The organism is Pseudogemmobacter sp. TB195 (assembly GCF_058313095.1).
The window spans coordinates 114234-171089 of the sequence record NZ_JBZEGG010000005.1; the positions used below are offsets into that span (position 1 = coordinate 114234).

Below are 56856 nucleotides of genomic sequence, written 5' to 3' on the forward strand. Positions count from 1 at the left end.
GCTGAAATTCGACTGGCCGGATGCCGGCATCCTGCGCATTACCATGGATAATCCGGGCCGGCTGAACTCGGCTGACCGGATCATGCATGGCGAGCTGTGCCGGGTCTGGCGCGATATCGACGCGGCCGATGATGTCCGCAGTGTCATCATTCGCGGGGCGGGCGAGGCTTTCTCATCTGGGGGCGATCTCGATCTCGTCAAAGAGATGACCGAGGATTTCACCACGCTCACCCGGGTGTGGAAGGAAGCGCGCGATCTGGTCTACAACATCATCAACTGCTCAAAGCCGATCGTATCGGCGATGCAGGGGCCGGCGGTCGGGGCCGGTCTGGTCGCCGGCCTGCTGGCCGATGTCTCGATTGCCTCGAAGACCGCGCGCATCATTGATGGCCATACTAGGCTTGGCGTGGCTGCGGGTGATCACGCGGCTATCGTCTGGCCGCTGCTCTGCGGTCTTGCCAAGGCCAAATATTATCTGCTGCTCTGTGAATCGGTCTCGGGCGAAGAGGCCGAGCGGATCGGGCTGATCTCGCTGGTCACCGAAGATCACGAATTGCATGACAAAGCGCTGGAGGTTGCGCGCAAACTGGCCAAGGGCTCGCCGAGCGCGATCCGCTGGACAAAATACGCGCTCAACAACTGGCTGCGCATGGCCGGTCCCACTTTCGATACTTCGCTGGCGCTGGAATTCATGGGCTTCTGTGGCCCGGATGCGCGCGAAGGGCTGGCGTCTCTGAAGGAAAAGAGACGCCCGAATTTCGACCAGGATTGCCCGCTCTGAGGATCATGTGACCATGAGAGAAGCTTTTATCTGCGCCGGGGTGCGGACCCCGATCGGGCGCTTTGGCGGCGCTTTGGCGACAATCCGGCCCGATGATATGCTGGCGCTTGTGCTGGCCGAGGTGGTGGCGCGCGCGCCGGGCCTGGACCCGCTGGCGATTGACGATGTATTCACGGGCTGTGCCAATCAGGCTGGCGAAGACAATCGCGACGTGGCCCGGATGGGGGTGCTGCTGGCCGGCCTGCCGCAATCCGTGCCAGGAACCACGCTGAACCGGCTTTGCGGCTCGGGGCTGGATGCGGTGGGGCTCGCGGCGCGCTCCATTCTTGCGGGCGATGCCGAGGTGATTATCGCCTCGGGCACCGAAAGCATGACGCGCGCGCCCTTCGTACAGGGCAAGGCTGAAACCGCCTTCTCGCGGCAGGCCGAGATCTACGACACCACAATTGGCTGGCGCTTTGTCAACCCGGTGCTGAAACGGCAATATGGTGTCGATTCCATGCCGGAGACGGCCGAGAATGTCGCCGGACGCTTTGGAATTTCCCGCGAGGATCAGGACACTTTCGCCCTGCGCAGCCAGCAGAGGGTGGCGGCCGCCCAGGCGAAGGGTGGCTTTGACGATGAAATCCTCCCGGTCAGCATCGCACAGCGCAAAGGCGATCCGGTGGTGTTCAGTCGCGACGAACATCCGCGCCCGACCACGCTGGAGGCGCTGGCAAAACTGCCAGCCCCGTTCCGCGAGGGGGGTTCGGTCACCGCAGGCAATGCCAGCGGCGTCAATGACGGGGCGGCCGCGGTGCTTGTCGCCTCGGCGGCGGCGGTAAAACGCTTCGGCCTGACGCCGATGGCGCGGATCACCGGGCTGGCCACTGCCGGGGTCGAGCCGGCGATCATGGGAATGGGGCCGGTTCCGGCCAGTCAGAAACTGATGGCGCGATTGGGGCTGTCCATCGCGGATTTCAGCCGGATCGAGCTGAATGAGGCTTTTGCCGCGCAAAGCCTTGCCTGTCTGCGCCAGCTTGGCATTCCCGATGATGCCGCACATGTCAATCCGCTGGGTGGTGCAATTGCCCTTGGCCATCCGCTGGGGATGTCGGGCGTGCGTCTGGCCCTCACCGCTGCGCTCGGGCTGCACAAATCCGGCAGCGGCCGTGCATTGGCCACCATGTGCGTCGGTGTCGGTCAGGGCATTGCCCTCGGGCTTGAGGCAGTATGATGACAGAGAAAAATGATCTGGTGCTGGTCGAGGATCTGGGTGCGGTGGTCGTGCTGCGCCTCAATCGTCCCGAAGTGCTGAATGCGCTGAACATGCCGCTGCGCCGCCAGCTTGCGACAATCTTTGAAGGCCTTACCGATGGCGGCACCCTGCGCGCGGTGGTGCTGACCGGCGATGAGAAATCCTTCGCGGCGGGGGCAGATATTGCCGATATGGCGCAGATCGACAGTGTCGATATGTATCTGCGCCATACCGAGCGGCTCTGGGAAGCGGTGGCCCGCTGTCCGGTGCCGGTGATCGCAGCGGTCAATGGCTTTGCGCTTGGCGGCGGTATGGAGCTTGCGATGCATGCCGATATCATTGTCGCCGGAAAATCCGCACGCTTCGGTCAGCCAGAGGTTAAGGTCGGTATCATGCCAGGCGCAGGTGGCACCCAGAGGCTGACCCGCGCGGTGGGTAAGTTCAAGGCGATGCGGCTTTGCCTGACCGGCGAGATCATTGACGCAGACGAGGCCTCGGCAATGGGGCTGGTCAGCGAAGTTGTCGAAGATGACCAGGTCTTCGATCACGCCATGGGGCTGGCACGGCGGATCGCCGGCCTGCCACCTATCGCGGTCAATCAGGTCAAAGAGGTTATCCTGCACGGTCAGGATGCCTCGCTTTCTGCGGCACTCGCCCTGGAGCGCAAGGCGCTGCAGATTCTGTTCTCGACGCAGGATAAATTTGAAGGCATGGCCGCCTTCACCGAAAAAAGACGGCCCAGCTATACGGGCCGCTGATCAGCAAAGCGGGAGGAAATCATGGATCTGGGCATTTCGGGTCGGGTGGCGCTGGTGCTGGGCGGCAGCAAGGGGCTTGCCTATTCAACCGCGCGCCATCTGGCGGCGGCGGGGGTGCGGGTCGTGCTGAATGGCCGCGACGCCGAGGCAGGCGCCGCCGCCGCGGCCGGGCTTGGCCATGGCGCCTTTTTCGTGCAGGGCGATGTGTCTCAGCCGGGCGTCACCGCCCGGGTCATCGCGGAGGCACAGGCCAGCGCCGGACAGATTTCGATCCTGGTGACCAATGCCGGCGGGCCGCCCACCGGGCGGTTCACCGATCATGATATCGAGACCTGGCGCCATGCGCTGGAGACCAATATGCTTTCGGCCATATCGGCCACCCAGATGCTGTTGCCGGATATGATTGCGGATGGCTTTGGCCGCATCGTGAACATCACCTCTTTCGCGGTGAAAGAACCCTATCCGAATATGGCTTTGGCCAATTCGGTGCGGGCCGGACTGACCGGTGCGATGGCGACGCTGGCGCGTGAGACCGTCGCGCAGGGGGTGACAGTGAACAATGTCCTGCCCGGCCTGATGGCGACCGGCGCGCTTGATCGTGTCATCCGCGCGAAGGCAAAACGCGAGGGAATCACCGAGACTGAGGCCGCCGCCGCCATGGCCGGATCGGTGCCGGCGCAGCGCCTGGGTACGGCAGAAGACTTTGGTCCGATCGCCGCATTCCTGTGCTCGGCCCATGCCGGATATATCACCGGCCAGAATATCGCGGTGGATGGCGGTCTGACCCGCGGGCTGCTCTGAGGTCTTCCGCAGAGCGGAACGCTTTGCCGCATTGTGGTGATGCTGGCGGGGCAAAGAGCGGCCATATTGTCCGCAATGAGAGGGAGGAAGCTCATGAAGATTTTCGTTTCTGCGCTGGCATTGCTGGCCGCAGGTGCCACTGCTGCATCGGCTGAAATTTCAAATAACTCGGTCAAAATCGGCGTGTTGACCGATCAGAGCGGGGTGTTCTCTTCCCTGGCGGGAACCGGCTCTGTGGTCGCAGCTGAGATGGCGATTGCAGATTTCGGCGACCGGCTCGGCAAGATCGAGCTGGTCAGTGCAGATCACCAGAACAAGGCTGACATCGGCACCCAGATTGCACGGCGCTGGTATGATGTCGAAGGCGTCGATCTGATCGTTGACGTGCCGAATTCTTCGGTGGTGCTGGCGGTTCAGGAACTGGCGCGCGAAAAGGACAGGCTGCTGATCGTCTCGGGCGCGGGCACTGCCAGCCTGACCAATGAGAACTGCTCGCCCAACGGTATTCACTGGACCTGGGACACCTATGCGGTGGCGGTTTCGACGGGCAAGGCCATGGTTGCCCAGGGGGGAGACAAATGGTTTTTCCTGACCGCTGACTATGCGTTCGGCCATACTATGCAGGCCGATGTGACCGCGGTGGTTGAAGGCGCAGGTGCCTCGGTTGTCGGCACCGCGATCGCACCGCTGAACACGGCGGATTTCTCGACCTATCTGCTGCAGGCGCCTTCGGCCGGGGCCAATGTGATCGCCCTCGCCAATGGCGGCACCGATACGATCAACTCGCTGAAGCAGGCGCAGGAGTTCGGTCTGACCATGCAGGCCAAACTGGCCGGTCTTGCGATCTTCCTGACCGACGTGCATTCGATGGGCCTCGATTCCGCTCAGGGTCTCTATCTGACGACCGGCTTTTACTGGGACCGCACCGATGAAAGCCGCGCCTGGTCGCAGCGGTTCTTTGAAAAGCACGGCGCGATGCCGACCATGTCGCAGGCCGGGGTCTATTCGGCCGTGACCCATTACCTGAATGCCATCGCTGAAACCGGCACCGATGCCGCCGGTCCGGTGATCGCGCAGATGAAGGCAACGCCGGTCAATGATTTCTTCACCGAGAATGGCGTGATCCGCGATGACGGCCGCATGGTGCATGACATGTATCTCGCCCAGGTCAAAACCCCGGCGGAATCCACCGGCCCGTGGGATTATTACAATATCCTCGCAACCGTCCCCGGTGACGAAGCCTTCCGCCCGCTCGCAGACAGCGCCTGCCCGCTGGTAAAATAAAGCCCCGGAGCAGCGGCCTCCCTGCGGATGGCCGCTGCCTTTCCCCGCTTCAGCGCAGCCCGAAAGATGTCAAATGTCCGATGATATTGTCCTGAAAGCGACGGGTCTGACCAAGGATTTCAAAGGGTTTCGTGCCGTGGATGCGGTGAACCTGAATGTTCAGCGCGGTTCCGTCCATGCGCTGATCGGCCCGAATGGCGCCGGAAAATCCACCTGTTTCAATCTCTTGACCAAGTTCCTGACTCCAAGTGCCGGCACCATCACCTATGATGGCCGTGACATCACCCGCCTGAAGCCGGAGGTGATCGCGCGGATGGGTCTCGTGCGCTCGTTTCAGATTTCGGCGGTGTTCGGCTCGATGACCGCGCTTGAAAATGTGCGCATTGCCCTGCAGCGGCGCCGCCATGGCGACAGCTGGGATTTCTGGCGCAGCCAGAAGGTGCTGGCGCGCCTCGAAGATGAGGCAATGGACCTGCTGGATCAGGTTGGTATGACAGGGTTCGCCCGGGAACAGGCCAGTGATCTTTCCTACGGGCGCAAGCGCGCGCTGGAAATCGCCACCACGCTGGCGCTGGATCCCAAAGTCCTGCTGCTTGACGAGCCGATGGCCGGCATGACGCAGGAGGATGTTGCCCGCATCACCACGCTGATCGCGCGGGTCGCTGTCGGGCGCACCGTGCTGATGGTCGAGCATAATCTCTCGGTGGTCGCCACGCTTTGCGACCGCATTACCGTCCTCGCACGCGGCGCCATCCTGGCAGAGGGCAGCTATGACGAGGTTTCCAAAGACCCGCAGGTCATCAATGCCTATATCGGGGTGCCCAATGGCTGACAGGCTTTCTCAGAACCCGCATTTTCAGGTTACGGATCTTGAGGCCTGGTATGGTGAAAGCCATGTGCTGCACAGGGTCAGTTTCGACATTCGCGAAGGCGAGGTGGTGACCCTTCTGGGCCGCAATGGCGCTGGCAAAAGCACCACGCTCAAATCCATCATGGGCATGATCAAACGCCGGCAGGGTTCTGTCCGGCTGCGGGAAAAAGAGCTGGGCCGCGCCTCCAGCCGGGCCATCGCCCGGGCGGGGATCGCCTTTTGCCCCGAAGATCGCGGCATCTATTCCAGCCTGACCGTGGAAGAGAACCTGATGCTGCCGCCGGTGGTGGCCAGCGGTGGCATGAGCGTGGCCGAGATCCACACGCTTTTCCCGAACCTCGCCGAACGCCGCCGGAGCCAGGGCACCCGGCTTTCAGGCGGCGAACAGCAGATGCTGGCAATCGGCCGGATCCTGCGCACCGGCGCCCGGCTTTTGCTGCTTGATGAGCCGACCGAGGGCCTGGCTCCGGTGATTGTGCAGCAGATCGGCGCCACCATCCGCCAGCTGAAAGAGCGCGGCTATACGGTGCTGCTGGTTGAACAGAATTTCCACTTCGCGGCGTCGGTGGCCGACCGCCATTACGTGATGGATCACGGTCAGGTGGTCGACATGATCCCTGGCCCGGAAATCGCCGACAATATGGCGAAGCTCAGCACATATCTGGGGGTCTGAGGCGCAAATATGCTTATATTCGGAATACCACTGCAGTTGCTGTCGACCCAGATCCTGCTGGGTCTGATCAATGGTGCATTTTACGCGATCCTCAGCCTTGGGCTTGCGATCATCTTTGGCCTGCTGAACATCGTAAATTTCGCCCATGGCGCCTTTTACATGATGGGGGCCTTTGGCGCATTGCTGATGCTGGATCACTTTGCGATGAATTACTGGCTGGCGCTGCTTGTGGTGCCGCTGACCATCGGTCTGCTGGGCTGTGTCATCGAACGGCTGATCCTGCGCCGGATTTATGATCTCGACCATCTCTATGGCATGATCCTGACCTTCGGCATGGGGCTGGTGATTGTCGGGCTGTTTCGCAATCAATATGGCGCGACGGGCCTGCCCTATTCGATGCCCGCGGCTTTGCAGGGCGGCTATAATCTCGGCTTCATGTTTCTGCCGGCCTCACGTGCCTTCGTGATCCTCGCATCGGTGGCGGTCTGTCTGGTGACCTGGCTGGTGATCGAGAAGACCAGGCTTGGCTCCTGGCTGCGGGCGGCGACCGAAAAACCGGCGCTGACCGAGGCTTTCGGCATCAATGTGCCTTTGCTGATCACCCTGACTTATGGCTTTGGTGTCGCCCTTGCCGGCTTTGCCGGTGTCCTCGCCGCGCCGATCTATTCGGTCAATCCGATGATGGGGTCTGACCTGATCATCGTGGTGTTTGCGGTGGTGGTGATCGGCGGCATGGGATCGATCTCGGGCGCGATCCTGACCGGCTTTATGCTCGGGCTTGTAGAAGGGGTAACCAAGGTCTTCTGGCCACAGGCCTCGACGACGGTGATCTTCGTCATCATGGCAATCGTCCTTCTGATCCGCCCTGCCGGGCTGTTCGGCAAGCAGGCCTGAGATGGCCCGTCAGAAACCAAGGCCCTTCAGACCGCAGGAGCATTGCACATGACCACGCAACCCGAGATCACCGCCACCGGCCTGCCTGGCATGAGCGCAAGCCATCGCAACCTTTTCCTGCTTTTGCTGGTGATCGTCGCTGTGGCGCCCTTCCTGGCCTATCCTTTGCTGGTGATCAAAGTGCTTTGCTTCGGGCTGTTTGCCCTGTCGCTCAACCTGATGCTGGGCAATCTGGGGCTGCTTTCTTTCGGTCATGCCGCTTATTTCGGCCTGTCCTCCTATGCTGCGGCCCATGCCGCGAAAGTCTGGGGCTTTACCCCCGAATTCGCGCTTGGTTTTGCAGTGCTGGTGGCCGTTTTGACCGGTGCGGTGTTTGGAGCGCTTTGCGTGCGCCGCCAGGGCATCTATTTTGCCATGGTGACACTCGCCTTCGCCCAGATGATCTATTTCTTCTCGCTCCAGGCTCCGTTTACCGGCGGCGAGGATGGCATCCAGAATGTGCCGCGCGGGGCGTTGTTCGGCCTCTTCTCGCTGCAAAGTGATATGGCGCTTTATGCCCTTGTCGCTGTCGTGTTCTTCGTCGCGGTGCTGGCCCTCTACCGTATCACCTGGTCGCCTTTTGGTCAGGTCCTGCGGGCGATCCGCGACAATGAACCGCGCGCGATCTCGCTGGGCTACCGGGTTGATCGCTACAAATGGGCAGTTTTCGTTCTGGCTGCAGGTTTCGCCGGGCTGGCGGGCGGACTGAAGGCGATTTCCTTTCAGCTGGCGAGCCTCACCGATGTCTATTGGGGCATGTCGGGCGAGGTGGTGCTGATGGTGATGATCGGTGGCATGGCGACATTCTTCGGACCGCTGGTCGGGGCGCTGCTGGTGATCTGGATGCAAAACGAGCTGGCCGCTTTCGGGGCCTGGGTCACCATCATGCAGGGACTGGTTTTCATGGCCTGTATCCTCGTCTTCCGCAAAGGCCTGCTCGGGACCATCGCCGACAGGCTGGGCCTTAAGGTCTGAGGATCATCAGTGTCGTCCGGCGCCGCCTCACCGGCGCCGGATGGCCGGGTTCCCCGGAGTTTGCAGCACCGCCGCAGGCCTGGTCCCCGGCTGTTCCGGGCCGTTTGCGCCACGTCGCGCAGGGCCTCCGAAACCGCCTGTCAGCCCGGATCTGCCGGAGACAGCAGCGCATAGGTCCCGGCGCAAAACCGCGCCTTAAACCGGGCTGATCTGCGCATGCAGCCGCTCTCCCCCCAGGGGGGCAAAGGCGCGCTGGCGGCAGGTCAGGACGATGATCTGCTGATCCTGCGCCACCCGGTGCAGGGCGGTGAACATAGCTTCGATCCGGTCATCATCACTATGGACCAGGGCGTCATCGAGGATCACCGGCACCGATCTGCCCGAGCGGGCAAAGAGTCGCGCGAAGGCCAGCCGCGTCAGCACCGCCAGTTGCTCTCTGGTGCCACCGGACAGGATCTCGATCTCTTCATCCTGGCCGTCGCGCATCAGTGCCACCGGCAGGAGGCTGGTATCGTCTATCCTGAGCGATGCGCCCGGATGCAGGATCGACAGAAGCGGGTCAAGTTCGCGCAGGACCGGGCCAAGATAGGCTTCGCGCGCCTCGCGTCTGGCCGCTTCGAGCGCCGTCCGCAACCGGGCAAGCGCCTTCACTTCGCGTTCATAACGGGCCGCGCGGGCCAGTGCTGTCGCTTCGCGGCCCCGCAGATCGCCAAGCGCTTCCTCGATCCCCTCATCGGCCAGCGCCCCGATAGAGCCGCTCACCCCGGCAAGGTCGCTTTCCAGCCGTGCCCGGTCGCGGCGCCGGCCCTCGATCACCGAAGCAAGACGGGTAACAGCCGCCCGGGCGGTCTCCAGATCGGGGGCGTTGCTGGTCAGCCGGGCCAGGGTCCGGGAGGCCTGGGTTTCGGCCCCGGCAAGTCCGGCCTGAGCCTGGGCGAGGTGCAAAAGCCGCGCGGCGAGATCGACCGGATCACCGGCCTCTGCCCGTATCGCGTCCAGCACCTGCCCGGCGGCCAGATCCGCCGCACGCGATGCCGCGCGCGCCTCGCGCAGGCGGGCATGGCGGGCTTCGGCCTCGCGCCTGTGCACCTGCGCGCGCTCTTCGGTCTCTCTGGCACTGCGGAGCTGGTTTTGCAGGCCGGCAATGCCGTCCGCCGATGCCGCATCCGGTGCCGCGCCCGGCAAATCACCCGCTTCGCTGCGGGCCACCGCCAGGGCCGCGCGCAGGGCGTCAATCCCCTCGGGCGCCAGCTCTGCGAGCAGCGCCTTCGCCTGGGATATGGCCGCATCAAGCCGCCCGGCCTCGGCAAAGGCGTGCCGCGCAGCCGCCAGATCCGCCGCGCCGCAGGCCATCAGCGCTGTGGCCAGCCGGTCCTGCGCCTGTTGCAGCTTTGCCCCGATATCGCCTGCTGCGATCAGGCCCGGGTCTATCACCATCCGGCCGATACCGGGCAGATCCAGCGCGGTGCTGCCCCTGAGCTTCAGCCCTTCCGCGCCAATGGGCTGACCTTCGGCCATGACACGCGCCGCGCCCGAATAGGTGAAGGTGACCGCAACTAGGCGCGCCTCGTCCTGAAGTGCCAGGCGGTCGCGCTCGCCCTGGGCCTTTTCCGCCTGATCCAGCAGGTCGCGCGTGACCTTCAAAGGGCTGCGGGCCGCGAGATATTCATCAAGCGCCGCGCGCTGGCGGTCGGCGCGTTCCAGCCTTGCGGCAAGACCTGCCATCCGGTCGCGCGCAGCCAGCGCCAGCCCGGCCCGTTGCGCAAGATCCAGCCGCGCGGCAAGCGCCTGCACCGCCCCGGTGGCGGCGGCGTGTTCGCGGGCAGCAGTCGCATCAAAGGCTGCGGCCTCGCCGGTCAGGGCCTCGGTTCGCGCCAGCTCTGCCGAGGTCTTCGCCTGCGCGGCCAGGGCCTGGCCCAGCCGAAGTTTCAGATCTTCGAGCCGCCGGATCGTTTCCGCACCCTGCCCGGCGGTCAGCTGCGCCAGTCGCAGGTCGCTTTCGGCCTTGCGGGTCTGTTCGGCATGGGTTTCGGCCGCGCGCAATGCCTGGCCCGCCTGATCAAAGGCGGCCTCATCGCGCGCGGCCTGATCGGGGTCAGCCAGCCGGGTCAGATCGCGGGTGATCGCCGCGCGGTTTGCCAATTCTGAGGAAAGCCGGGCCACCTTGATCTCAAGCGCCGCGCGGTCCTGGGCGAGCGCCTCGGCCTCGTCAGTGGAGCGCGCCCATTCCCCGCCCGATCTCGGGCGCAGTGTATTGGTCGCAAGCTTTGCAAGCGCCTCGTTCACGCGCGCCAGAACCTGGTCCATGCGCCGCCCGCCGGTCATCACTTCGATCTCGCCCGCGACCGAGGACAAGAGATCTCGCCGCGCCGTCAGTGCCTTTTCGCGGTCCGATTTATCGGCGGCACCGGCGCCTTCCGGTTCCATCCCAAGGAGACCCTGGCGCACCCATAAAAGCCCCGATGGCCCGGCCAGCCCCTGGCCTGTCAGCCGGTCAATCCAGGCCTCGGCCTCGTCCTCCTGCGCGATCAGGCGGCCCGAAGCGTCCAGCACCCGCGCCGTCGGGCGCGAGAGCCAGCGTTTTTCCAGCCGGAACCGGCCCTCGGGCAGGTCAAGCTCGACCGCGACCTCGGGGGCACCGCCCGAATGGGGTTGCAGCGACTTTACCGGCGCGCGCGCTGACCGGTGCGGCTGGAAGAACAGCGCATGCAGCCCGTCGAAAAAGGTCGATTTGCCGAATTCATTGGGCTGCGACAGCACCGAGACACCGTCGCCGATCCCGTCGATCCGGGCACGTTTTGCCCCGAAACGGCGCAGATTGGTCAGCTCCAGCGCGCGGATCTTCATGTCTCGATCTCCTGCACCAGGGCATAAAGCCGGGACAGCGCCATTTCGGCCAGCTGGCGGTCGGCCTGGGCCAGCGCCGGGTCACCGGCCTCGCCAAGCAAGCCTTCTGCGGCCCGGCGCAGCGCGCCGCCGCGGTCGATCAGGTCGAGATCATCCGGCTGCACATCTGTGCCAAGGCGGGAAAGATCGGCCTCGAACCAGCCGAAATCCGGGGCGATCGCGGCCAGCGCGGCCTCAAGGCCGGCGCGTTCGGCCAGGGTCAGACGGCCGCTGGCCTCGATCCGCAAGAGACTGTCCCGGCGCTGGTTTTCACCGGGCATAAGCCCGGCAAGATGGCCCGCAATATCCTCGCCGGGCAGCAGATCGAGCTCTGGCCGCAGCCAGTGGAACTGACCGGTCTGGGTGACTTCCACCCGCGCCGGCGCGCCGCTTGCCTCAAGGCTGACCACAAGCGCCCCCGGTGCCGTGGCATGTTTGAACCCATCTGCCTCGGGTGTGCCGGAATACCAGGTCGCGGGGCCGATCTGCATCCGCCCATGCCAGTCGCCAAGGCCCAGGTAATCAAGACCCGAGAGCCGCGCCCGATCCGGCGGGATGATCCCCGGGCTGCCCTCGCCATCGGTGAAATCCATGATCGCGCCATGGCCCAGGCCGATGCGGATCGCACCCTCAGGGGTTGGTGCCGACATCGCTTCGGTCAGATCGCGCCCCGGGCGGCGCTGTGTCGGGGGCGCCGGCAAAAGCCAGACACCGGTCGCAAGTTCCAGCGCGCCGGGCCGGTCGAGAACCGTCAGATTGGCCGGCGCATCGGCAAGGATCCGGCGCCAGAGCTCGGTCGCCGCGAGACTGTCATGGTTGCCGGGCATCAGGAACCAGCGCAGATCGCCCTCGACCGCCATGGCTCGCAGCGCGTGGCGCAAAGTCTCGGGCGAAGGGGTTTCGGCATCGAATGTGTCACCCGCCAGCAGCACATCGCGCGCGCCAGTGTCGCGGGCCGCACGGGCGAGGCGGGAAATGACCGTATGGCGCGCCTCGCGCAGGCGGCCGCGGATGTCTTCGGGATAGCCGCCAAAAGGCCGGCCCAGATGCAGATCAGAGGTGTGAAGAAAGCTATAGGTCATGCGAATTCCAGGCCAGGGATCAGGGCGGCCCGGCTGCTGATCGCAGTTTGATGCAAGACGGATGCGGCGCGCAAGGCGCGGGATACCGCAATTCTGGCCCTGCCCGCTCTGATCCGGTTATCAATGCGGCTGAAATGGACACATCCTTGTGCCACGACAACCAGGATCTGCGCCGCATGACCGCTTTTTTGCGTCTGATGACGCCGGGGATCGTGCGGAGGACGGTGGCTGCCAGTCCGGCAAAGTGCCGCGCTGCCTTAGCTGTGATGACAGGCGAGGCGCGCTTTCCTCACGCAGGAACCGATGCTGCAACGGCGCCTAAAGGCGGCGCGAGACAAGGATCAGATAGAGCCCGCCCAGCAGCCCCGTGGTCAGGCCGATCGGCATCGCGAGGCCGAAAGGCGCATTCTGGCTGACGAGATCCGCGCTCAGCAGCAGGAGGGCCCCGGCAATTGCTCCTGAAACCACCGGCACATCGGGCGAACGGGTCAGCCAGCGCGCCAGTTGCGGCCCGGCCAGCGCGACAAAGGCAATCGGGCCGGTACAGGCCGTCGCAACGGATGCCAGCCCGACCGAGGCCAGCACCAGAACCAGCCGCGTCCGCGCCGGATCCAGCCCGAGCTGGCGCGCGAGATCATCGCCCATCGACATCACCAGAAGCCGCCGCGCATTCCACAAAACCAGCGGCGCGAAGAGGACCAGCCCGGCAAAGGCGGTTGCGACATGGGTCCAGTCGCGCGCAGCCAGTGATCCGGCCAGCCAGATCTGCGCTGACATCGCACGCTCCAGATCGCCCATCACCATCAACAGCGTGTTCAGCCCGGACATCAGCGCGCCCATGCCGATACCGACAAGGATCAGCCGGTAGCCGCCGCCCCCTTCCCGCCCGCCTTTCCGGCCACGCGCCAGCCAGAGGACGACCAGCGCCGTCATCACCCCAGATGCGACCGCCGCCAGCGCGGTCTGCACCGGCCCGGCATTGAACAGGATGATCTGCGCGATTGCGCCGCTTGCCGCGCCGGTGGTGAAACCGATCACATCCGGCGATCCGAGCGCATTGCGTGAGATCGACTGAAACACCGCGCCGGACATGCCAAGCGCCGCCCCGACCATCGCGGCGGTCAGCAGCCGCGGCAGCCGGATGCGCAAGACAAGGCGGTTGATCACATCGGTTTCGGCCTGGCCGGTCAGGCCCGCCAGCGCCCCGGCAGGCGTCAGCCGCATGGTGCCGCTGGCCAGCAGGAAAAGGCCAATGAGCAGGCCGAGGGCGATCAGCAGCCCGCAGACCAGCATGGCGCGGGGGCGCCATAACAGGCTGAGCCCGCCGATCCGCAAGACGCGCTGACCTCCGACTCTCACAGCCGCACCAGCCGGAAACGCCGCGCAACATGGATGAAGAACGGCCCGCCAAGGATCGCCGCGACGATGCCCGCTGCCAGCTCGGCCGGGGGGGCCACGATACGGCCGAGGATATCGGCTGCGGTCAGGATGCCTGCGCCGATAATCGCGGAAAGCGGCAGAAGGCTGCGATTGTCCGGCCCGCTCACGGCCCGCGCCAGATGCGGCGCGACCAGCCCGACAAAGGCAATCGGCCCGGCGCTTGCGGTTGCCGCCCCGGCCAGGATCATCACCGACAGGCAGGACAGCGCCCAGACCGGCCCGGGCCGCAACCCGAGCGCGCGGCCGATCTCGACCCCCATCGACAGGGCATTCAGATCGCGCGCCAGCGCCAGCGCCAGCCCGCCTCCCAGCACCAGGGCCACCCACATCACCAGGGCCACGGCCATGCCGCGCCCTTCCAGCGTGCCCGAGCCCCAGTTGCGGAAGATATCCAGCACATCCAGCCCGGAATTCAGGATCACAAAGCCGGTCGCCGCCCCCAGAAGCACCGAGAGCCCGGCGCCCGCCAGCACAAGACGCACCGGATCGGTGCCCGACCCATGTGCGCGGCCAAGGATAAAGACCGCAACCCCCGCCAGCCCGGCACCGACAAAGCCGAACCAGACATATTGCGTGATCTGGGTCAGGCCAAAAGCCGATGCCCCGAGGACCACCGCCATCGCCGCACCGGAATTCACGCCCAGAAGCCCCGGCTCGGCCAGGGGGTTGCGCGTCACCGCCTGCATAACCGCCCCGGCAAGGCCAAGCGCGGCACCGGCGCCAAGCGCCAGCGCGGTGCGGGGCAGCCGCAATTCGCGCAGCACAAGATGCAGGTCATTGCCGGAATCAAAGGCGGTCAGGGCGCGCCAGAGTTCAGACAGCGGCACCGCGCGTGAACCGATGGCGAGGCTGGCAAGCGACAGCAAGAAAAGCACCGGCAACCCGGCCAGCCAGATCCTTGCGCCCCTCCTGCCGCCATTGCCCGTCATCTGGCGAAATAGCGCCCGATGGTCTCCAGAATATCGCGGCCGGAATAGTAATCGACGCGGAACGAGGTCGGCCCCAGGGGCCAGACCTGGCCGGATTTCACCGCCGGCAGATTGGCGAGAACCGGATCGGCCATAAACGCCGCCACGCTTTCTTCGGTGCCGTTCAGAAGAAAGACCCCTTCGCCGGTGATCGCCGCGCCAAGGTTCTCATGCGAGATGAAATCGAAATCCGAGGCGCGGGTGACATTGCCCGCCATCGCCTCTGGCAGGCCCGTCACGGTGAAGCCAAGGACAGAGAGCAGCCTTGCCTGGGCGCTGGTCGGTTTTGACACTGCGTAAGTGCCGCTGAAATTATAGGATACCAGCGACACATCCCCCGGCGGGATTGCAAGCCGTGCGGCCAGATCGGCGGCCCGCGCGTCGAAATCCCGGATCACCGCCTCAGCGCCCGCCTCATGCCCGGTGGCACGGCCAAGCTGGCGGGCAAGGTCTTCCCAGGACCCCGAGGAATAGTCCAGTACGACCACCGTCATACCCTGTGCGCGCAAGGCCGGGACATAGGGCAGGATCGCATCGCCGCCGGTCGAAGAGGCCACAACCAGATCCGGATCGGCCAGGATCAGCGATTCAATATCAAAGGTCAGATTGCCGTAAAGCTGCGCGACGCCGCGTTCATCCGCCGTCTTCGCCCATTGCAGAAAGAAGCCCTTTTCATCTGTCAGAGGCCCGATCATCGCCATTGATGTCGACTTCACCGGCGCGTCGATTGCCAGCAGGATCCCGGTCAGGCTGGGTGCGGTCGAGGCAATATTGACCGGCTTTGCTGCGATCACGACCTCGCCAAGCGCATCGGTCACCCGGCGCGGCCAGCCTTCTTCGGCCCTGGCAGTAAGGGGGGTGATAAGGGTAAAAACGGTCAGGGAAAGGCGCAGCATAGGGATACCTCTCGTCATTCTCAGACCGGCAGATCGATATCGCCAAGTGTTTCCAGGGTGAGGCCCCGGGCGCGCAGCGCCTCATATTCGGCAAGCCGCGCCCGGTCGAGATCCGAGCTGCTCATCCCCTTTTTCCAGTAGCCAAGCACCTGGAGATCGGCGCGCGCCACGCCGGCCTTCAGCAGATGATTGCGCAGATCGCGCATCTCGACGCGCTCGCCTGCAGCCCAGACCGTCCAGCTATGCGGATCGGGCAGGGCCTTCGCCGCCTGAAGCAAGCTCTGCGCTGATCCCGCCGCGACGCCCGCCGGACGCAGGATAAGATGCAGATCGACCCCGTCAGGACGCGGCAATTCGTCAAAGGCGGCACGGTCCGGTGTCTCGATCCAGGCAGAGCCTCTCAGCCAGGCAGGCCAGGCCATCAGGATCGCATAGACCGCCGGGATCGCGGTTTCATCGGCAAAGATCGCCGCCCGTCTGTCACCCGAGGGCAGCGGGATGAAATGCTGGCGCGGCCCGATCATCGGCAGCACTGTGCCAGGACGCGCGGATTTCAGCCAGCGCATCGCCGGGCTGTCATCCTCATGGATCACGAAATCAATCTCGACCTCGCTGCGAAGAGGATCGAAGGCGCGGATCGTGTAGACGCGCACCACCGGACGCTGCCCCTCGGGCTCCCCGACCGCAATGCGCACGGCCTGGTTCGGCGGCATCCAGGGCGTGGGATCTGCCGGTGCGATCCGGCCGGTGACCCGTGCGACCGAGGCGAAAGGCCTGCTGATCGAGATGACCTCCATCCCGATCCGCTCCATTCCGCGCATATGATCCTCTTCTTCAAGAATCCCGCTGCGGTCTTCGACGGATTCTGTAGTGATCCTGGCCATCTGTTCATCCTCGCGCGCGCCGGCCCAGGGCCTGGTGCGATTTTGCCCCTGTGCTGACGGGGATACTGAAGGGGAATGGCTGGCCCCGGCCGGAAAAGGCATCGGGCGGGCGTAGCTTGTTCCCATATTGCAGAGCGCATCCCGCAATGCAATACGAAGAGCCGCCAAAAAACCCGCCGGACCTGCGGTCGGGCGAGAGGAGAATATGATGCAGCACCGCCTGAGCGCCGAGAATGTGACGCTGCGCTATGAGACGCGGTTGATCTCGCGGGATCTGTCGCTGGAGGTGCCGGACCGTTCTTTCACGGTGATCGTCGGCCCAAATGCCTGTGGCAAATCCACTCTTCTGCGGGCTTTGTCGCGGCTTTTGACCCCGGAAAGCGGGCGCGTGGTGCTGGACGGAAAGGCGATCCATACCCTGCCCTCGCGTGACGTCGCGCGCCGGCTTGGCCTTTTGCCACAATCACCGGTCGCGCCCGAGGGGATCAGCGTGGCGGATCTGGTCGCGCGGGGACGCTTTCCGCATCAAAGCTTTCTGCGGCAATGGTCGCCCCAAGATGCGGCAGCGGTCGAGGCGGCGCTGCGCGACACCGGCACGACCGATCTGGCCGACCGGCCGCTGGCGGAACTGTCAGGCGGCCAGAGACAACGGGTCTGGATCGCAATGGCGCTCGCCCAGGAGACCCCGATCCTTTTGCTGGATGAGCCGACGACCTTCCTCGACATCGTACATCAGGTGGATCTGCTTGAAATGCTGGCACGACTGAACCGTGCCGGGCGCACGGTCGTAGCGGTTTTGCATGAGCTGAACCTCGCCTTCCGCTATGCGACCCATCTGATCGCGATGCGCGAGGGGCAGATCATCGCGACCGGCGCGCCTGAGGCCATCGTCACCGAAGAGCTGATCCGGCAGGTGTTTGATCTGCCGGCGCTGGTGATGCCCGATCCGCTGACCGCGCGTCCGATGGTGATCCCCTGCCCGCGCGCGGCGGATCAGGGCTGATCCAGCGCGCTTTGCCCACCTGTAGCGCGGTTTATCAGCCTCGCTACATCCTGTAGTGCAAGCCGGTCGCCCGGCGCATTCAGTTTCCCCAGATCGGTAACCGAGGTCACCACACAGACCAGTTCGCCCTGGGCATCGAGGATCGGAGCGGCCTGGCCGGTTATACCTGACAGAAGATGGCTTGTCAGTTCGACCCAGCCGGTGCGGCGGATCTGATCAAGCTGCGGGCGCTGCACCGGATCGCCGGCGAAGGCGGCGGGCTGGATCCGGCGCGCGGCCTCGGTCACGGCGCGCGGCAGAAAGGCCTGGAACACCTGACCACAGGCGGAATTGTCGATGGGCAGCACATCCCCCAGCTGCACCGGCGAAATCGCGAAAAGCGCGCTGCGATACCAGCGGACAAGGGTCGGGCCCCGTTCGGTCCAGATCGCGACCCCGCCGCTGATCGCGTGATTGGTGGCCAGTTGCTTCATCTGCATCCCGGCCATTTCGACCGCATCCACCCGGCGCAGCGCCGCAATGCCGATCGAAAGGGCCGCCGCGCCCAGATCATAATGGCTCGAGACCGGATCCTGCACCGCGAGCCCCTCTTTCACGAGGCTCTGCATATAGCGATGCGCGGTCGACCGTCCGGTGCGCGACAGCCGCGCGAGCTCTCCGAGAGGCAACGCACGTTCGGCGGCGGCGAGGATGTTCAGGAACCGCATCGCGACCGAGATCGACTGAATGGTGGTCACCCGCCTTGTATCACCGGCACCGGCATCCTCATCGGGAAAAATCTCGAATTCCATCATCCCTGGGATTCCTTTGCCTCGGGCGGCGGCCATGAAAGACCCTGCAAGATCTTAATGCAGCATGGGCGCCAGGGTAAAGGGCTGCACACAGCAGTCGAATTGACATGCATAACGCGTTATGCAATTCGGAACGCATCATATGCCGCCAGCCCACCGCCCGCCTCCGCATGTGCCTCACCAGAAACCGGGGAACATCATGCCGAACTTTCATCATGGCCGGCTGGCGCGTGGGGCCAGCCTGCTGACCATAATTGCAGCCCTCGCGGCCCATGCCGCCTATGCCCAGGAAACGCCTGTCGATCTGGGCACCATCTATCTGACCGGCGAAAAGCAGCAGCGCGATCTGAAGGATACCGCGAGTTCAGTGACCCTCGTGACTGCAGAAGAACTTGAGCAGGACAAGCCGGGCAAGGATGAGGTCCGCACCGTTTTGCAGGGCACGCCGAACGTCATCTATACCGACAATGTCTCTGCCCCTGTGATCCGCGGCCAGAACTCTGAAGGCCCGCATACCGGCGCTACGGCGTTCTTTGCCGGCACCATGCCGCGCGCGACGGTCAATGTGGATGGCCATTATCTCAGCTGGGCAGAGCTGTATTTCGGCGGCACTGCCACCTGGGATGTCGGCAGCGTCGAGGTCTTCCGCGGCCCGCAAACCACCAGCCAGGGCGCCAATGCCATTGGCGGTGCAATCCTCGTGAATACCAAAGACCCGACCTGGGAGCCCGAGGGCAGCTACCGGCTGGAATTCGGCAATTACAACCAGCGCCGCGCCTCGTTTGCCTGGAGCGGGCCGATCAATGACCAGCTCGCGGCACGGATCGCGCTGGATTACGCGGCGCGCGACACCTTTATCGATTATGTCAGCCCGCGCTTTATCCAGAACGAAATCGGCCAGGATTTCAGCAATTTCACCGGTCGGGCCAAGCTGCTGTGGCAGCCCGCCGATATTGACGGGCTGACGGTCAAACTGACCTATTCGCGCTCGGATGTGACCCGGCCAAGCGCCGAAGGTGCGGCGCAGGACCCCGAATACAGCGATCTGCGTTCGATCACGATCTGGATGCCGGGCTGGGATACGGTGACCGATACTGCTGTGCTGGATGTCGATTACGATCTGGGCAATGGTCTTGTGCTGACCAATAAATTCGAGACCTCGAAATCCGATGTTGAACGCCGCGTCGGCACACCCACCTCCGGTGACGCCAATATGTGGCGCAAGAATGTCTCGAATGAATCGAAGCTGGCTTTTGGCACGTCCGAGGATGTCTTCTCTGGCGTGGCCGGTCTTTACGTCGCCTATAGCGATCAGGATGAATGGCTGAACCAGGGCGGTATTTCGACCTTCAATGACAAGAAGAACCAGCTTGGCGTCTATGCCGAGCTCAGCTGGCGTATTGATGATCAATGGACGCTTTCGGGCGGGCTTCGCTATCAGCGTGACCATCTGCGTCGCACCGGCGATGTCTCGCCGCTCTTTGCCAACAGCGATATCGATTATGACCAGACGTTTGAGGAGGTGCTGCCGAAGCTTACGCTGTCCTATGCGGCAACACCGGACTGGACCGTCGGCGCGATGATCTCAAAGGGCTATAATCCCGGCGGCATTTCGCTGGATCTCGTCGGCACCCGCGACTGGACGAAATACAAGGAAGAGACCGTCTGGAATTATGAACTCTTCAGCCGGGCAAGCCTGCTTGACGAGACGCTCTTCCTGACGGGCAACCTCTTTTATATGGATTACACCAACGCCCAGCACAGTGTGACCCAGATGACCTCGTCCGGGATCAACCAGACCCAGACGCTGAATGCTGAAAAAGCCCATTCCTACGGGCTTGAGATCGGTGCGGATTACAAGCCCGTCGACAGCCTGACGCTGCGCGCAAGTGCCGGTTTCCTAAGGACGAAGATCGACGAGATGTCCTCGGCCAAGGCCTGGGAGGGCAATGAATTTGCCCGCTCGCCCGGCAAGACCTTTACCCTTGGCGCAAGCTGGGATGCGAGTGACAAGCTGAAACTTGGTGGCCAGGTGCGCTTTATTGACGGCTATTATTCCAATACCGCCAATACACCGGCCTATGAGGTGGACAATTACACCCTCGTGGATATCCATGCGAGCTTTCAGCTGCGCGACAATCTTGAAGTCTATGGCTATGTGAACAACCTCTTTGACGAACGCAGCCCGACCCTGCTCGAGGCCGCGCGCGGCACGGTGGCCTTCACGCAGGGCTCGATGACCTCGCCGCGTATGTTTGGCATCGGCATTCGCGGCACGTTCTGAGCCATCGCGACAGAAACTGCGGCCGGCCCGTCTCTGGGCCGGTCGTTTCATGAACTGACGAGGCAGGGCGATGAAGCTCCGACCGAAACTCTGCATTGGGATCTCGCTGGCGCCGACCTGGCTGTCTGGCGAAGGCTGGCGGCTGGATGGCAGCGGCATCGAGGGTCTTTATTCCAGCGATTTTGCACTGGAGACCGCACAGCGCGCCGAGGCCGCCCATCTCGATTTCGCCTTCCGCCCCGATGCGAGCTTTCTGCCTTTGGCGATCATGGATCAGTCCTTTGGCTTTTCCAGCCTGGACGCGACTTTGCTGATGACTTCGGTTGCACGCGAGACGCAGCGGATCGGCCTCGTGACCACGATCTCGACCACATTCGGCCATCCCTATCAGGCCGCGCGGCAGCTGATGTCGCTGCACTGGCTCAGCGAGGGCCGCGCCGGCTGGAATGTCGTGACCGCCTTGCAGGGCAATGAGAATTTCGGCGCGGCCGAGATGCCTTCCTCGGATGCGCGCTATCTGCGGGCGCGTGAATTTACCGATGTCGTGCGCAAACTGTGGTCCAGCTTTCCGTCCGGGGCGCTGCTGGTTGACCGCGAGACCGGGCGCTATGCCGATACCGATCTGATCCTGCCGATCAACCATCGCGGCCAGGGGTTCGAGGTTAAGGGGCCGTTGAACCTGCCGGCATTTCCCGGACCGGGGATCCCGCTGATGCAGGCGGGCGGGTCGGCCACCGGTATCGATTTCGCGGGCGAGGTGGCGGATATGGTCTTTGGCATGACCCCCGATCTGGCCACGGCGCAGCAGATGCGCAGCCAGCTTTCCGCCCGCGCTATGGCGCATCGCCGCGCGCCGCGTGATATCCGGCTTCTGCCCGGGCTCAGCCTCTATCTGGCCCCGACCCGCGAAGAGGCGCGCGCGCTGTTTCAGGACAACCACCGCCGCGTCGGACGCGCGCAGCGTCTCCAGCGCATTCAGGAAGCCATCGGGCTGGATCTGAGCAGCTGGCCTGACGATCGCCGCCTCACCCCGGCCGATCTGCCGAAAACGCATCACTCCATGCGGTCTGCCAGCCATCGCGCGCTGTTGCAGCGGATCGTGTCTGACGCGCAGCCGACAGTCGCCGAACTGCTGGCGCGGCCCGAGATCCTGTCATCGGTGCATTGGCAGATCGTCGGCACCCCCGAAGACGCGGCCCGGGAAATCGCCGTCTGGCATGAGGCGGGCGCGATAGACGGCTTTATCGCCGTGCCCGGCGGCTCGCCCGAAAGCCTGCGCCTGACGCTGGAGGACCTGGTGCCGAGACTGGTCAGCGACGGGCGCTTCCGCCGGGATTATGCCGGCGACACATTCTTTTCGCATCTGACGGAGGACTGATCCGGGCGCCGGTCCGGGCCAGGGCTGTCCGGGCTCAGAACCGGGTGGTCAGGCCAAGATGGAGCCGACGATCTTCGGGCAGGACATCGCCCTCATGCCGGTCGTTCAGGTTGTAGACCGCCAGCACGCCACTGACCCGGTCGCTGAGCTCAAAGCTCAGGCCCAGATCGACGATCACATGCGCAGGGATCTGCGACTGCCGTCCCGAAGCGGGCGCGCGGCTGCGGGCACGGGCCTGACCCCAGAGGTTCAGCCGACCTCCCGCCTGCCAGTCGAGCGAGAGAGTCAGCATATGCAGCGGCAGGTTGTGAAAGCGTTGCCCGACATTGCGGCCCCGGGTCACGCGCGACTCCGAATAGGTATAGCTCGCGGCGATATTCCAGTCGTCCAGGGTCAGATCCAGCGCCAGCTCGGCCCCGCTGAGCTGCGCGCTGTCATCGTTGATATATTGCGTCACGGCAACATATGGCGTTCCGTCCAGCAGGCAGCCCGGCGCCTGGCCGGTCGGCGTGCGGCACAGATCGGCCCGGGCGATCCGGTCGTAAAAACGGCTGTGCCAGAGCGTCGCGCCCAGGTGCAGCCCTTCGGGTCCGGTCCAGATCAGGCCAAGCTCGACATTGGTGCTGCGTTCCGGCCGCAACGAGGAATTGCCCCGGTCGCGCGACCGTCCATCGCCGCCCGAGGGCTCGGCCACACCATCATCGGCCTGTTTCAGCGCAGGCACCTTATAGCCGCTGCCAATGCCGCCTTTCAGCACCAGATCCGGTGTCATATACCAGATGAAAGAGGCGCGCGGCGTCAGGGCGAAGCCGTATTTCTGGTTCTGATCGGCGCGCAGGCCAAGGGTCAGCGTCACGTCCTCACCCAAAGGCAGCGCGCCTTCCAGAAAGACCGAGTGATGCCAGCGATGCAGGCGCGGATTGGCCAGATCGGGCAGCCGGTCGGGGTCGTGCCTTGTGCGCTCGCGGCGGTATTCATAGCCGAGGGTGAGGTTGCGCCGCCCCTCGCCCAGGGTGGTGCGGGTGTTGAAGACCAGCGCATCATGGCCGCTTTCGTTGCCCGACCGGAAGTCGGTCGCCTCCCATTGCAGGAAGCTGGTGGTCTCGCGGTTTTCGCCCCAGCCGATGCGATGTGACAGGGCCGTGATGCGATCGGTCACTTTGGTATCGGCATGGCTGCGCGCAGACAGGGGGCTGCGGCTGAAATTAACGCGGCTTTCCTGCAGGCTCAGCTCAAGGCTCTGATCCGCCACAGGGGTCCAGCGCAGCCGCAGGCCCGATATGCTGCGCCGCGCCGCGCCGAGGCCCTGGCTCTGATAGCCCGCGCTGATCCGGTCATCCTCCTGACGCACCGTGAGCGATGTAAACAGCGCAAGCCCCAGCCGCCCCTGGACCAGCGGCCCGCCCAGCCAGACCCGCGCCTCATGGCTGTTCCCTGAGGCCGGATCACTGGCCCTGCCAAAGCCCAGCATGGCCTCGCCGCCCCAGATCCCGGGAATGTCGCGCGAGATCACATTGATCACGCCGCCCGCTGCAGCTGACCCGTGCAGCGCCGATAACGGGCCCCGGATCACCTCGATCCGGTCCAGCGCCAGGAGGGGTGGCAGGAACCCGATCCGCGTGTTCAACCCATGGCCGTTATAGCTGGCCTCTTCCGAAGCGCTGAGCGGTCGGCCGTCGATCATCAGAAGCACATAGCTTTGTCCCATGCCCCGCAGGGAAATCGCCGGCAGCCCTTCGCGCCCCGGGCCGGGCACATAAAGGCCCGGAACGCTGCGCAGCGCATCGGCGAGGCTCGCCATCGGGCGGGCTGACAGTCCTTCTGCCGGGATCACGGTCACCGAGGCCGGTGCATCAATCAGATGCTGCGGCTGGCCGCTCGCTGTCAGGACGATGGTCCCGAGATTCTCGGCCGCTGATACCGGTGCCGCCGCAGGCAGCGTGACGACAAGGCTGCCATCCGAGGTGAACCTGTACCCCGCGCCGCTGCCCGCGAGCACCTGATCCAGCGCCGCCTGCAACCCTGTAATGCCCCGGATCGCCGGAGCCTTCAGTCCGGCGCTGTCGCCTTTGATCAGAACCGAAATGCCCGCGCTTTCGCCGATGCGGGTCAGCGCACGCGCCAGCGGCAGGGCGGGCTGATCAAAGGTCGCGACCGGCTCGGCCGGTGATGGGACCGGGGTAAGGGATATAATGCACAAGGCCAGCGCCGCCGCGCGCAAAACACTGTCGCGCGCGGCCCGGCAATAAGGCGGCGACGCGGGGCAATATGGTCTGGCGCGGCTGGCTCGCATCCTGTCCTTTTTCTGGCCCTGCCCGGCACGGGCCTTTGCCTGACCTTCACGCATGAGGCCATGCCCCACTGAACCCGCGCCCTGGCGGATTGTTGGCAATATCGCTGGCGGGACGCGAGGGCTGGCAGGCGATGTCGCTGGCCCCGGCGGCTGGCGAAAGGGTCACATCAACAGATTGCCACCCGGCAGGGCGAAGATGCGAAAGCCCATCGCCTCTGAAAGCGCCTGTAATTCGGCGCCGGTATCGGAGAGGCTGATACTGCCCGAGATCTTGCGATCGGCCAGCGCCGCATCCCCGAAAAGGATCGCGCCGGCGCCATGGCGGGCCAGCACCCCCGCGACTTCGCGCAGGGTAACATCGTAAAAGATATAGCGCCCGTCGCGCCAGGCCAGCGCCTCGGGCGCATCAGTGCCGGCAAGCTGCGGCGGTTCGCCAGGACGCAGGCGCATTTGCTGGCCGGGGGTCAGATACATCTCGTCGAGGCCGGGCGCGGTGACCGCGATACTGCCCTCTTCCAGCGAAATCTCGACGCAATTGCCGCAATCGCGAACCCCGAATTGCGTGCCAAGCGCACGGATTTCGGTCTCGCCCAGCTGCACGGTAAAGGAGCGGCCGTCTTTTTCAACATCGAACCAGGCGGCACCGGTCAGCAGCGTCACCCGGCGGCTGTCGCTGTCAGCGGTGAAATCCAGCGCCGAACCGCCATCAAGCAATGTACGGCTGCCATCCTGCAGCGCGAAATCACGGATCTCGCCCGCAACACTGACGTGATCCGCCACCAGCCGCAGCCGCAGATCCGGGCGCACCTGGTTCAGCCAGAATGCGCCCGCCAGCGAGGCCGCCAGCGCGAGCCCGGCGCCGGCCCGCCAGAGCCGCCGCCCTGCAGGGCGCAGTGGAACGACCTCAACCGGCACCTCCGCCGCGAGATCAGCGCCCACCAGACCGGCAATCTGCCAGGCCTGTTGCGCTTTGGCAAAAGCTGCGGCGTGGCGGCTGTCGGCCGCAAGCCAGGCGCGGAAAACCCTGTCCTGCTCCAGCGCCGGATGTGCGGTCACAGCGACCAGCCATTCGGCGGCCTCATCGCGGATCTGATCCTGGGAAACGGGGTTTTGCGCCAAAAGAACCGGCCTCATTCGCTGCGCTGGTGGGCGGGGCTGTCTGCGGGGGGATCTTCAAGCGCGCGGGCACAGCGCGCCACCGCTTTCGCCATATGCTTTGCCACATTGCGCTCTGACATGCCACAGCGGCTTGCGATTTCCTGGAAGGTCAGGCCCTCGGCCCGGTTCATCAGGAACAGCCGGCGCGTCGTTTCCGGCAGGTCGCGGATCGCGCGTTTTACCGCCTCCTGCGACTGGCGCGCAGCGATTTCCGCAAAAGCCGGATCGGCGGGCGCGGCTTCGGGCAGCGCGCTGCTGGTATGGCTGTCACGTACCTTTTCGCGCCGCAGATGGTCGATGGCCGCATTCCTCGCGGAACGGCTGAGAAAGGCAGAAGGATTGCCGGAAAACGCACCTGTCACCCCGCGCGTCCGTTCCCAGACCCTGAGGAACACCTCATGGACCAGGTCGCGCGCAATAGCGGGATTGCCCGTTCGCCGCGCAATCTGTCGCTCAAGACGGGCGCTCTCCTCGCTGTAGAGGCGGCCGATTTCGTCGGACTCGGTGGAAGACATCAGGGGCGCCAGAGGATCCGGAACAGGGATGAAGGATCTGGCATAGAGGGGCGCGAGCGCCCGCATCCGGCTGGAGCCAGACCCTATTTCGCGCCCCGGGGCCTGTCCACCGGCTGCGACGGTTACGGCGGGCCCGGACAGGTCTCTGTTGCATATTGGCGCCATTTTTCGCGCCCCGTCACAGGTTATGCAAAGGCGCGGCAAAAAACCGACAAAAAAACTTTGCGCGGTGGTTCAGTGACTGCCCGCCTGCCGCGTGAACCCTTCATGAAACCGAATTTTGCTCCGGGCCCAATCTGGCCCGGATGGGGGGATGTGATGAGAATCAACCACAAAATCAGGGCCGGGCTGTTGTCCTGCCTGCCCGTCTGGGCCTTTGCGCTGGCCGTGATCGTGCCGCAGACGGCGGTGATGGCCCAGACCGGAAAGGCCGGCGAAGAGGAAGAAGCGCAGAACCTTGGCACCATCGTTCTGACCGCGACCGGCCAGGCGCAGGCCCTGCCTGACGCGCCGGCGACCATCACCGTGATCTCCGGCGAAGAGATCGCCTCGCGGCCCTATGCCTCGATCGCCGATGTGCTGCGCCGGGTGCCAGGCGTGGTTGTGTCCTCGCCATCGGCGCGCTCCGGCGCCGAGACCATCTCGATCCGGGGCCTTGGCGAAAGTTATGTGCTGACCTTGGTCGATGGCCGCCCCATCGGCAATTCGCAGGAGGCGACCTATAACGGCTTCGGCTCCGGCCTCGCGATGTCTTACCTGCCGCCGCCTTCCGCCATCGACCGGATCGAGGTGATCCGTGGGCCGATGTCGTCGCTTTATGGCACTGCGGCCTCGGGTGGCGTGATCAATGTCATCACCAAACCGGTTGCCGATGTCTGGTCGGGCTCGCTGATGCTGGGGAATTCGACCTGGCAGGACAATAACGCCGGTTCTGCGCATGAGGGGCGGTTCTATCTGAGCGGGCCGCTGATCGAGGGGCGCCTTGGCCTTGCGGTCTATGGCTCGATCTATGACCGCTCGAAGCCTGCGCTGCAGGTGGCCGGCACCGGCGCGCGCCCCTCGCAGGATACCGAACGCAAATCCCTCGGGGCCAGGCTGACCTGGATGCTCGACGACAATCAGGGCCTGGATTTCGAAGTGGCGTCCGGCACCTCCGACACTGTGAACCTGACCCCCGGCGGCACCCCCGGCGGCGTGAAGGTCGAGCGGATGAACTACGCGCTTGGTCACAAGATCACCTGGGGCGAGGGCTATGAAACCAACAGCTTCGTCACCTATGAAGATGTCGATTTCAGGAACGGCACCAATGTCTCGGGCTATGAGCTTTGGAACCTGAATTCGAAAACCAATGTCAGTTTCGGGCGCCATGACCTGACACTGGGCTTTGATTACCGCGACGAGACCACCCGCCATTCGCCGAACCGCGTCAGCGTCAATCCGGTGATGACGCGCTGGAACCGGGCGGTGTTCGGCGAAGACAATTTCCACCTGACCGATGATGTGACGGTGACCTTCGGCCTGCGCTATGACGAGAACGAGCGCTATGGCTCGCATGTCACGCCGCGCCTCTATGCGGTCTGGCATGCCTCTGACGCGCTGACGATCAAGGGGGGTGTCTCGGGCGGCTATAAGACGCCGTCGCTGAAACAGGCCGACAGCAATATCTTTGAACCTTCCGGTGGCGATGGCCGGGCACGCGACCAGGGCAATACCAGTCTGAAACCCGAAGAAAGCACCAATTTCGAGATCGGCGCGATCTGGGAATCGGAAAGCGGCGTGCAGATCGGCCTTACCGCCTATCACACCCGCTTCAAGGACCGGATCACGACCGAGCGGATCTGTATGAACCCCGCCGATCCTGTCAATTACCCCGGCCTGCCCACCAATTGCGGCATGAACACCCCCACCGATCCGATCAAATGGATCAACCAATATGTGAACCGCGACGCGGCAGAGCTGAACGGCGTCGAGGCAACCATTGACTGGGTGCTGGGCGATGTCGGCTTCAACCTGAACTACACCTATGCCGACAGCAAGGTGACCAAAGGGGCGCGCACCGGCACCAGGTTCAACAACAGCCCGCTGCATGTCGCCAATCTCGGCATCGACTGGCAGGCGAATGAGGCACTGTCGGTCTGGGGCAATTCGCAATACCGCAGCGCGTCCTTCGACGCTGGCAACAGCAGGATCAAGGAACATGCGATCTTTGATATCGGGCTCGATTACGAGTTCAACGAGAACGTCAAAGGGTCGGTCGCGGTCTATAATATCGGCGACACGACCTTCGGCTCCACCAATTACAATGATGGCCGCCGCTTCTTTGTCGGGCTGACCACCACCTTCTGATCCAATCCGATCCCGGCCCCTCACACGGGGGCCGGACGCTTTCTCACTGATCTTCCAGGAGCCGTCATGACCCGCCTTTCCCGCCCTGTTCTCGCGCTTGTCCTTCTGATGGGCAGCAGCTCGTTTGTCGCCGCCGATGCGGTGTTTGATGCGCCCGCGCCCTTTACAGGCCAGGTTTCCTTCTCGGGGCCGAACCGCAGCCCGGCCTATGCCGGCGGCGCGGTCGAGGTCTCGGGCGAAGGCTTCGCACCTGGCCAGATCGTCACCCTGAGCCGCGGCGGCGATCTGATTTCGCCCGAGGGCCTCAGCGCCGATCAGGAGGGCAAATTTTCCTTCCCGCTGACCTTGCCGGCGGATGCGGTGACCGGCCAGCACCTGATCGTGGTCGAGGCCGAAGGCCCCGACAGCGCCGCCGTGGTCGATCTGAAAATCTCGCCCGAGATCGCACTTTCGGGGGGCGAAAAATACACCAGCCTCAGCGTGAAGACCGCGCCGGGCGTCTATCAGGTCGCCCATAGCGCCAAAAATGGCACCGTTTTTACCGCATCTGCCACCGGGCGCGGCGACAAGGGCACCTCGTCCATCGTGAAATTCGACGCGACCACGCTGGAGAAACTGGCCGAGGCCTCGCCCTATTTCGACAAGGAAAACGGGCTTTACGGCGCCTTTGGCATCGCGGTGGATGACGAGAATGGCACGGTCTGGGTCACCAATACCCGTACCTCTTCGGTCGCGATCTATAAGCAGGATGACCTGACGCTGGTGAAACAGTTCGAACCTGGTTCGGTCGAAAAGCCCCGCGATGTGGTGATCGACCAGGCGCGCGGTCGGGCCTGGGTGTCGACCCATCGCACGCGGATCGAGGAATTCGATCTGAAAACGCTGGAGAAGCTGGAAGGGTTCGAGGTGCAATCGGCCGAACGTGGCGGGCAGTTCGGCACCATGAGCCTCGTTCTTGATGCCGATAAGGGCCAGCTTTACACCGTGTCGCTGCGCACGCCGGAAGTGGCCCGGATCGACCTTACCAGCCGCGAGACCATCATCATCCCGCTGCCGGGGGCGAAGACCGCGTCTGGCGTGGATATCGACCCGGCCAGCGGGCGGATCTTCATCGCCTCGCAAGGCAGCGATGACGTGATCGCGCTGGATACTGATGGCAAGGTGCTTTTTGACACGCCGGTCGGCGCGCAGACGCTGAATGTGGTCTTTGATGCGGTTTCCGGCCAGCTTTATGTGGCGAACCGGGCCTCGGACACGATCACCGTGGTTGATGCGGCGACGGGGGCGATCAGTGCTAATCTCGACGGCCATTCCTTCCCGAACCACCTCGCGGTGACCCCCGAAGGTGTGGTCTTCGCGGTCAACAAGGCGCGTGGCCCCGAGGACGCCAAAGCCGATCAGCTGACCCGGATTGCCCCCGCAGAGTAAGCGGCTCCCCCCCACTGCGGCGCATCGCTCCCGCGCCGCAGATCTCCCGCGCCCGGACCTCGCCCGGGCGCGGGGGTGTTTCCCCCCGCAGCTTTCCCGATCCGGATCCCGATATGCCAGCCCGCGCGCGCCAGACCGAAGCCGTAAGGCCAAAACCCGAAGATGAGGGATTGCGCTACCCGCTCGCAGTCGCCTCGCGCAGTCTTGCGGCCCTGGCGGGGGGCTATCTGCTGGCGAACCTCTTCGTGCTGGCCTTCCGGGCGCAGGTGCCGATGGAGCCGCGTGACGCAGGCCAGCTTGCGCTGATGCTGTCCTTTGTCGTTTTTGCGCTGGCCGCGATCTGGGCCTTTGCGACCCGTGACGTATGGCGCGCCTGGGTCGGCATTCTGGTGCCGGTGGCGCTTTGTGCTGCCCTGTGGTGGTTCGCCCCGGAGGCAGGCGCATGAAAAACGGCTTCCGTCAGTCTATGGCCTGGCTGCACACCTGGACCGGGCTTTTGCTCGGCTGGCTCCTGTTCGCGATCTTCCTCACCGGCACCCTGGCCTATTTCCGCACCGAGGTGACCTGGTGGATGAAGCCCGAGCTGCACGCTTCGAGGGTCTCCGAAGATCCCGTGGGGCTCGCCATGTCGCGGCTGAAGGAGCTGGCACCTGCGGCGGCGTCCTGGTCGATCACCCTGCCCGAAAGCCGCAGCCCGGTGCTCTCGGTTTCCTGGGCCAACCCCGGCGAGGCCCCGGGCCGGCGCGGCGCGCCCGCGACTGTGCTTGATGCCTCCACCGGCGAAATCCTCACCCCGCGCGAGACGGCGGGGGGCGATTTCCTCTACCGTTTCCATTTCGAATTGCACGGATTGCCGCGCGAGCTGGCGCGCTGGTTTGTCGGCATCGCCACAATGGCAATGTTCATCGCGATCATCTCGGGCGTCATCACCCATAAGAAAATCTTCAAGGAATTCTTCACCTTCCGCCCCGGAAAGGGCCAGCGCTCCTGGCTCGACATGCATAATATGACCGCTGTTCTGGCGCTGCCTTATCATATCATGATCACCTTTTCCGGGCTGGTGCTGTTTGTCGCCACGCTGATGCCCTTTGTGATCGAGCGCGGCCCTGCGCGTGGCCCCGCGCCTGCCCAGGAGATCGCAGAAACCCTGCCGCCACGCCCGCTGCCTGAGCTGACCTCGCTTGCACCCCTGATGAAGCAGGCCGAAACCGCCTGGGGCGGCATGCCGGTCGGGCGGATCCAGATCGAAGACCTCGACACCGACCGGCCCGAGATCCTCCTGATCCCGCTCCGCCAGTCGGTGGTGACGGTGCAGAGCGGCTCTGGCTCCAACGGGTCCGAACGGATGCGGTTTGACGGGTTGAGCGGCGCGCTGATCGAGGCCACCGGGCGGCCCGACGCCTCGACTGTCGCAAGTGTGAATATGGCGCTTGGCGCGCTGCACCGGGCGCGGTTTGCCGATACGGGACTGCGCTGGCTGTTTTTTCTCGCAGGCGTCGCGGGCACGGTGATGGTCGGATCGGGTCTGGTGCTCTGGGTGTCGAAACGCGCGCAGAAACATGCGAAATCCGGCGTGCAGCCCTTTGGCCTGCGGCTGGTTGACCGGCTGAATGTCGGCGCGATATCCGGGCTGACAGTGGCGACCGCCGGCTATTTCTGGGCCAACCGGCTGATCCCGGCAGGGGTGGAGGATCGGGCAGGCCTCGAGATTCATGCCTTTTTCGCGATCTGGGCGCTGGCGCTGATCCACCCTTTCCTGCGCGCGCCCGCGAAATCCTGGTGTGAACAGTTCGGCCTTGCGGCAGTGCTTTTGCTGACGCTGCCGATCCTGAACGCGTTCACCGGTCCGTCAAACCTGGTCCGGGCGCTGTGGCAGGGCAATATGGTGCTGGTCTCAGTCGAGCTGATGGCGCTTCTCAGCGGGTCCGCCTGCCTTTACGCAAGCTGGAAGGCGCGGCCCGGGCGGCAGAAACAACCCACGAGGCGCGTCCGCAAACCGGTAGCGCCCCCTGCCCCCCAGATCGCCGGAGAATGATCATGTATGCGTGGTCTGCCCTGATCCTGAGCTATGCCGGTTTCACCGCCCTTGCCCTTGCGATGCCGCGCCATCACGAGGAACTGCGCGGCGGAAAGCCGGGCGAGGCAGAAAAGCACCTCTTCCGCCTTGCCGGCATCGTTTTTCTGAGCCTGTCTTTGCCGGGGGCAATGCGGGCCTGGTCCAACCCGGTGATTGCAGTCTCGGCCTGGCTGGGGCTTTTGACGGTCTCGGCCTTCGCGCTGGCGATGGTGCTGACTTATGCAACCAAGAAGAACCGCCGCCTTCTGCCATTTCTGCCGGCGCTGGTGATGCTTGGCGCTGGTCTTGCCAGGCTTTAATGGCCAGGAACCGGTTTTATGACCATAATTATGGACGTGATGCGCTTTTATGTTCAGTTTACTGATCATTCATTGACAAGGATCCGCCTGCAGCAGCATCATGCCCGGAATTGTGGACCCGCCCCTGTCTTATGTCGGGAAAACCGGACAAGGCCCCGTCATGCCGCGCAAAAGAACCTATTCCCGCGTCACCCGCGAGGCGCTCCTGATGCTGGGTCGCCTGATCCGCCTTGGCCGGGCTGAACGCGGGCTGACGGCACAGGATCTTGCCGATCGGGCCGGGATCAGCCGCACCACGCTTTCCAATATCGAAAAGGGCGCGCCCGGCCCCGAGATCGGCACGGTGTTCGAGGTCGCGGCGCTGGTCGGGGTCGCGCTGTTTGGCGAAGAGGAACGCGGCCTGCAGCTGCAAAATGCCCATCTTGGCGAAAAGCTGGCTTTGCTGCCGAAAGCGGTTCGCCGCAGCGTGAAGGAGGCCGATGATGACTTCTGACACGCCCTTGCGCCCCCCGACAAGCGCCTATGTCTGGGTCTGGCTGCCGGATGCGACAGAGCCGGTTGTGGCTGGGCGTCTCGACCGCGACGGCCAGCGGCTGACTTTCACCTATGGCGCAAGCTACCGGCGCCTGGCCGGGGCAATTGCACTTTACACCCCCGAACTGCCGCTGCGCGAAGGGCTGATCGAACCGGCACCCGGTCTGCAGATGGCAAGCGCGATCCGCGACGGCTCGCCCGATGCCTGGGGGCGCCGGGTGATCCTCAACCGGCTGACGGCGAGGCGCACGGGCGCCCCGGATGTGCCGGAACTGAGCGAGCTGACCTTTCTGCTGCATTCGGGGTCAGACCGGATCGGCGCGCTGGATTTTCAGGCCTCGGCCACGGAATATATTCCGCGCCTTGCCACCGAGGCCTCGCTCGGCGAGCTGACAGAGGCTGCGGCCCTGATCGAACAGGGTATACCGCTGCCGCCGGCGCTGGATCAGGCGCTCAATCACGGCACTTCGATCGGGGGCGCGCGGCCCAAGGCGCTGATTGACGACGGCGATCGAAAATTCATTGCCAAGTTTTCCGCCAGCAATGACACCTACAGCGTGGTGAAGGCCGAGTTCATCGCCATGCGGCTGGCGCGGGCCTGTGGTCTGAATGTTGCCCCCGTGCAGCTGACCCGCGCCGCACATAAGGATGTGCTTCTGATCGAACGCTTTGATCGGCGGCACACGGGCCATGGCTGGACAAGGCAGGCGATGGTCTCGGCCCTGACCATGCTCGGGCTTGACGAGATGATGGCCCGCTATGCCTCTTACGAGGATCTGGCAGAGCTGATCCGCCACCGTTTTACCAATCCGAAGGCGACGCTGCACGAGCTTTACGCGCGGATCTGTTTCAATGTGCTTTGCGGCAATACCGATGATCATGCGAGGAACCACGCGGCCTTCTGGGATGGCAGGATGCTGAGCCTGACACCGGCCTATGACATCTGCCCCCAGGGCCGGACAGGCAGAGAGGCCAGTCAGGCGATGCTGATCAAGGGCACCGCGCGCGCAAGCCGCCTGGCGACCTGCCTGACTGCCGCATCTGATTTCCACCTGAGCGAGACGGCGGCACTGGCATTGATGCAGCACCAGATCGAAACGATTGCGACCCAGTGGCGGCCGATCTGCGAAGAGGCGGCGCTCAGCCCGGTTGACCGGCGCTTGTTCGCGGGGCGCCAGTTCCTCAATGCCTATGCGATCGAGGCGCTGACGGGCCACCCGGCGCTGCGTGACGCATTCGACCAGGCGCGCAGCAGTATCATGGCAGACTGAACGCATCTTTGCCCGACCCCGGGCCGCGATGCGCGCGTGGTTTCGGCGGCCCTCTTGACACATACCCCAATTTGAAACATATGAAGTTACATGAAACGTGACAGCCGCCTTTCCTCGGTCCTGCATGCGCTTTTGCATATGGCAGAGCATAACGGACCCATGACCTCCGAGGCGCTCGGCCTCTGCCTTGGCACCAATCCGGTCGTGGTGCGCCGTACAATGGGGCTGTTGCGCGAGGCCGGGCTGGTGGCCGCCGCGCGCGGTCATGCCGGGGGCTGGCGGATCTCGGCCGATCTGACGACGGTCAGCCTGCGCCAGCTGCATGAGGCCCTGGGGGAGCCCGCGATCTTCGCCATCGGCAACCGCAACGAGACGCCGGATTGTCTGGTCGAACAGGCAGTGAATGCGGCGCTGGATCACGCTTTCGAAGAGGCCGAGGCGCTGCTGCTGGAGCGTTTCGCCGACATCTCCCTGGCCGATCTGGCCGGGGATTTCGCCCGCCGTCATGCCGCATGGCGGGCCGCTCAGGAGTAGAAAGATGCAGGATGTGATCGTGATCGGGGGCAGCTACGCCGGAATGGCAGCCGCCCTGCAACTGCTGCGCGCGCGCCGCAAAGTGAAGGTGATTGACGCGGGCGAAAGGCGCAACCGCTTTGCCGGCCAGTCACACGGGTTTCTGGGCCAGGACGGCACCGACCCGGCGCTGATCTGGTCACAGGCGCGCGACCAGCTGCTGGCCTATCCGACCCTGACCTGGATCAGGAACGAGGCCTGCGGCGTCTCTGGCCAGCGCGACGGGTTCCAGGTTGACCTGGCGGCGGGAGATCCCGTCCAGGGCCGGCGTCTGCTGTTTGCCAGTGGTGTGAAAGATCAGCTCCCCGAGATCCCGGGACTTGCGGAACGCTGGGGCAAATCGGTGTTTCACTGCCCCTATTGCCATGGCTATGAGCTTGACCAGGGCCGGATCGGTGTCATCGCCACGGGGCCGATGTCTTTGCATCAGGCGCAATTGCTGCCGGAATGGGGCACGGTCACCTTTCTGACCCAGGGCATTTACGCGCCCGATGCGGCCGCGCGCGCGGATCTGGCGCGGCGCGGTGCAGAGATCGAGGCGACCCCGATTGCCCGCCTTTCCGGACATGCCGATCTTGAACTGACAGATGGCCGGGTGCTGCAATTTGCCGGGCTCTTCACCGCGACGCGCACCTCGCCGGCCTGCCCTCTGGCCGAAGATTTTGGCTGCGCGATGACCGAGACGCCGATGGGCCGCCAGATCCTCACCGGCGACAGCAAGGAGACCACGATTCCCGGTGTCTTTGCCTGTGGGGATACCGCCCGCGCGCCGCATTCGGTTTCGCTGGCGGTGGGCGATGGCGCCTGGGCCGGGGCGCAGATCCATCGCTCGCTGGTCTGGCCCGAGGGGTGAGATCCGGAGGATGAGCCACCGGGGGGAGGCCCACCCCCGGCCCTGCCCCCGGCATCTCACGCCGGCAGCAGTTCCGGATCGCTGACCGCCGCGACGCGATGCGCGGCCGCCGGATGACCAGGGCCAAGCTGCGCATCCCGGCCTGGAAACAGCTTTTCGCGCAAGGTGCCCGGCGCATAGTCGCTTTGTGCCAGCCCGCGCTGGCGCAGGACCGGCATCACATGTTGCGCGAAGTCGGCAAAGCTGCCCGGCAGGGTCTGATAAGCGATATTCACCCCATCAATCCCGGCGTCACGCCATTCCGCCAGCCGGTCCGCGATGGTCTCGGGCGAGCCGATGATGCGGCCATTATAGCTCATCGCCGTGCTCAGATCGCGCAGCCGCACCACCTTGCCGGGATTGGCCTCTTCGACAAAGGTGGTGAAGCCCTGCAGCCCTTCGATCTTCAGCTCGCGCACCGGCTGATCAGGGTCCAGCCTTGCGAAATCCACGCCCAAATCCCGGCCAACATGGGCCGAGAGCGCGTCGAAATTCACCCAGTCATCGGCTTCGCGCGCCTTGCGCTGCGCCTCTTCATCGGTCGAGCCGATCACGAAAGACAGCCCCTGGAAGAACAGGATATCGCCGGGCGCGCGGCCATGGGCGGGCAACTGGCTGTTGATATCCGAAATCGCCCGCCGCGCGCCATCCGGCGTCAGGGCCACGATAAAGGTCGCCTCGGCATGGGCGGCGGCAAAGGCGCGCCCGCTGGGCGATGAGCCGGCCTGGACCAGAAACGGCGTGCGCTGCGGCGAAGGAGTCGAACTATGCACGCCCTTGATACGGTAGCGCGGCCCCTGGTGATGAATGTCATGCACCAGGGCCGGATCGGCGAAACGGCCCGCCGACCGGTCTTTCAGCAGCGCGCCCTCCTGCCAGGAGCCTTCCCAAAGCTTATAGGTGGCCTCGACATAATCCTGCGCCCAGGCATAGCGATCATCATGCCGCGTAAGCCCGTCATGGCCGAAGAGATCCGCCGAGGCCTTATTGGCCGAAGTGACGATGTTCCAGCCGACGCGGCCTTTCGTGTAATGGTCCAGCGTCGAGACGCGGCGGGCGAATTCGACCGGATGCGCCTGGATGATCGACGAGGTGAACATCAGCCCAAGATGTTCGGTCGCAGCCGCCAGCGCGCCCACCAGGATTGACGGATCATTTGAGGGGAAATGTATGCCCTGTTCGATATAGATGTCGCGGCTGTTGTCATAGACCGGATCGACGCCCAGCACATCGGCCAGAAACAGCCCGTCAAACCGCGCCTCTTCCAGCAGCCGGGCGAGATCAGTCCAGACCTTCAGATCGTTGAAATCGACCTGACGACTATCGGGATGGCGCCAGTAGCCATGATAGACATGCGACAGGGCATTCATGCAGAAGGCATTGAAAATCAGTCTTTTGGTCATCGTAAGGTCCGGGATTGAGGCGGGACAGGGGGGCTCAGGCGCGACATTTCGCAACCCGACAGAGCCCCGGGCCTGGCCTCATTGCCAAGGGGAAAGACATCTTGCCTCGGCTGAAAATTGCGGGCGTGGGGGCGCTGCGGGTGGGGCCGCTTTGATGCGATGAGTATAGCTGCCGGCACGGGTATTTGATTTCAAATACAGGGTCGGTGCCGCAGTGCAGAGACCAAAGCCGGGCATTCAGGCAGGCAGGATTTTCTGTTTGCGGCGGCCGGGAAGCTGCCCCGGCATAGAGTACTGTGATGCATTGGCCCGCAGCTGCCCGCGCGGCCCCTGTGCTGGACAGGTGCCGGGATCAGACCCCCGGCACCACGCATGTTCAGGCAGGCGCCGCAGCCGGGGCGCGGACACCGAGCGCGATCAGCAGACCGGCAAGAACCAGCAGCACCCCGCCGAAAGCATAGACTCCGTTCGCCCCGGTCGTGTCGTAAATAACGCCGCCACTTGCCGCACCAAGCGCGATGGCGAACTGGATCGCGGCCACGATCAGCCCCCCGGCGCTTTCGGCGTCATCCGGCGCGATCCGCGTGTTCCAGGTCGTCCAGGCCACCGGCACCCCGCCAAAAGCCATGCCCCAGAGCGCGATCAGCGCAAGACTCAGCAGCGATACAGTATGAAGGCCCGACAGAACCAGCGCGCAGACCCCGGCGATCAGTGGCATGGCAAAAAGCGTGAAGCTGACACTGCGTTTCAGAAGCGGCCCGGCCAGCAATGTCCCGATGAAATTCGCCACACCAAAGCCCAGCAGAAAGGTCGTGAGCCAGCCGACACTCGCGCCGAGGGCAGTTTCGATAAATGGCCGGATAAAGGTGAAAAGCGCGAACTGGCCGGTGAAGACCAGGGTGACGCAGAAGATCCCCTGCCAGACGCCCGAGCGCAACAGAACGCGGAAGATGGTGCCGATGCTTGCGCTTCCGGTCGCGGCCATCGCGGGCAGGGTCCGCCATTGCAGCAAAAGCCCGATGGCACCGAACCCTGCCGACCAGAGGAACACCGCGCGCCAGCCGACCAGCGCGCCAAGCCAGCTGCCCAGCGGTGTCGACACAACCGTCGCCAGCGAGACGCCGGCAAAGATCAGCGACAGCGCTTTTGGCACATCCGCCCCCGGCACCAGCCGCATCGCGGTCGCGGCCGACATGGTCCAGAACCCGCCAATCGCCACGCCAAGCAAAAGCCGCCCGGCCAGCAGGGTCGGGAAATTAAGCGCGGTCGCCACCAGAAGGTTCGACACGACCAGCAGGACCGAAAAGCTCAGCAGCACATGCCGCCGGTCTATTCCCCGCGTCAGCGTTGCGATCAAAAGCCCGGTGAAAAGCGCGACCACCGCAGTAGCCGTCACGCCCTGGCCGGCCATGCCCTCGCTGATCTGCAGGTCCTCTGCCATGGGTGTGAGCAGGCTCATCGGCAGGAATTCGGCGGTGATCAGGCCAAAGACGCCGACGCTCAGCGCGTAGACGGCGCTCCAGCGCGGGGTGATCCGGTCAGGGCCGGCGGGGAGGGAGAGCGATCCGTGCATCTGTCAAAGCTTTCGAAGGTCAGTCGGGACTGGTGGTCTATCCTTCCTGATGCGGACGATCTATGATGGCATGTCCGCAATTTTTGATCAGGCGTCCGACATGCTCGACCGATCCCCGAATGCCACGCTGCCGATGGCCGGCACCAGCACCCCTGATATGATGAGCGAGCTGTTGATGGGCATGCGGCTCAATGGCATCAGCTATCGCCGGATGCAGCTGTCGGCCCCCTTTGGCATCGGCTTCGGCGGCGCGCCGGGCAAGGCGCAGCTGCATTTCGTCGCGCGGGGCGAGGCCTGGCTGGTGATCGACGGCACGCCGCGCCACATTGGCTGTGGCGATGCGGTTTTCCTGCCACGCGGCACCGGACATGCGCTGGTCTCACAGCCGGGGGCGCCGCTGCGCGACCTTGCCGATTTCGCCAGCGCGCCGATCTGTGACGCGGTGGAGGAGATCAAAAGCTGCGATCAGGCGGCCTGCCGCAGCCAGGATGTGATCCTGTTCAGCGGCTGTATGGATCTCGACCTTGGCACCATGCTGCCGTTGATCGGCATGATGCCCGAGGTGATGCAGCTGAGCCAGCTTGCCGACCGCCAGCCCGAAATCCTTCCGGTGCTGGAGGCGATGGAGCGTGAGGCCCGCACCCGGCGCGCGGGTTTTGCCGGCATCCTTGCGCGGCTGGCGGATGTGGTCGCGGCCTCGATCATCCGGGGCTGGGTCGAAAGCGGCTGCGGCAGCGCCTCGGGCTGGGTCGAGGCTTTGCGCGATCCGAAACTTGGCCGGGTGCTGCTGGCTTTGCACCAGGATCCGGGCCGGGCCTGGACGGTCGCCACGATGGCCCATGAGATGGGCGCCTCGCGCTCGGTCTTTGCCGAACGGTTCCTTGCGGTGACCGGCCTGACGCCGATCCGCTATATCACCGATCTGCGAATGCGGCTGGCCGGGCAATGGATCGCACAGGGCGGGATCGGGATCGAAGAGGCGGCGCATCGTCTGGGCTACAGTTCACAGGCCGCCTTCAGCCGCGCCTTCAAACGCGCAACGGGGCAGCCGCCTGGCCTTGCCCGCCTTGCGGTGAAACAGGCCTGACCCAGGGATCAGCCCGAACCAATCCGCAGCGCGAGCGCCGCAACCTCGCTTTGCCTGTGGGCGCCGGTTTTCCCGAGGATCGCCTTCAGGTGAAACCGCACCGTCTCGCGCGAGACCTGCAACAGGCCCGCGATCCGGTCGAGGGCGTGGCCATGCCCGATCAGGGCCATGACCTGCGCCTCGCGCGGGGTCAGATCGAACACGGCACGCAAAGCCGCGGCCGAGGTCTGCGGCGTGGCGGAAAGATCGACCAGCGTGAGAAGCGCGCCTTCCACCCCGAAGGCCCCGATCATCGCCCCGTGATAGGGCGCGGCGCGCAGGACCAGCGGCGCGACGCCCTCATCGCCGGGCAGCATCAGGGGGCCGGGGTTGTGACCGAGGGACAGGTGCGATTGCGCGGCGGCTTCGATCATCCCGGCCAGCGCCGACTGGCGGCCGGGGTCGCTGGCCACCAGACGCCCGGCACTGACCCGGAGCGCGCTATGCGACAGACGGTCGAAACAACCGTTGGAAAACAGCACTTTCCCCCAGCCGTTCACGATCAGCGCCGGCGTGCCCGCCTGGTCAAGCCCCTGCAAAATGCCACCGGCCCGGACATGGGCCACCTTGCGCGCAAGGTCGGCCGCATTGCGCAGATGCGGCAGGAGCTGCGCGAGTTTTGCCAGGTCATGATCGTCAAACAGGCCCTGCGCCTCGGTTCGCTGCAACGAGAGCGCGACATAATTACGGGTCGGGTCTATAGCCAGGGACGCCGCACAGAACCAGGGCACCCCGGCAGACCGCGCGAAACCGGCATAATAGCGGCTGCGGTCGATCTCTGCCCTGGAAAACAAAAGCTGATCGGTCACCACCTCATGCGCGCTGACATAGCGCTGTGCGGCGATGGTGCGGGCATCGCACAGATGCCAGTTCTCCTCGAAGAACTGCTGCAGCACCGGCTCCATCCCCTTTGAATGCGGCAGGGCACCTTTCACAAAGGTCGCGGCGGGCAGAATGGCACCGCGCGCATTGAAGGCCTGGGTGATCAGATCCAGCGCTTCTGCCCAAAGGTCGGAATTCAGCGCCGCCGCATAGAAGCGGGCCACAACCTCGGGCAGTTCGGCAACGGCACTGGTCATCAAGGTCTCCCGACCTGGAAATCCGCGGCGACACAATCCCGGCGCGCTTCACGGTGACATTCTCGCAGGGCGGGCCGTTCGCGGGTCTGGAATTCCATCATCCTACCCGAACGGGGGAGGATTTCCACAAAAGCCTGTCGCTAGCTGGGGCCGAGGCGAAATGGAGGATCTGATGGCATTTTATAGTCCTGTCCGGGGCCGGGTTGCAGCCCTGGCGCTGAGCGCAACGCTGGCTCTGGCGGTCATGATCCCAGGCGCGGCACGGGCCGAAACCCAGCGGCTGAGCAGCGGGCCGGATGGCGAGGTCATTTTCGTCACGCCATCGGGGAATATCGGCTGCATCTATATCCCGGCGGGCGGCACCTCGGTCTATGAAAGTGCCGATGGTCAGGCCGAGCTGCAATGCGACCGGGTCGAGCCGAGCTATGTCACAGTGATCCTTGGCGCGAAAACCAGGGCAAAGCGGATTAACGAGCCGGGCGAACAGGGCTGTTGTTCGCTCGATCAGCCGCTGGACTATGGCAACAGCTGGTCGGAGGGGCCCTTTACCTGCCTGTCATCAAAAACCGGGCTGACCTGCAGTTCGCGGGCGGGGCACGGGTTCTTCATCAGCAAGGCGAAGATCGAGGTGCATTGATATGAAACGCATCTCTCTGGAGGTGCTGTGCCTCGTGCTGGCTGCCCTTCCACAGGCAGGCTTTGCGCAATCACAGGTATTCGAGCTGCCCCGGATCAATGGCACACTGCTCGACTGGTGCTACAACTGGGGCGCTGAATGTGGCAAACCCGCCGCCGACCGCTTTTGCGTCCTGAACGATTACGCCGAAGCCGTGGATTTCGGCGAAAAGCCGGGGCCGCTCGGCGAGCCGACCATGCTGATCAGCGATGGCCGGCTGTGCGAGGCCGATGATTGCGGCACTTTTGAATATATCGCCTGTGAAGGCAATCCCGGCACCGTGACACCCCCCGAACCAGCTGTCACGACCCGGTTTGAGGCCCCCGCTTTCAACGGGATCAGGCTCGACTGGTGTTACGAATTCGCGGCGCAATGCGGCGAGGCATCGGCGGATCGGTTCTGCTCCTCCCAGGGCTTTGCCGGGGCCTCGGCCTGGCAGATCGAAGAGAATGTCGGCCACAGCATCACGCTTGCGACCGGCAAGGAATGTGTCGACGGGACATGCGACGGCTTCACCTATATCGACTGCACGAAGTGAGGAGGCCGGAATGAACCGCCAGACCTGGACGCTGACCGGAGTGGTGGCTCTGCTGCTGGCGGCGGGTGGTGGTGGCCTGTGGCATTACGGGTCACGGACCGCTCCGCCCTCGGCGGAACCTGCAACTCCCGGGGTGACGCAGCCCGCCCCGGCAGAGCCGGCCATGTCGACAGCGCCGCAACCTGCCTCTCTGCCTGCGGCTCAACCCGATCCCCTTCCCGAGACCGACTGGAATGACCCGCTGAACTGGCCACTGACCGTGCCGGTTGGTCCCGATGGCAACGCCCTCCCCCCACGCGCCGACCTTGGCCTGCGCGCGGCGCCGCCGGTGCAAAGCCGGACATCGGCGCTTTTGAAACTGGCCCAGGGCCAGCGCGCCGGCGCGGATCGGCTGATCCTGGCGCGCGGGCCAAGTCCGAAGCCGGGCCCGGTCAGACTGGAGCCGATCGGCCCGGGAACGCATACCATATCACCCCCGGGTGGTGGCACGGGAGGTGGCACGGGAGGTGGCGCAAATTACGGCGCCTCTCCGGGGGGCGGCAAGAGCTGGGAGAGCGGCTTCCGCGGCTCTGTCAGCCATGGCGACGGCTCATACGATTACTGGGACGACACCGGCCACTGGCACGGCGATGCCCCGCGCGAGGATGGGTCGCGCGACAGCTGGTATCGCGACAATGACGGCAATATCGACCGGTTCTTCGACATGGGCGATGGCTGGATGTCGCATTACGACCCGAATGGCGACATCGAACTGGCCGGGCCGGACGGCTCGCGCGAGATCGAACATGCCGATGGTTCGCACGAATATATCGACCCGGAGGGCAATCGCAGGATCAATCTGGACCCGGATGAGAACTGGCACAGCAGCAATGGCCCGGCCGGACCCGACGGCGCCGGAAACGGCGGCACAGGCAGCGCCAGTGGCATTGGCGAGCCACATTTCCTGACCTTTGACGGCACCGGCTTTTCCACCCAGGCTGTGGGCGAATTCGTGCTGGCTACGGGGGTCGCAGGCCAGGAGTTGCAGGCCAGGATTCAGCCCTGGAGGGACAGTCGGTCCGTCAGCGCGATCACCGGTTTTGCGATCCGCGCCGGGGGCGTAGTGATCCAGGTGCTGGCAGATGGCAGCCTGCGCATTGATGGAGCCCTGGCCGGACCGGGCGAGACCCTGCGCTATGACCTGCCGGAAGGCGGCGCGCTTGGTCTCTGGCGCGAAGGCGATGAGATGAAACATGTGGTGCTGATCTGGCCCGATCTCTCGACGCTCTGGGTCGACCGCCACGCGGGATATCTGGATTTTTCAGTGCAATGGCGTCGGGCCGACCCCTCGCGGCGCGGGCTTTTGGGGCTGGATGATGGCGATGCTGCAAATGATCTGTCCGGCCGTGACGGCGCCCTGGCTTTGGCCGGTGATGCCACACAGCTTGCGGGCTTTGTCGACGGCTGGCGGGTGAGCGATGAGGAATCGCTGTTCTCCTATGCGGATGACGCGGGAACGGCGGATTTCACCGACCGCAGTTTCCCCTATGAGGCGCCGGCGCAAATGGCTGCCGACCTCGCGCAAAGCCTTTGCGAGGGGGTCAGCCATTCCTTCCTGCAGGAGGCCTGCCTCTTCGATGTCGCCGTCACCGGCGAAGAAAGATTTGCCCGATCCGCGAGCGCGGCAGAGACCCGGCTGACGATTCTCGCGCCAAAAGACGCACCATTCGCCCCCGCAGACGGGATCTGCAAGGCAGAGGGCGACGACATCACCACCGCCACCACGCCCGAAGGCGGCACAATCGAGGCGACCACGACCGCCGCCGCCCCCCGCCTCTACCGCATTGAAACAAATGGCGGAATTACGGTGATGACACAGGCGGGCATCTCCTGGTCAGGCGCCTATACCGAGGGACTGCCGGGCTATTGCCTCTTTGATGCGACCGGCGCGACGATCATCCCGCTCACTCATTCCGGCAGCGATTCCTCTTTCTCGCGCAATGACCAGGGCGATATACCGGCGGGCATTTACTACCTGAAAGTGGTCGGCACAGGCGAGACACGGCTGAGCGTGGTGACCGGCCCGTGAGATCCTTGCTGAAAGATCGAAAGACCAAAGCCATGCGCCTGACATCCCCGCATGTTGCCGCTGCGATTCATCTGCCGGCTCTGTTCGCAGCGCATGTGAAAGCCGCAGCCCGCGCACCGGCCTGAGGTAAGGACTATCAGGCGGGTGTGACCACAACAGATCGTCTTTGGTCTGGATTTCCGGCGCCCGCTCATGGCATCTGGGGCGAAGATCCTGGATGTAAATGCAATGGTGTTTTCCTTTCTGAGACGCGCCGCCGCCCCTGCCCGCAGGCGCGCCTTGAGCGCGGCCGGGCCTGCGACCATCCGTCCGGGCCTGCCAACGCCCTGCCCGGACGAACCGGTCTGCCTTCTGGGCGACCTGCACGGCCGCAGCGATCTGCTGAAACGTTTTCTGCCCCTGCGGGACGCACATTTCCCCAATGCCCGCATCATCTTTCTGGGAGATATGATCGATCGAGGCCCGGACAGCGCAGGGGTTCTGACACTTGTGCGCGAAGAGGTCGCGAAAGGCGCCGTCGCACTTTCGGGCAATCATGAGGCGATGTTTCTCGATTTTCTCGACCAGCCGGAAAAGGGCCTCTCCTGGCTGAAACATGGCGGGGTCGAGATGCTGGCGAGTTATGGGCTGGAACCCGACCGGCCCGATTCCCTTTGCGACCGCATCCGGACCAGGCTGGGCGAAGACATGATCGCCTGGCTGCGGGCCCTGCCGCTATACTGGCAAAGCGGCACTCTGGCTGCGGCCCATGCCGGGATGGACCCGCAGCGTCCGGTCACCGATCAGGAGCCGCAGGTGCTGCAATGGGGGCACCGGGAATTCGGCCGCATCCTGCGGCGCGACGGGATCTGGGTCGCGCATGGCCATACAGTGATGGACCGTGCCTTTGCCCATGCCGGCCGGATCGCACTGGATACCGGCGCCTATGCGACCGGCCGGCTGAGTTTCGCGGTGATCGACCCTGACCTGCCAGAAAGCGAACGGCTGATGATCGCCGTCACCCCGTAATCCGGCGGATCCAGACCGCTTGCGCGGCGTCCGGGCCCGTCGTTCAGAACCGGCCTCTCAAAGGTGGTGGCGCCTGACGAAATCGCCACGGCTGCCACTCAGGAAGGTGAAATCCACACGCGTATCCGCCGCAGTCAAGCTGGCGATATAGAGCCCGCATAGCCCTGTTCCACCATCTCTGTGACAGGGATGCCGGGCGCGGCGCAGCAGTTAATATACGGCGATACAGACCTGGAGCTCAGGGACCCGTCGGTTGACGTCTTGTGCCATGAGGCGCAGCCCCGGCACTTCCCTTCTCCCCGGCCACCGTAATTTTGCACTGAATAAACTCGGTCACCAGCGCTGTCTCAAGTTTCACCGTCCCGAGTTTGATGCTGTCACCCATAGTCACACTCATCGCTTGTCTTATGGTCCGTGCCGGGCCGGACGTTGGTTTGGCTTGCCACGGGGATTTGTTAAGAACCTCGATGTCAGTGGGGATCGGAGCGAAGATCGCCTGGGTCTTCAGGACCGCAACATAGTCGGATCGTCCTCACCCTTCTTGAGACCTGAATGGAATGAAGGGCCTCGGGCCCGCATGGCAAGCCGGGGAGAGAGGAATATGGAAGGAATTGTCAGCATCGACGTTGCTGAGGCAAACCCTCGTGCAGGCCACGACGTGGCAAACTGCGGGGAGCCGCCACGCCATAGGTCGCGATTGGTTTGCCTGGCCGAAAAATTTGAGACATAAAGGATCGCAGCTGGATGTGAGAATGAACATGGCCGATCCCGTCGAAGACCGTGAACTCGCCCGACAAAGGTTGCGGCTTTGGGTCTCGATGCTGAAATCAGTCCGCAGCATCGAGACCGAATTGCGGGGCCGTCTGCGCAGCAGTTTTGACACCACACTGCCCCGGTTCGATGTGCTCGCGGCGCTGCATGCCGCACCGCAGGGGCTGACGATGACGGATCTGTCACAGCAGCTTATGGTGTCGAATGGCAATGTCACCGGCATTGTGGACCGGCTGGTCGCGGATGGTATGGCGCTGCGGCAGAACGAAGAAACCGACCGCCGTGCCTTTCGCATCTCGCTGACCGAGGCCGGGCGCGCAAAAATGACGGGGATGCTGGAGCAGCATCACCGCTGGATCGACGAGTTTTTCGCGGCTATCCCCGAACATGACCTTGCGCGGGGCATCGCGATCATGATGGACCTGCGCCACAGCTGTGGCCGCGCGGTCTGAGATCGCGTGCGCGAAGCCCGGTCAGAACTGTCGTCTCTTCCCCGTATGCGGCAAGATGGCAAATATTTTACGCGCCCATATAATTTAAGCTTGAAGTAGTTTAACTACATTTCGCATGATACTCACAGGCTCATGATCGCGGAGACCGCCATGCCTGGCGCGACGGCTCATACTGACGGCTTTACCAGTGATGATCTGCTGACCGAACCCGGTATGCCGGTCTTCCTGCCTAGTACCTCCATATATCCCGAACATCTCGATGCATCGGTCGAACTGACAGGCCAGATGGTGGAAAGGGGTGCAGGCGACCGGACCCGGCCCTGCCCGCTGAAGCGCACCTTTGAAACACCCATTGAAAGGATTACCGATGTGGTATCACATCTCTGACTGGAACGCAGTCTACGACAATGCGCCCAATATCCCGCGCGGCGCAGACTGGCCGGGTGTCTGGGTCGAGCCGGCGGCGGCATTTCGTGCAGACATGGCTGCAAAAGGCCTGCTGGAGGCGGATCTGCGCTACGGCCCCGGCGCGCGGCAGGTCTTTGACCTGTTCCGCCCCGCCACCCAGCCGAAGGGGCTTGTTGTCTTCGTGCATGGTGGTTTCTGGATGGCGCTCGACAAGAGCTATTGGTCACATCTTGCTGCCGGGCCGCTGGCGCAGGGCTATGCAGTCGCAATCCCGAGCTACACACTGGCGCCCGAGGCCAGGATCCGCACGATGACGCAGGAGATCGGCGCCGCGATCACGGCGGCTGCGGCGAAAATCGCGGGCCCACTGCGACTGGTGGGCCATTCAGCGGGCGGCCATCTGGTGACGCGGATGGTCTGCGAGGATACGCCGCTGGCGCCGGAGCTGCGCGACAGGATCGCGGCGGTGCTGTCGATTTCAGGGCTGCATGACCTGCGGCCCATGCGCAATATCTGGCGCAATGCGACGCTTGCAATTGACGCGGAAGAGGCGGTCTCGGAAAGCCCGGCCTTGCAGTTGCCCCTGGCAGGAACGCGGCTGACGGCCTGGGTCGGCGCGATGGAGACCTCGGAATTCCTGCGCCAGAATGCGCTGATTGCGAATATCTGGGCCGGGCTCGGCGTGGCCACAAGGGCGGTGGTCGAGCCAAATCGCCACCATTTCAATGTGACCGACGGGCTGGCGCAGCCGGATCATCCGCTGGTCGCGGCGCTGCTGGATCTGCCGGCCTGAGGGAGTGCTATTTGAAAAGCCCGGCCACACGGCCGGGCTTTCGCGTTTCGATCAGAGGCTTGCCACCGGCAGCCGCCGCTTTGCGCATAGCGTCATCAGCACGATGAAGAACAGCGCTTCGGCAATGACAAAGGCGGTGAAAGCCATCGGAAAACCGCCGCTGCCGCGAATGATCACCCCCATGATTGTGGGCGCGACAAAGCTCGACAGGATGCCGAAGACCTCGGCATAGCCGATCGCAGCCGAAGCCAGCGCAGGGGCGTAAGTGTCCGAGATCAGTGCAAAGATCGCGCCGCCGCCGATCACGGCAATGCCGCTGATCGCCGCCATAAGGACCAGAACCGCAAAGGGCAGCGCCCAGAGCGTTGCGGCCAGAAACATCAGGCCGGTGAGGATCGCCATGATGACCGAGACACGGATCAGCTTCAGCTTGTCGCCTTTGTCGGCCATAAGCCCGCCTATCACCAGAAAGACCACCTGCGACAGGCCCATCAGCGTGCCGATCAGCGCGGCGCTGGCCTCGGGCATTGCCTGATGCGAGATAAAGGCCGGCACGACCCAGGTGGCCGTGCCCGCGATGGCAAAGGTGCAGGACGCGATGCCGAAGCCCGCGATATAGACCCAGGGCTTGCGGAAGATCGAGGCGAGCTCCGGTCTATCGGGGTTTGGCGGCTCGCCAGACCATCTGAACCCGGAAAAGGCTGACCCAAGCGCCGCCGGGCCGGGTTTGGCAAACAAAAGCACCAGCGCCGCCGCGAGTGCGGTGCCGCAGGTCAGGATCGCAAAGAAATTGCGCCAGCCATAGCTGATGGTCAGCGGAATCCCGATGGCGAAATCCAGCGTGATCGCAAGGCTATAGGCCGCAAGGATCAGACCGACCACCAGCCCTCGCCGCGCCGGCGGGAACCAGGCCAGCAAAAGCTTCATCACCCCGATAAAGACGCCCGCGTCGAAAAAGCCGATGATCAGCCGCAGCGTCAGCAATTGCCCATAGCTTTGCACATAGATCTGCAGACCCATGCCGATGGTGGTGCCGATCAGCCCGGTCAGCAACATCGCCCGCGCCGACCAGTCGCGGCTGAGCGCCGACCAGACCACCATGCCAAGCCCGTAGGTCAGTGCGAAAATGCCCTGGGCAAAGCCGGCCTGGGCCTCATCCAGCCCGAGATCGGGCGAGAGGAAGGGCAGAACGGCGGCCAGACCATACCAGTCCGCCGCCAGCATGATCTCGCAAAACAGCCCGAGCGCCAGCACACCCCATTGCCAGCGCCTGATCCTTGCCTGATCAGGCGGGGCAAGATTGTCCCATGTTGTCATTTCATCAGTCCCTGTTGGTTTTTGTTTTTTTCGCCGGGTTCAGGCCGCCCCCCCCCTCCCGCCCCGGCGCGGGAGAGGGCGCCGGGGTCAGGCCCCGGCGGGTGGCGGCAGGAAGTGGATATTGTGCAGCGCGGCCAGGCGCACCACTTCGGCCGGGTCCGGCACCTGATGGATCGCCTCGAAAAGCGCGCGCAGATCACGGGTCGGGGCGACCCAGAACAGGCAGGTGGCTTCAGCGCCCGAGAGGTTGAAGATCCCATGCGGGATGCCACGCGGCATCACCACCAGATCGCCGGGTCCGGCCTTTTGTTCGGTATCCCTGAGGCGGATGGTGTATTCGCCGCTCAGAACATAGACGAATTCATCCTGATCGGGATGGATATGGGGCGGAACGAAGGTGCCGGCCGGAAAGATCGCATGCCAGGCCATGCTGTCAGGCCCGGCCTGTTTCAGCGTATAGGTCTGGCCGAGAATGTTCCAGGTCACGCCCTCCCAGGCGCCCGATTGCGCGGTGATGCCGCCGGGCATGGCGGCGCTTGCGCGGGCGAGGAAACCGGTCACGAGGCCGGCGCTTTCAGGCGTTTCTTCCAGGACGAGGTGACCGGTCGCCGGGACCAGCGCCAGTTCGGCCCCGGGCAGCTGTCCCAGCCAGTCCTGTGCCTGGCCGGTCGGTCGCAACCGGTCTTCTGCCCCCCAGAGCAGCAGAACCGGCATCGTCAGACGCCAGAGCCTGCGTGCCAGATCCGGGTTCCCTTCGGGATGGGGTGCCGAGAGTTTCAGAAAGCCGCCAACCTCGCGCCCGAGGGCCGCATCGAAAGCCGGATCCGGTGCGGCAGGGAACAGCGGCAGGATCTTTGCCGGGTCATGTGCCAGATAGGCCGGCAGCTCGGGCGGGGTGATCGAGGTCATCGCCGGTGCGGGAGCGGCCTCGCTGATCAGACCGGCCGGCGCGATCAGCACGAGGCCCGAGACCCGCCCGGGCTGACGCACCGCGAATTCCGCCGCGATCCAGCCGCCAAGCGAAAAGCCCGCCAGCGCGAATTGCTCCATCTTCAGCGCGTCAAACAGCGCCATGTAATGGAAGACCATATCCTCGATGGTCGTGATGCCTGGCGCATCCTCGCTGAGGCCAAAGCCGGGATGGAAGGGGATGACCACCCGATGCGTGGCCGCCCAGTGGCGTGCGGCCTCGAACCCTGTAAAGGTGCCGGTGCCATGCAGAAAGACGAGATCGGGCCCTTGCCCGAGGGTCAGAACGGCAGTGCGGATGCCATTCACGACAAGATCCTGCCGGGCAAAACCGGCGATCTGATTTGAGAGCGGGTCAGACATGTCTGCTCCTGTGATATTGGTGGGGCCGCGCCTCAGGCGGCGCAGCGGATTTCGCGCAAGGATGCGGCGAGCTGGGCCACGCCGGTTTCGAGCCGTTGCGCCAGTGCCCCGGTCGGAGCGCCGTCCGCGTCGAGTTCCGGCGCGCAGGCATAGACTGCCGTGGGCATGGTCAGCGCCTCAAAGAAGCCAAAAAGCGGGCGCAGCTGATGTTCGACCACCAGCGCATGGCGCAAGCCCCCACCGCAGGCCGTGATCAACACCGGGCGGCCTTTCAGGACACCCGGCGGGATCTGGTCGAAGAGATGTTTGAAGAGGCCCGGATAGCCGCCCTGAAACACCGGGCAGCCGATGATCAGCGCGGGCGCCGCCTCTATCCGTGCGATCAGAGCCTGGGCGTCAAAGCCCATCTCCTCGCGACGAAAGGCGGCAATGCCGGGGCCGGCATCCAGCAGATCGCAGGTCTCGGCCCCGATCCCATGCAACCGGTCCAGCCGGTCGACCGCCGCCTCGACGAGGCGGCGCGGGCTGGCAGGGCGCCAGCTTGTTGCGGAAAACGCGAGGACCGGGGGCACCTCATTTGCCCCCGTCTGCCACACCGAACACCGTCCAGGGCGCATTGGGATCGGTGGTGCCCATCAGCGCGCGGCCGCATTCCTCAAAGATCTGATCCGCCATCAGGATATGCTGGGTGCCCGCGTGAATGTCGCGGTAAACCCGCTGCATGACCGTATTGTGCAACGAGGCGCCGCGCGCCGCGCGATGAGCAAATGTCGCGATGTCAGAAATCACATCATGGCTGTAGCGCAGGCAGAGCTTGATCATCGTCATCTGATGCTGGCTGAGCGGCTGTCCGGCCTCCAGCGTATCTGACGCGCTTTTCCAGGTCTCCAGCACCAGGGCGCGCATGGCGCGGAATTTGGCCTCGTTCTGGGCGAACTGGAATTTGAAGCTGGCGCTCTGGGCCGATGGGCCAAAGGCATCGCGGCGCGGGACGATGACCTTGATCAGCTCGTCAAGCATCCGCCGTCCGGTGCCAAGCGCAAAGGAAGTATGGGCCCAGGCGCTGAAGCCGGCAAGCCCGATCGTGCCCTGATGCGAGCCGCGCAAAGGCGCCTCGATATCGAAATCATAGACCATCTCATCGGGGACAAAGATCTCGGTCCCCTCTTTGACGGCGTAATCAAAGCTGCCAGTGGCGCGCAGCCCCAGCACGTCCCAGTTGCCCTTGAGTTCAATCGTGTCGCGCGGGTGATGGGCGATGATCACTTTCGGCCCGCCCGGGCCCATGATCATCTCGCCCGCCTCATCCACCAGGAAGGCGCCGGTATGGATCCAGTCTGCGTGCTGGATGCCGCTGCCATAGGCCCATTGGCCCCAGATCATGTAACCGCCATCGGTCTTGCGGGCAAAGCCGCGCGGCACACCATTGCCGGCGATGGTGATATCAACGCCTTTTGCGAAGACATGATCCACCCCGGCCTGGTCGATATAGACCGCCATGGTGGTGCCTTCCATATTGTTCACGCCGACATACCAGCCGGCGGAAGCATGGGCATAAGTGATTTTTTCATGGATCAGCATCGCATCGAAATGGCTGATCTCAGAGCCGCCGACCACGCGGGGATAGAGCATGGTGAAAAGCCCGGCCTTGCGCAATTCGGCCACGACCTCATCGGTCAGATGCCCAAGCCGTTCCGCTTCAGCCGATTGCGCTTCGATCAGCGGCAAAAGCGCCTCGGCACGCGCTATCAGCTCTGTCGCGGTCGGCGGCGTGGCTGTCACATTGATATTCATCCGGATCCCTCTCTGTAGCGCGCGGCTCGTATCTGCACCCCGTGCCGGGGCTGGCCGCTTTTTAATAACTGCGCAAATCGGCCTGACGCGCCGCGCGGGCGGTGACTGGCCGATCTGTCGGACGATCCTGGCGGTTGGGGCTGGCCCGCCTCAATCCCCCCGAACAGGGGGGCTGTTGTGGCAGGGTTGCGGCAGGAATGCTTTGACTGCGAAATTTTTACACCCGAATGATCGTGAAAGTTGCAGACTGAATTGACCGAATCACCCTCTCCTCCGAAGCTGTGCGACGCAGGCCACTTCGGGCCGCACTTTCGGACTGGACCATGACCGCAGCGCCCTTCTCTGCCGATCTCAGTGCTGCGGAGCTGATGGGGGTCATTTCTGCGGCCTCGATCCCGGTGCTCGGCGAGCAATGTCATGCGGCGCTGGAACGGCATTGCGGTGCCTCGGGGATGGGGATCTATCTCTTGCGCAGCGGCGTGCCGGATCTGCTGTATTCCAGCGGCGTGCCGGGTGGTTTTCTGGAAGATTACGCGACGCTTTACGGCACCGATGATCCGCTGATCCGGCAGCTGAGCACGCAGGTACCCGTCACCGATGGCCGGACCTGTCTTGGCGAGGCGGATTGGGCCCGCAGCGGGTTGCGTGAATTGCTCAGCTCATGGGGGCTTGGGCATAATATGTGCGGGCTGATCCCGATCGACGAGGCGACGATGGGCGTCATCTATACGGCCACGCTACAACGCACCGGAGCATTCACGCCCCAGGCGCGCGAGCAGCTGGTTTTTCTGTGCCGGGGCGCCGGGATCGCTTTGCGCTCGCTGGTGCGGCGCACCCGTGTCGCGGGCGATCTGCCACCGCAGCAGGCGCGGGTCGCAGCCCTGGTCTGCGAGGGGTTTTCCAACAAGGAAATCGCCCGGGCCGTGGGGCTTTCCGAACATACGATCAAGGAATATGTCCAGCGCCTTGCGCAAAGGCTGCGGGCCGACAATCGCACCGCCCTTGCCGTTGCCCTGCTGCGCCAGGGGTTTTTGCATTAGGCGCGGGGATCTGGCCCGGAAGGCAGAAGCAAAAAAGACCGCCCGGGGGGCGGTCTTTTGAAGTCTTGTCCGATGCTGCGGCTTACAATCCGCAGTCATTGACATAGGTGTCCTGGTAGTCATCGAAGATCTTCTCGACAACCGAGGTGGCATAGCGGCCATCTTCGCGCTTCACGACTTTGGTCAGGTAGAAATCCTGAATCGGGAAGTGGTTCTTGCCGAACGAGAAATCGCCGCGCAGCGAGGTGAAATCGGCTTTCTGCATCGCTGCTCGCAGCCCGTCCCGGTCTGACATTTTGCCATCCACCGCCTTGACCGCGCTGTCGATCAGCAGCGCCGCATCATAGGCCTGCATCGCGAAAGTCGCGGGCACTTTGTCATATTTGGCGATAAAGGCATCGGTGAAGGCCAGTGATTGCGGCGTGTCGAGATCAGGCGCCCAGTTCGACCCGGCAAACATCTCAAGCGCAGCATCCTGCTGTGCCGGAAGGGTGGATTCATCCACCGTAAAGGCCGAGAGGAAGGGAATGCCGCTCATGCCGGCCTGGTTGAACTGCTTGACCAGATTGACGCCCATGCCGCCCGGCATAAAGGCATAGATCGCATCCGGGCCGGTCGCGGCAATCTGCGCCAGCTCGGCCGAGAAATCCAGTTGCCCCAGCGGCACCAGCATTTCGTCGGCAATGCCGCCTTTATAGGAATGCTTGAAGCCCTCCATCGCGTCTTTGCCGGCCTGATAGTTCGGCGCCAGCAGATAGACATTCTGGTAGCCGCGATCCTGGGCGACCTTGCCTGACACCTCGTGGATCTGGTCATTCTGATAGGAGGTCACGAAGAGGTTCGCGTTGCATTCCTTGCCCGCCAGCGTCGAGGTGCCGGCATTGGTCGAAATCAGGAAGGCGCCACCTTCGGTGACCGGCGGCATGATCGCGTTCAGGATGTTAGAAAAGATCGGGCCGACCACGAAATCGACCTTATTGCCCTCGACCAGTTCGCGCGCGCGGCTGACGGCGACTTCGGGTTTTTGTTCGTCATCGACGATGATCAGCTCGACCTGCCTGCCGCCGATCTGGCCGCCCAGATCGTCAAGCGCCAGCTGGAACCCGTCGCGCGCCTGTTCGCCCAGAACCGCCGCCGGCCCCGACAGCGTGTAGATCAGGCCGATCCGGACCACATCATCATCGGCCCTGGCCACGGATGCGAACCCGGCAAGGATGCTGCCAGCCAGCAAGGATGCTTTCACTTTATTCATTTACTACCTCCATCGGGCCTGTTGGCGCCCAGTGTTTTCTGGTGGCCGGTATTTTGGCGGCCAGTTTTTTGGTGGACGCGCGCGCGCCAGGCAGGCGCGCGCCGTCAGGTCTTTTGATCAGTCAAGCGCCGGGGGCGGAACGAATTCCAGCTCGTGGAAGCCGGCGATCCGCACCACTTCGGCCGGGTCCGGCACATTATGGATCAAAGAAAACATTTCCCACAGCTTTGCCGTCGGGGAAACCCAGAACATCGCGACCACATCCGCACCCGACCGGTTGAAAAGCCCATGCGCAATGCCGCGCGGCAGGACAACCAGATCTCCGGGGCCTGCACGGCGCAGCTTGCCGCCGACCTCGGCCTCAAGCTCGCCCGAGAGGATATAGACGAATTCATCCTGGGTGAAATGAATGTGATGCGGCACGAAGGTGCCGGGCGGGAAAACCGCATGCCAGGACATCGAGCTTTCGCTGCAGGATTTCGGCGTATAGGTCTGGCCCAGAATGTTCCAGACGATGCCTTTGATGCCATCGTCACCTGCCACCACACCGGGGGGCATGGGAACGGGCGGCAGCGGATAGGTCGGGGTGGTCATCTTTCGGTCTCCTTCTTCATCTCATTCAGATTTAAAAATTTTGTGTGTAAAGCTATTTCTGCGCCTCACTGGCGTTTCCGGGTCTGGTCATCCGAAAAACCGGCGGTCGAAGCATAGCCGCGCACGATGGCGGCGCGTTCCTCAGGCGTGATCACCTGATCGAGATCGGAGAAGCCATCAGGCGCGCGGCGTTCCACCTCGTCGATCAGCCCTTCGGGGCCGCCAAGCCGGTTCAGCCGCACGATTTCGGCGGTGACGGGGCGGCGCGCCGCATCATAGGCGGCAAGTGCCGCGCGGATGGCATCCGGTGTTGTCGCGCCCACCAGCAGATCCGCCAGTGCTCTGGTATCAAGGATCGCCTGGCTCGCGCCATTTGATCCCACCGGATACATCGGATGCGCAGCATCGCCGATCAGCGTCACGCGGTCATGGCTCCAGGCCGGAAGCGGATCGCGGTCGCACATCGGATATTCCAGGAAGACCGGCGTGGCGCGCACGAGCGCCTCCAGGTCGATCACATTCACATCAAAGGCGCGCACATGCGGGATCAGCTCTTCCAGCGTGCCCTGACGGTTCCAGTCTTCGCGCTTCGGGGTCGGGCTGTCTTCGGCGCCGGGGCGGTAGGTTACGACCCAGTTCATCAGCACCTTGCCGGGCGCGGATCCGGGCGCGATCGGGTAGAGCACCAGCTTATAGGTAAAGCCGCCCGCGACGATCATAGTGCGGCCATCGGCAAACGCATCCGTTTCAACCGCGCCGCGCCACATCATGACGCCATTCCATTTCAGGCCGGGTTCGTTCGGGTATAGCTGTGCGCGGATCGGCGAATGCACCCCATCCGCCGCGACCAGAATATCGCCCTGCGCTGACCGGCCAGTGTCGAATTCCAGCCTGACGCCATCCGCATCCTGGTGGAATCCGGTGCTGCGATGCGAGAGATGCACCGCCCCCGGCCCGAGCCGGTCCAGCACCGCCTCGCGCAGCATATTATGCAGCCGCCCGCGATGGATCGAGAATTGCGGGTAATCGCCGCCGGCCTCGACACCGCGCGGCTCGCGCCAGACCTCCTGGCCCTGCCTTGTCTGGTAGCGCAATTCGCTGGTGCGAATGGCGATCCGGTCCAGCTCGGGCAAAAGGCCCAGCTCGGCAAGTTCGCGGATCGCATGCGGCAACACATTGATGCCGACCCCCAATTCGCGCAATTCGGGGGCGGCCTCGAAGATCTGGCAGGAGATGCCGCGCGCCTGCAACATCAGGGCCAGCGTCAGCCCGCCAATTCCGGCCCCACTCACCAATACATTCATGTCATTCCTCACTTCCCTGTCGCGGCTGCCTGCTGGTATTGCCTGCGGCCGTCATTTGGGCCGATGCTTGAGGGCAAGGGCCGCGCCAGCTATCGCCACAGCGCCAGACTATCAGCAGAGCGCCATCTGCTACGCTTTTTCCCGCAGGCAGGCCCGTGAGACGGCAGAAGGCACGCGCGGTCAGCGGCGCCCAGTGCAGAAAGCTTTTGCAAAAGCCGCCCGGCCCATGGTTGAATTGCCGTCGGAAACTATAGGCCTGAAATAAATTCCGCCCCTCTCTGACCCGGTTGATCGCGTTAATGCAAAGCTTGCCGCCGCCGCCCTTGCCGCCACTGTCGCCGTCGCCTTTGTGGAAGCGCAGCAGCTCGCTCGAGGAATTCGAGGCAGTGATGTCTGACCTCTTGCGCCCCTGTCGGGTGCGGGGTCAGGCGCGGCGCGGATACCGGACCGAGATTCTGCATCAGCGGGTCAATGGGCTGGGGCTGACGGCGGTGCGCCTGGGGGCGCCCGCTTCGGTCAGGGTGGCACCGGACCGGGCAATTTCGCTGTTGCAGATCCCGGTCGGTGGCACCTTCCTCGCGCGCAGCGGGCGACGGGGGGAAGAAAGCTTCCGATCAGGTCTTGAGGCCCAGGTGGTCGATGCGCCAACCGGGCTGGATCTGGATTTCTCGCAGGACAGCCGGATGCTGATTGTTGATCTGAGCGCGCCGCAGATCGCGGCGCTGGCCTGTGGGCCGCTGCCCTCGGGCAGTCTTTCGCTGGCCACGCCGGAAGGGGCGCAGCTGTGGCGGCTGGCGCAATATCTTCTGACGGAACTGGAATCCGGGGTGCTGGTTGGCGACAGCCCGCTGGCGCTTGGCCTGGAGCAAAGCCTGACCGGCGCCATCGCTCGCGCGCTGAAAGCCCATATGCCGGCGGTCGCCCGGTCGCAGGACACCAGGTCGCAAAGTGACAGGATGCTTTTGCGCGCTGAGGCGTTCATGGCCAGCCATCTCGACCAGGTGATCGATCCGGCGG

The 56856-nt window shown here is 64.2% G+C and carries 51 protein-coding genes (2 of these 51 running past the window's edge); 31 read left to right on the top strand and 20 right to left on the bottom strand.

Annotation, left to right across the window (positions count from 1 at the left end):
* The 9 genes from AC4FS3_RS07345 to AC4FS3_RS07385 form a co-directional block, all read left to right on the top strand.
* Positions 1–781, top strand: the 3' portion of a protein-coding gene (locus AC4FS3_RS07345; protein WP_092904565.1) for an enoyl-CoA hydratase/isomerase family protein. The gene continues 29 nt to the left of window position 1, outside the view; only the last 781 of its 810 coding nucleotides appear in the window; its start codon lies beyond the left edge, outside the window; the stop codon is at positions 779–781.
* Between the two features lie 13 nt (positions 782–794).
* The gene (gene pcaF, locus AC4FS3_RS07350; protein ID WP_491019986.1) at positions 795–1997 is read left to right on the top strand and encodes a 3-oxoadipyl-CoA thiolase; all 1203 of its coding nucleotides are present in this window, start codon (positions 795–797) and stop codon (positions 1995–1997) included.
* On the top strand, positions 1997–2776 hold the full coding sequence (locus AC4FS3_RS07355) for an enoyl-CoA hydratase-related protein (RefSeq protein WP_092904561.1): 780 nt from the start codon (positions 1997–1999) through the stop codon (positions 2774–2776). Before pcaF ends, AC4FS3_RS07355 begins: the two co-directional genes overlap by 1 nt.
* A gap of 21 nt (positions 2777–2797) precedes the next feature.
* The gene (locus tag AC4FS3_RS07360) at positions 2798–3577 is read left to right on the top strand and encodes an SDR family oxidoreductase (protein ID WP_491019987.1); all 780 of its coding nucleotides are present in this window, start codon (positions 2798–2800) and stop codon (positions 3575–3577) included.
* Between the two features lie 93 nt (positions 3578–3670).
* On the top strand, positions 3671–4861 hold the full coding sequence (locus AC4FS3_RS07365; protein ID WP_198835898.1) for an ABC transporter substrate-binding protein: 1191 nt from the start codon (positions 3671–3673) through the stop codon (positions 4859–4861).
* Between the two features lie 73 nt (positions 4862–4934).
* Positions 4935–5693, top strand: a complete 759-nt coding sequence (locus tag AC4FS3_RS07370; protein ID WP_198835899.1) for an ABC transporter ATP-binding protein — start codon at positions 4935–4937, stop codon at positions 5691–5693.
* Entirely contained in the window at positions 5686–6405 is a 720-nt protein-coding gene (locus tag AC4FS3_RS07375) for an ABC transporter ATP-binding protein (protein WP_198835900.1), read from the top strand. The genes AC4FS3_RS07370 and AC4FS3_RS07375 overlap by 8 nt, the downstream gene beginning before the upstream one ends.
* A 9-nt stretch (positions 6406–6414) precedes the next feature.
* On the top strand, positions 6415–7299 hold the full coding sequence (locus AC4FS3_RS07380; protein WP_283179454.1) for a branched-chain amino acid ABC transporter permease: 885 nt from the start codon (positions 6415–6417) through the stop codon (positions 7297–7299).
* Between the two features lie 48 nt (positions 7300–7347).
* Complete coding sequence (locus AC4FS3_RS07385) at positions 7348–8313, top strand: branched-chain amino acid ABC transporter permease (RefSeq protein ID WP_491019988.1); 966 nt, start codon at positions 7348–7350, stop codon at positions 8311–8313.
* A 195-nt stretch (positions 8314–8508) separates the two neighbouring features.
* Here the strand turns inward: AC4FS3_RS07385 and AC4FS3_RS07390 are convergent, their stop codons facing one another.
* The 6 genes from AC4FS3_RS07390 to AC4FS3_RS07415 all read right to left on the bottom strand — a co-directional run bounded on the left by AC4FS3_RS07390 (position 8509) and on the right by AC4FS3_RS07415 (position 16469).
* Positions 8509–11160, bottom strand: a complete 2652-nt coding sequence (locus AC4FS3_RS07390; protein WP_491019989.1) for an AAA family ATPase — start codon at positions 11158–11160, stop codon at positions 8509–8511.
* Positions 11157–12281 (bottom strand): metallophosphoesterase family protein, encoded by a 1125-nt coding sequence (locus AC4FS3_RS07395; protein ID WP_491019990.1) that lies wholly within the window; start codon positions 12279–12281, stop codon positions 11157–11159. Before AC4FS3_RS07395 ends, AC4FS3_RS07390 begins: the two co-directional genes overlap by 4 nt.
* A 318-nt stretch (positions 12282–12599) precedes the next feature.
* The gene (locus AC4FS3_RS07400) at positions 12600–13640 is read right to left on the bottom strand and encodes a FecCD family ABC transporter permease (protein ID WP_491019991.1); all 1041 of its coding nucleotides are present in this window, start codon (positions 13638–13640) and stop codon (positions 12600–12602) included.
* Complete coding sequence (locus AC4FS3_RS07405; RefSeq protein WP_491019992.1) at positions 13637–14650, bottom strand: FecCD family ABC transporter permease; 1014 nt, start codon at positions 14648–14650, stop codon at positions 13637–13639. The genes AC4FS3_RS07400 and AC4FS3_RS07405 overlap by 4 nt, the downstream gene beginning before the upstream one ends.
* A complete protein-coding gene (gene fepB / locus AC4FS3_RS07410; protein ID WP_491019993.1) occupies positions 14647–15585 on the bottom strand; it encodes a Fe2+-enterobactin ABC transporter substrate-binding protein in 939 nt (312 codons plus the stop codon). The genes AC4FS3_RS07405 and fepB overlap by 4 nt, the downstream gene beginning before the upstream one ends.
* A 20-nt stretch (positions 15586–15605) precedes the next feature.
* Entirely contained in the window at positions 15606–16469 is an 864-nt protein-coding gene (locus tag AC4FS3_RS07415) for a siderophore-interacting protein (RefSeq protein ID WP_491019994.1), read from the bottom strand.
* A 205-nt stretch (positions 16470–16674) separates the two neighbouring features.
* Here AC4FS3_RS07415 and AC4FS3_RS07420 point away from each other — a divergent pair, with 205 nt between their 5' ends.
* Positions 16675–17472, top strand: coding sequence for an ABC transporter ATP-binding protein (locus AC4FS3_RS07420; RefSeq protein WP_491019995.1), 798 nt, complete (start codon positions 16675–16677; stop codon positions 17470–17472).
* Here AC4FS3_RS07420 and AC4FS3_RS07425 read toward each other — a convergent pair.
* Positions 17463–18266, bottom strand: a complete 804-nt coding sequence (locus AC4FS3_RS07425; protein WP_491019996.1) for an IclR family transcriptional regulator — start codon at positions 18264–18266, stop codon at positions 17463–17465. The genes AC4FS3_RS07420 and AC4FS3_RS07425 overlap by 10 nt on opposite strands.
* 196 nt (positions 18267–18462) lie before the next feature.
* On the opposite strand from AC4FS3_RS07425, the gene AC4FS3_RS07430 reads away from it, so the two are divergent.
* Both AC4FS3_RS07430 and AC4FS3_RS07435 read left to right on the top strand, forming a co-directional pair.
* Positions 18463–20547, top strand: coding sequence for a TonB-dependent receptor (locus AC4FS3_RS07430; RefSeq protein WP_491019997.1), 2085 nt, complete (start codon positions 18463–18465; stop codon positions 20545–20547).
* A gap of 70 nt (positions 20548–20617) precedes the next feature.
* Positions 20618–21925 (top strand): NtaA/DmoA family FMN-dependent monooxygenase, encoded by a 1308-nt coding sequence (locus AC4FS3_RS07435; RefSeq protein WP_491019998.1) that lies wholly within the window; start codon positions 20618–20620, stop codon positions 21923–21925.
* Between the two features lie 34 nt (positions 21926–21959).
* On the opposite strand, the gene AC4FS3_RS07440 is transcribed toward AC4FS3_RS07435, so the two are convergent.
* The 3 genes from AC4FS3_RS07440 to AC4FS3_RS07450 form a co-directional block, all read right to left on the bottom strand.
* Entirely contained in the window at positions 21960–24218 is a 2259-nt protein-coding gene (locus AC4FS3_RS07440; protein ID WP_491019999.1) for a TonB-dependent receptor, read from the bottom strand.
* Positions 24219–24380: 162 nt separating this feature from the next.
* Positions 24381–25337, bottom strand: a complete 957-nt coding sequence (locus AC4FS3_RS07445; RefSeq protein WP_491020000.1) for a FecR family protein — start codon at positions 25335–25337, stop codon at positions 24381–24383.
* 11 nt (positions 25338–25348) lie between these two features.
* Complete coding sequence (locus AC4FS3_RS07450; RefSeq protein ID WP_283179441.1) at positions 25349–25891, bottom strand: RNA polymerase sigma factor; 543 nt, start codon at positions 25889–25891, stop codon at positions 25349–25351.
* A 318-nt stretch (positions 25892–26209) separates the two neighbouring features.
* Here AC4FS3_RS07450 and AC4FS3_RS07455 point away from each other — a divergent pair, with 318 nt between their 5' ends.
* The 9 genes from AC4FS3_RS07455 (at position 26210) to AC4FS3_RS07495 (ending at position 35272) form a co-directional block, all read left to right on the top strand.
* Positions 26210–28237: a TonB-dependent receptor domain-containing protein gene (locus tag AC4FS3_RS07455; protein ID WP_491020001.1), complete on the top strand. Its 2028-nt coding sequence runs from the start codon at positions 26210–26212 to the stop codon at positions 28235–28237.
* 66 nt (positions 28238–28303) lie between these two features.
* Positions 28304–29665 (top strand): Vgb family protein, encoded by a 1362-nt coding sequence (locus AC4FS3_RS07460; protein ID WP_491020002.1) that lies wholly within the window; start codon positions 28304–28306, stop codon positions 29663–29665.
* Between the two features lie 113 nt (positions 29666–29778).
* Positions 29779–30111 carry a DUF3649 domain-containing protein gene (locus tag AC4FS3_RS07465; protein ID WP_491020003.1) on the top strand — a complete coding sequence of 111 codons (333 nt, stop codon included), beginning with the start codon at positions 29779–29781 and terminating at the stop codon, positions 30109–30111.
* On the top strand, positions 30108–31700 hold the full coding sequence (locus tag AC4FS3_RS07470; protein WP_491020004.1) for a PepSY-associated TM helix domain-containing protein: 1593 nt from the start codon (positions 30108–30110) through the stop codon (positions 31698–31700). Before AC4FS3_RS07465 ends, AC4FS3_RS07470 begins: the two co-directional genes overlap by 4 nt.
* Positions 31701–31702: 2 nt before the next feature.
* Positions 31703–32041 carry a DUF3325 domain-containing protein gene (locus AC4FS3_RS07475; RefSeq protein ID WP_491020005.1) on the top strand — a complete coding sequence of 113 codons (339 nt, stop codon included), beginning with the start codon at positions 31703–31705 and terminating at the stop codon, positions 32039–32041.
* Between the two features lie 160 nt (positions 32042–32201).
* Positions 32202–32534: a helix-turn-helix transcriptional regulator gene (locus tag AC4FS3_RS07480; RefSeq protein WP_491020006.1), complete on the top strand. Its 333-nt coding sequence runs from the start codon at positions 32202–32204 to the stop codon at positions 32532–32534.
* The gene (locus AC4FS3_RS07485; protein WP_491020007.1) at positions 32524–33846 is read left to right on the top strand and encodes a type II toxin-antitoxin system HipA family toxin; all 1323 of its coding nucleotides are present in this window, start codon (positions 32524–32526) and stop codon (positions 33844–33846) included. The genes AC4FS3_RS07480 and AC4FS3_RS07485 overlap by 11 nt, the downstream gene beginning before the upstream one ends.
* Positions 33847–33936: 90 nt before the next feature.
* Positions 33937–34380: an Rrf2 family transcriptional regulator gene (locus AC4FS3_RS07490; protein WP_491020008.1), complete on the top strand. Its 444-nt coding sequence runs from the start codon at positions 33937–33939 to the stop codon at positions 34378–34380.
* A gap of 4 nt (positions 34381–34384) precedes the next feature.
* A complete protein-coding gene (locus tag AC4FS3_RS07495; protein WP_491020009.1) occupies positions 34385–35272 on the top strand; it encodes an NAD(P)/FAD-dependent oxidoreductase in 888 nt (295 codons plus the stop codon).
* A gap of 56 nt (positions 35273–35328) precedes the next feature.
* Here the strand turns inward: AC4FS3_RS07495 and AC4FS3_RS07500 are convergent, their stop codons facing one another.
* Both AC4FS3_RS07500 and AC4FS3_RS07505 read right to left on the bottom strand, forming a co-directional pair.
* Positions 35329–36714 (bottom strand): NtaA/DmoA family FMN-dependent monooxygenase, encoded by a 1386-nt coding sequence (locus AC4FS3_RS07500; RefSeq protein WP_491020010.1) that lies wholly within the window; start codon positions 36712–36714, stop codon positions 35329–35331.
* Between the two features lie 376 nt (positions 36715–37090).
* Positions 37091–38287 carry an MFS transporter gene (locus tag AC4FS3_RS07505; RefSeq protein ID WP_491020011.1) on the bottom strand — a complete coding sequence of 399 codons (1197 nt, stop codon included), beginning with the start codon at positions 38285–38287 and terminating at the stop codon, positions 37091–37093.
* Between the two features lie 70 nt (positions 38288–38357).
* On the opposite strand from AC4FS3_RS07505, the gene AC4FS3_RS07510 reads away from it, so the two are divergent.
* Positions 38358–39374 carry an AraC family transcriptional regulator gene (locus AC4FS3_RS07510; protein ID WP_491020012.1) on the top strand — a complete coding sequence of 339 codons (1017 nt, stop codon included), beginning with the start codon at positions 38358–38360 and terminating at the stop codon, positions 39372–39374.
* 8 nt (positions 39375–39382) lie between these two features.
* Here AC4FS3_RS07510 and AC4FS3_RS07515 read toward each other — a convergent pair whose 3' ends face one another.
* The gene (locus tag AC4FS3_RS07515; protein WP_491020013.1) at positions 39383–40492 is read right to left on the bottom strand and encodes a helix-turn-helix transcriptional regulator; all 1110 of its coding nucleotides are present in this window, start codon (positions 40490–40492) and stop codon (positions 39383–39385) included.
* A 172-nt stretch (positions 40493–40664) separates the two neighbouring features.
* Between AC4FS3_RS07515 and AC4FS3_RS07520 the strand changes: the two genes are divergently transcribed.
* From AC4FS3_RS07520 to AC4FS3_RS07550, 7 genes are all read left to right on the top strand, one after another.
* A complete protein-coding gene (locus AC4FS3_RS07520) occupies positions 40665–41129 on the top strand; it encodes a hypothetical protein (RefSeq protein WP_491020014.1) in 465 nt (154 codons plus the stop codon).
* Between the two features lies 1 nt (position 41130).
* Positions 41131–41706: a hypothetical protein gene (locus AC4FS3_RS07525; protein WP_491020015.1), complete on the top strand. Its 576-nt coding sequence runs from the start codon at positions 41131–41133 to the stop codon at positions 41704–41706.
* Between the two features lie 10 nt (positions 41707–41716).
* Positions 41717–43774, top strand: a complete 2058-nt coding sequence (locus AC4FS3_RS07530; RefSeq protein ID WP_491020016.1) for a hypothetical protein — start codon at positions 41717–41719, stop codon at positions 43772–43774.
* 279 nt (positions 43775–44053) lie between these two features.
* The gene (locus AC4FS3_RS07535) at positions 44054–44782 is read left to right on the top strand and encodes a metallophosphoesterase (RefSeq protein ID WP_491020017.1); all 729 of its coding nucleotides are present in this window, start codon (positions 44054–44056) and stop codon (positions 44780–44782) included.
* Positions 44783–45540: 758 nt separating this feature from the next.
* Positions 45541–46005, top strand: a complete 465-nt coding sequence (locus AC4FS3_RS07540) for a MarR family winged helix-turn-helix transcriptional regulator (protein WP_491020018.1) — start codon at positions 45541–45543, stop codon at positions 46003–46005.
* Between the two features lie 132 nt (positions 46006–46137).
* Positions 46138–46392, top strand: coding sequence for a hypothetical protein (locus tag AC4FS3_RS07545; RefSeq protein WP_491020019.1), 255 nt, complete (start codon positions 46138–46140; stop codon positions 46390–46392).
* Complete coding sequence (locus tag AC4FS3_RS07550; protein ID WP_491020020.1) at positions 46373–47206, top strand: alpha/beta hydrolase; 834 nt, start codon at positions 46373–46375, stop codon at positions 47204–47206. The genes AC4FS3_RS07545 and AC4FS3_RS07550 overlap by 20 nt, the downstream gene beginning before the upstream one ends.
* Positions 47207–47257: 51 nt before the next feature.
* Here the strand turns inward: AC4FS3_RS07550 and AC4FS3_RS07555 are convergent, their stop codons facing one another.
* From AC4FS3_RS07555 to AC4FS3_RS07570, 4 genes are all read right to left on the bottom strand, one after another.
* Positions 47258–48523 carry an MFS transporter gene (locus AC4FS3_RS07555; protein ID WP_491020021.1) on the bottom strand — a complete coding sequence of 422 codons (1266 nt, stop codon included), beginning with the start codon at positions 48521–48523 and terminating at the stop codon, positions 47258–47260.
* Positions 48524–48610: 87 nt separating this feature from the next.
* A complete protein-coding gene (locus AC4FS3_RS07560) occupies positions 48611–49855 on the bottom strand; it encodes an alpha/beta fold hydrolase (protein WP_349293915.1) in 1245 nt (414 codons plus the stop codon).
* Between the two features lie 32 nt (positions 49856–49887).
* The gene (locus AC4FS3_RS07565; RefSeq protein WP_491020022.1) at positions 49888–50427 is read right to left on the bottom strand and encodes an NAD(P)H-dependent oxidoreductase; all 540 of its coding nucleotides are present in this window, start codon (positions 50425–50427) and stop codon (positions 49888–49890) included.
* Between the two features lies 1 nt (position 50428).
* The gene (locus AC4FS3_RS07570) at positions 50429–51649 is read right to left on the bottom strand and encodes an acyl-CoA dehydrogenase family protein (protein WP_491020023.1); all 1221 of its coding nucleotides are present in this window, start codon (positions 51647–51649) and stop codon (positions 50429–50431) included.
* A gap of 323 nt (positions 51650–51972) precedes the next feature.
* Here AC4FS3_RS07570 and AC4FS3_RS07575 point away from each other — a divergent pair, with 323 nt between their 5' ends.
* Positions 51973–52689, top strand: a complete 717-nt coding sequence (locus AC4FS3_RS07575; protein ID WP_491020024.1) for a LuxR C-terminal-related transcriptional regulator — start codon at positions 51973–51975, stop codon at positions 52687–52689.
* Between the two features lie 82 nt (positions 52690–52771).
* Here AC4FS3_RS07575 and AC4FS3_RS07580 read toward each other — a convergent pair whose 3' ends face one another.
* From AC4FS3_RS07580 to AC4FS3_RS07590, 3 genes are all read right to left on the bottom strand, one after another.
* Complete coding sequence (locus AC4FS3_RS07580) at positions 52772–53941, bottom strand: ABC transporter substrate-binding protein (RefSeq protein ID WP_491020025.1); 1170 nt, start codon at positions 53939–53941, stop codon at positions 52772–52774.
* A 117-nt stretch (positions 53942–54058) separates the two neighbouring features.
* Entirely contained in the window at positions 54059–54535 is a 477-nt protein-coding gene (locus AC4FS3_RS07585) for a cupin domain-containing protein (protein WP_491020026.1), read from the bottom strand.
* Between the two features lie 65 nt (positions 54536–54600).
* Positions 54601–55839 carry a flavin-dependent oxidoreductase gene (locus AC4FS3_RS07590; RefSeq protein WP_491020027.1) on the bottom strand — a complete coding sequence of 413 codons (1239 nt, stop codon included), beginning with the start codon at positions 55837–55839 and terminating at the stop codon, positions 54601–54603.
* Between the two features lie 299 nt (positions 55840–56138).
* Here AC4FS3_RS07590 and AC4FS3_RS07595 point away from each other — a divergent pair, with 299 nt between their 5' ends.
* Positions 56139–56856: the 5' portion of an AraC family transcriptional regulator gene (locus tag AC4FS3_RS07595; protein WP_491020028.1), read on the top strand. It continues 266 nt past the right edge of the window; only the first 718 of its 984 coding nucleotides appear in the window; it begins with the start codon at positions 56139–56141; its stop codon lies beyond the right edge, outside the window.

Coding starts and splice junctions, on each gene's coding strand:
- pcaF (WP_491019986.1), top strand. CDS start 795: ATGAGAGAAGCTTTTATCTGCGCCGGGGTGCGGACCCCGATCGGGCGC.
- AC4FS3_RS07355 (WP_092904561.1), top strand. CDS start 1,997: ATGACAGAGAAAAATGATCTGGTGCTGGTCGAGGATCTGGGTGCGGTG.
- AC4FS3_RS07360 (WP_491019987.1), top strand. CDS start 2,798: ATGGATCTGGGCATTTCGGGTCGGGTGGCGCTGGTGCTGGGCGGCAGC.
- AC4FS3_RS07365 (WP_198835898.1), top strand. CDS start 3,671: ATGAAGATTTTCGTTTCTGCGCTGGCATTGCTGGCCGCAGGTGCCACT.
- AC4FS3_RS07370 (WP_198835899.1), top strand. CDS start 4,935: ATGTCCGATGATATTGTCCTGAAAGCGACGGGTCTGACCAAGGATTTC.
- AC4FS3_RS07375 (WP_198835900.1), top strand. CDS start 5,686: ATGGCTGACAGGCTTTCTCAGAACCCGCATTTTCAGGTTACGGATCTT.
- AC4FS3_RS07380 (WP_283179454.1), top strand. CDS start 6,415: ATGCTTATATTCGGAATACCACTGCAGTTGCTGTCGACCCAGATCCTG.
- AC4FS3_RS07385 (WP_491019988.1), top strand. CDS start 7,348: ATGACCACGCAACCCGAGATCACCGCCACCGGCCTGCCTGGCATGAGC.
- AC4FS3_RS07390 (WP_491019989.1), bottom strand. CDS start 11,160: ATGAAGATCCGCGCGCTGGAGCTGACCAATCTGCGCCGTTTCGGGGCA.
- AC4FS3_RS07395 (WP_491019990.1), bottom strand. CDS start 12,281: ATGACCTATAGCTTTCTTCACACCTCTGATCTGCATCTGGGCCGGCCT.
- AC4FS3_RS07405 (WP_491019992.1), bottom strand. CDS start 14,650: ATGACGGGCAATGGCGGCAGGAGGGGCGCAAGGATCTGGCTGGCCGGG.
- fepB (WP_491019993.1), bottom strand. CDS start 15,585: ATGCTGCGCCTTTCCCTGACCGTTTTTACCCTTATCACCCCCCTTACT.
- AC4FS3_RS07415 (WP_491019994.1), bottom strand. CDS start 16,469: ATGGCCAGGATCACTACAGAATCCGTCGAAGACCGCAGCGGGATTCTT.
- AC4FS3_RS07420 (WP_491019995.1), top strand. CDS start 16,675: ATGATGCAGCACCGCCTGAGCGCCGAGAATGTGACGCTGCGCTATGAG.
- AC4FS3_RS07425 (WP_491019996.1), bottom strand. CDS start 18,266: ATGATGGAATTCGAGATTTTTCCCGATGAGGATGCCGGTGCCGGTGAT.
- AC4FS3_RS07430 (WP_491019997.1), top strand. CDS start 18,463: ATGCCGAACTTTCATCATGGCCGGCTGGCGCGTGGGGCCAGCCTGCTG.
- AC4FS3_RS07435 (WP_491019998.1), top strand. CDS start 20,618: ATGAAGCTCCGACCGAAACTCTGCATTGGGATCTCGCTGGCGCCGACC.
- AC4FS3_RS07440 (WP_491019999.1), bottom strand. CDS start 24,218: ATGCGAGCCAGCCGCGCCAGACCATATTGCCCCGCGTCGCCGCCTTAT.
- AC4FS3_RS07450 (WP_283179441.1), bottom strand. CDS start 25,891: ATGTCTTCCACCGAGTCCGACGAAATCGGCCGCCTCTACAGCGAGGAG.
- AC4FS3_RS07455 (WP_491020001.1), top strand. CDS start 26,210: ATGAGAATCAACCACAAAATCAGGGCCGGGCTGTTGTCCTGCCTGCCC.
- AC4FS3_RS07460 (WP_491020002.1), top strand. CDS start 28,304: ATGACCCGCCTTTCCCGCCCTGTTCTCGCGCTTGTCCTTCTGATGGGC.
- AC4FS3_RS07465 (WP_491020003.1), top strand. CDS start 29,779: ATGCCAGCCCGCGCGCGCCAGACCGAAGCCGTAAGGCCAAAACCCGAA.
- AC4FS3_RS07470 (WP_491020004.1), top strand. CDS start 30,108: ATGAAAAACGGCTTCCGTCAGTCTATGGCCTGGCTGCACACCTGGACC.
- AC4FS3_RS07475 (WP_491020005.1), top strand. CDS start 31,703: ATGTATGCGTGGTCTGCCCTGATCCTGAGCTATGCCGGTTTCACCGCC.
- AC4FS3_RS07480 (WP_491020006.1), top strand. CDS start 32,202: ATGCCGCGCAAAAGAACCTATTCCCGCGTCACCCGCGAGGCGCTCCTG.
- AC4FS3_RS07485 (WP_491020007.1), top strand. CDS start 32,524: ATGACTTCTGACACGCCCTTGCGCCCCCCGACAAGCGCCTATGTCTGG.
- AC4FS3_RS07490 (WP_491020008.1), top strand. CDS start 33,937: ATGAAACGTGACAGCCGCCTTTCCTCGGTCCTGCATGCGCTTTTGCAT.
- AC4FS3_RS07495 (WP_491020009.1), top strand. CDS start 34,385: ATGCAGGATGTGATCGTGATCGGGGGCAGCTACGCCGGAATGGCAGCC.
- AC4FS3_RS07500 (WP_491020010.1), bottom strand. CDS start 36,714: ATGACCAAAAGACTGATTTTCAATGCCTTCTGCATGAATGCCCTGTCG.
- AC4FS3_RS07505 (WP_491020011.1), bottom strand. CDS start 38,287: ATGCACGGATCGCTCTCCCTCCCCGCCGGCCCTGACCGGATCACCCCG.
- AC4FS3_RS07510 (WP_491020012.1), top strand. CDS start 38,358: ATGTCCGCAATTTTTGATCAGGCGTCCGACATGCTCGACCGATCCCCG.
- AC4FS3_RS07515 (WP_491020013.1), bottom strand. CDS start 40,492: ATGACCAGTGCCGTTGCCGAACTGCCCGAGGTTGTGGCCCGCTTCTAT.
- AC4FS3_RS07520 (WP_491020014.1), top strand. CDS start 40,665: ATGGCATTTTATAGTCCTGTCCGGGGCCGGGTTGCAGCCCTGGCGCTG.
- AC4FS3_RS07525 (WP_491020015.1), top strand. CDS start 41,131: ATGAAACGCATCTCTCTGGAGGTGCTGTGCCTCGTGCTGGCTGCCCTT.
- AC4FS3_RS07530 (WP_491020016.1), top strand. CDS start 41,717: ATGAACCGCCAGACCTGGACGCTGACCGGAGTGGTGGCTCTGCTGCTG.
- AC4FS3_RS07540 (WP_491020018.1), top strand. CDS start 45,541: ATGGCCGATCCCGTCGAAGACCGTGAACTCGCCCGACAAAGGTTGCGG.
- AC4FS3_RS07545 (WP_491020019.1), top strand. CDS start 46,138: ATGATCGCGGAGACCGCCATGCCTGGCGCGACGGCTCATACTGACGGC.
- AC4FS3_RS07550 (WP_491020020.1), top strand. CDS start 46,373: ATGTGGTATCACATCTCTGACTGGAACGCAGTCTACGACAATGCGCCC.
- AC4FS3_RS07555 (WP_491020021.1), bottom strand. CDS start 48,523: ATGACAACATGGGACAATCTTGCCCCGCCTGATCAGGCAAGGATCAGG.
- AC4FS3_RS07560 (WP_349293915.1), bottom strand. CDS start 49,855: ATGTCTGACCCGCTCTCAAATCAGATCGCCGGTTTTGCCCGGCAGGAT.
- AC4FS3_RS07570 (WP_491020023.1), bottom strand. CDS start 51,649: ATGAATATCAATGTGACAGCCACGCCGCCGACCGCGACAGAGCTGATA.
- AC4FS3_RS07575 (WP_491020024.1), top strand. CDS start 51,973: ATGACCGCAGCGCCCTTCTCTGCCGATCTCAGTGCTGCGGAGCTGATG.
- AC4FS3_RS07580 (WP_491020025.1), bottom strand. CDS start 53,941: ATGAATAAAGTGAAAGCATCCTTGCTGGCTGGCAGCATCCTTGCCGGG.
- AC4FS3_RS07585 (WP_491020026.1), bottom strand. CDS start 54,535: ATGACCACCCCGACCTATCCGCTGCCGCCCGTTCCCATGCCCCCCGGT.
- AC4FS3_RS07590 (WP_491020027.1), bottom strand. CDS start 55,839: ATGAATGTATTGGTGAGTGGGGCCGGAATTGGCGGGCTGACGCTGGCC.